Here is a 57,671-nt window from a genome sequence, read left to right on the forward strand (position 1 = left end):
TGACAATGCCGTTACTGACGAAGACACGCCAGTGACGATTGATGTCCTGCCAAACGACACCGATATTGATGGTGATAAGTTGTCTATCCAATCGGCGTCTGTACCTGAAGCGCAAGGCACAGTTGAGATTGTTGATGGAAAATTGGTCTTCACACCGGCTGAGAACTTCAATGGTGACGCCGAAATCACTTACACCATCACTGATGGTTCGCTGACTGACCAAGCGAAAGTAGCTGTTACCGTTAACCCAGTAAACGATGCGCCAACGATCAAGGTCGATGCTGTAGAAAGTATCACTGAAGATGCAGTGAATACCGATACGGTAGTGGCAACGTTGGAAGTCGCTGATATCGACACGCCAGAAGAGCAATTAACCGTTTCTTTAGAAAACAACTCAAACGGCTACTTTGCGCTAGTTGGCGATGAAGTCAAACTGACTCAAGCGGGTGTTGACGCGGTTAACAACGACGAACTCAACCTTAAAGACCTAACGATCAGCGCATCAGTATCGGATGGTGTTAATCCAACGGTTAGCGACAGTGATAGTTTGATTGTGAATCGCGTTAACGATGCACCAACAGTCGACAATGTGATTTCAGATCAAGTGTTAGCAGAAGATTTTACGATCTACACGATTGATTTAAACGACGCATTTAAAGACAGCGACTCCGCACTGAACTTCTCAGTGTCCGGCAACAGCAACGTGTTGGTGTCGATTGAAAATGGCATCGCGACCATTAGCCCAACTGCGGACTGGAACGGCTCAGAAACCCTAACCTTTACCGCCACCGATCCAAGCGGTGAAAGCGTTAGCCAAACGGTGAACTTCACAGTGGCGCCTGTGGCAGATATTGAATCTGACCGCGCGACGGTTGTGGAAGACACACCAACCATCATCAAGGTTTTAGGTAACGACACGTTCGAAGGCGACGACAAAGTGGTGTCGCTGGATACCAATAACGGTCCAGCTAACGGCACGGTCTCGGTCAACCCGGACGGCAGCGTCACTTACACGCCAAACGACAACTTCCACGGGGCAGACAGCTTCACCTACATCGTCACCTCCGGTGGTGTCAGTGAATCCACCATTGTTAACGTCGATGTCACGCCAGTAAACGACAAACCTGACAGTGAAGACTTTACGCATGTGGCCGATGATCAGCTTACGCACGTTGTGTTTGATACCGATACGAAGCCTCTGGGTCACGGTGACTCTCAAGATCATATCGCGGATGTTGAAGACGACTTAAAAGGCAACGATCTACATGTCCGAATTACTGAACTGCCAACCTCAGGTACGTTGTTCTTTAAAGATAGTGATGGTGAGTTGCACGAAATTAAAGAAGTAAGCGATACGCTTTATGACAAAGACAGCCTTTACTATGAAGCTGATAATGTGGGTTTCTTATTAGGTATCAAGGATCGCCCAGATACACTAAATAGTTCCGAGTCTACAACAGATTTCAATAATTGGGGGCTAAGTGAGGACGGAGGTCCATCACACTCCCGTACTGAGCATTTAGCAAATGGAGCTTCTATCACCATTTCTTCTGATAGCGGTGAGCTTGCGCAGTACAACCGCCAGGTGTCACACATCGGCAATGGTATCGCTGACAATGATGGGCAGGGTATTGAGAAAGGTGAAACGATTACGATCGATTTGTCTAATAATCCTGTGGGCAGCGTAAACCTTGGCTTAGATGGATTAGGTGGATTGTTTGATTACGGTGATGACAACGCAGCACTTATTACGGTTACATACTTAGATTCAAATAATGTCCAACAGACTCAAACGTTCGAGTTTTTGAAGCCTGAAGGCAACTTCATGCTATTCCAAGAAACAAGCGTTGGTTATGGGAAAGATCTAGCTCTTCCTGAAGGTTCGGTCATTACTCAGTTAGATTTTTCTACGAAAAATGAAGGGAACTGGGAGTTACGTTATGTAGAAGGTGTACCTGCCGAAGACAGCTTTGGATATGTGGCAGTCGACTCTGAAAATGGCGTTAGCGATCCATCTACAGTCAATATCGTTAATGAAATGCTAGATGGTAATATTGCTGAAAATGGGCCAAGCCTGTCTGTGGTCGGTGATAGCGTGACTGAGGGTGACAATGTCACGTTCTCGGTTGTTCTAAATGAAACCACTAGCACTGCCGTTAAGTACCAAGTTGATATGCTTGCTCAAGGTTCTTCAGTTGATAAGAATGACGTAAATCTATCAAATGCAACCTATACAAATGGTGTTGTTTTCTTAGGTGGTTACTTGATTGTTCCTGCAGGTATAAGTAGCTTCGAAATATCGATTCCGACTATTGATGACTTGGTTGTGGAAAGCAGCGAAACGATCGTTCTTGAGATCGGCGGTGAAACGGGGACGGCAACAGTTCTTGATAATGACAGTACAAAACTTAGCGTAGTAGATGCCGGCGATGTCATTGAAGGAACTGACGCAATATTTACCGTTTTACTCTCTAACCCTGTTCAAGAGGCCGTTGTCGTCAATCTGAAGTCAACAACAAATGATAGCTATACTGCGGAAGATGTTGATCTAGGCACTATGGTAGTGACCTATGTGGATACTCATGGTCAAACTCAAACATTAGATATAGCGCCTAATGGAGACGTTACTATACCTCCAGGTGTCGCTGAAATTAAAGTCGCAGTCCCGACCAAACTAGATAATGTCCATGAAGGTGATGAGAGCTTTGGTCTTACGGTTACGGAAATCGGTAGTGTCACCAGTAATGGTATTGCAACTGGTAACGCAAATATTGTGGATTCTGATCCTGCACCTTTAGTTAGTATTAGTGCCGATCAAAATAGCGTAAATGAAGGTGAAACGGCAGGCTTTACGCTGACACTTGATAAAGTTGCAGATGAGAGTGTTACGGTTCATGTCGAATATAGTGGCGTGGCCCAAGATGGAAAAGATTTTGTTGGCGTTCTGAGTGTTGAAGTTCCTGCGGGTCAATCTTCAGCTGCTCTTGACTTACTGACGGTCACCGATGGTATTTATGAGGGCGCAGAATCTTTCACAGTAACCATTAAAGAGGTTGATGGCGCTGATGCGAGCATTGCTTCAAATAACAGCGCAAGTGTTGTGATCGTTGATGCCCAAAGTGCACCGAAAGTGACTATTAGCTCAGATCAATCCTCAGTTGATGAAGGTAGTGATGCAAAATTTATCGTCAACATTGACCAAAAAGCAGATGAAGATGTACTGGTAACATTCACAATCGGAGGGAATGTTGATGACAAAGATTATATTGCTCCAAGTACGTACACAGTCACGATTCCAGCGGGTAAAACGTTGGCGCCGATTGATATAAAAACTCTCGATGATGGTATTTACGAAGATCTTGAAAACCTAACCGTGACTCTAATTGATACGGTTGGTGCAGATTCGACGCTTGCAAGTGACTCGAATGAAGCAACAGTCTCTATTATAGATGCTCAGCACGCTCCAGAGTTTATTTCTGGCGGCGATAGTGCTGGTGACAAACCAAATGATGATGTTTACGACTTCGGGTCAGTTAACGAAAACACGGTGATTGGGGCCGTTATCGGCACGGTCGTTGCTGAAGATCACGATAATGACGTGCTTGTATACCGTTTTGCAGATGGCTCGAGCACTAATGGTATTTTTGATATCGACCCGACAAGTGGAGAGATTTCATTGAACAAGACAATCGATGATGTTGACTTGGGCGATTATACGCTTCAGGTTGAGGTTATCGATGGAACTGGCGGGATTGATACTGCCGAGGTAAATGTTTCTCTGGTAAATGTGAATGATGCTCCTGAATCTTCGCCTTCAGTGGTTGAGATGAATGAAGATACTCAAGTGATGCTTGATTGGTCATCATTCGGTATTAGCGATGTGGACTCTGATGTATCAGATCTATCCGTCCAAATTACAACGCTTCCTAGCGATGGCTCATTAGAGTACAGAGATTCGCAAGGCGATTGGCAGTCTGTACAAATCGATCAAGTCCTCGATAAATCGCTTTTTGAGGAAAACGGTGTTCGTTTTGTACCTGAATTAAATGAATCAGGCAGTGACAGCTTCGGCGGAAATCAAGTCGGAGATCAGGAATCTAGTTACGCTCAAATTGGTTTTAAACCGACAGATGGGCAGAGCTCTGGTCAAGAGTCGACACTGACAATAGACGTGAACCCTGTAGCTGACAAACCGAACTTAATTGCAGTGACGCCATTAAACTCATTGCCTCAACAAGAGTTTAACGTTACGACATGGAGTAATGTTCAAGTTGGTTCTAGTGATGGTATGGGGGTCAATGGAGAGACTCTAATCTCAGCGATCAACGCTCTTAATGAAGCCGATGGTACTCGATTGAGTTGGGCAAATGTGGAAGATTTAGGGACTCATGCAACCTTGGCAAATGAGGCCGTTCTAGTCACATCTCTTGTTTATCTCGAAGCTGGCTCGAGTTACGACTTTGTCGGTCAAGCCGATGATAGCCTTGCAATCAAGTTGGGTGGTACGTTACTTGATCAAGCTCGTTGGGGGAGCGACAGTGGTGATATTAAGGGAGCTAGCTTTACCCCTTCGGTATCTGGCTTTTATCCAATTGAAATTTATCACCATAACCAAAGTGGTCCGGGTAACTTTAATGTGGATGTATCCATTAATGGACAAGCGCCTGTCAACCTGAGCAATAGTAGTCTTTACGTAGTTAGTGATGAAAGTGCACTAGAAGCAACTGATATCAGAACGTCTGAACTACAAGAAGTTAATGGTGTTGCGTTTTACGAAACATACCAGCTGAACGAAGGGTTACAAGATACAGCGATACCGCTCTCTGAAATTAAAGCAAGCTTAAATGATACAGATGGCTCTGAATCACTTAAAGTCACGCTAACTGGCTTACCTGTAGGTGCGATCCTTTCAGATGGAAATAGTTCTATTACTGTCGCAACTATTGATGAAGAACTGGACGTGACAAGTTGGGCATTAGATGCACTTACTGTGACTCCACCTGCGGGCTCCCATGATGACTTCACTATCAATTTGACTGCAACGAGTACAGAAAGCTCGAATGGTGATTCAGCAGAATCTAACTTGGCGATCAATGTTGTAGTACATGAGAACTTACCTACGGAAACGGAAAGTGATTTGGGCGAAACCATAGAAGACAATACTCTACAAGGGAATGTATTGCTTAATGACTCTGACGGCGACAATATTCTGATGGTAGATCATCTTACTATCGATGGTGCTGATTACGAGGTAGGCGAAAGTGTTTCTTTGACTAGTGGTACGTTACTAGTAAACCGAGATGGTAGTTACATATTTGAACCTGCTGAGCATTGGTCAGGTGACGTTCCATTAATTAGCTATACCACAAATACTGGCGTAACAAATACACTTGATATCAATGTTGTTGCTATCGCAGATGCACCTACGATCACGATCAATGTTGGCGACTTAGTTAAACGAGATGCTATTGATCCAAACCATCACTTAGCTACATCGGCAATAAATAATACCAATACCGAAAATGAGGCTGTCGCAGCCAACCTTGGGTTGGATAATGCAGTACCTAAAATTAATACACACGCTGGTGTTGTGTTGGGAGTCAATACTGACTTAAGTGACACCGACAGCTTGTTTGTTGGGACAGATTTCAACGATGTATTCTATGGTGGCGGTGGCGATGACGTATTTGTTGGCGGTGGTAACAATGATACGTTTTATGGTGATGACGCGACCAGTCTTACTCTGCATGATGGTAAAGATACAGTCTACTTAACAGGGAACTTTGATGACTACAAAATGACCTTCAAAGACGATCATGGAGGTAAAGTTCCATATTGGATTTTATTAGATAGTCGTTCTATCGATTCGGTAAACGATCATACAGGTAGTGATGACCGAGGTGATCATTTATATGAAATTGAACGCGTTGTTTTTGCAGACAAAATTGTTGATTTGAAACCTGATGGCACTTATGAAGTGCTTCAAGATCGCTGGATTTCGGTCGATGTGGATGTTGATCTAGTTGATGTCGATGGAAGTGAGGATTTAGCGCAGACTGCTCTTGTACAAGATCTACCAGACGGTGTTGACGTGTATGTTGATGGGGTCGCAATTAAGCAAGATTCAAATGGAGATTACCCTGTCACTCTTGGTACAGATGGTAAGCTTTCCCTGGATATCAGAGTGCCATTCGATTATGAAGGCAGCTTAGAGTTCCCGCTAAGCGTTACTGCTACGTCTGTTGAAGGATCAAATAATGACGCAGCTTCAACAACTGAATCCGTTGAGCTTACAGCTCGTGACTATGTGTTGGAGTCGGGATCGCATGGGAATGATCAGATAACGGGTAGTGACGATCACGATATTATTGTTGGTGATGTTCAAGGATTGGAGATCATTGCAGGTCAGGACTACAACATCGCATTTGTTCTGGACACTTCAGGGAGCATGGGTAACTGGGTAGGAACTGCGAAGCAAGAAGTGCTAGATGTGTTTGATGAGCTGTTAAGTGCGGTAAATCAAGGAGAGAAGCCAGGGACAGTGAATATTCACCTTAGTGAATTTGCTTCAAGTGCATCAGCGGTGATTTCTGTTGACTTGAGTTCTCTTACAGCAAGAAAAGAGTTTGTAGAAGAGTTGAATCGTGTAATTGATGATGAGGGTTCTGGCGGCACAAACTATGAGGCGGGCTTACAGTCGGCCGTTGAATGGTTCAGCAGTCAACCTAACCCTAATGGCCAAAATATCACGTACTTTGTTACGGATGGTCAACCAAATAGAGCAACATACCTCTATGGTGTAGCACCGAGTGAATTCTCGAAAGTGATTTTGGACGTCGATAATTCTGGCAAGCTTGTTACCCTGCAAGATATTGCGAGTAAAAACAATTACTCATACGGACAAACAGTTACCTACAAAGGTGATGTCGTTATAGATAGTTACGGTAAGGTTTATTCACCGCTAACAGGAAGAATCCTTGGCGATATCGACAGATATTATGGCTCTATCCGTTATTACGATGAAGGGAATAGCTCGACACAAGCTCAACACATGTATCAAGTACTAGCGGCATTGTCCTCTATAGAAGCGATAGGTCTTGGGAGTGGCGTTGATGAACATACACTCAAGCAGTATGACACTGATGGTGTGGTAGAGTCAGATATTGATGTTACTAAGCTTGCTGAAACGATATTGGGTCAAGATGTACCTCTCAAACAAGGTTCAGACACTATTCAAGGAGGTGAAGGTAACGATATCTTGTTAGGTGACTTAATTGAGTTTGGTGGTAATGAACAAGGCTTAAGTGCGATTCAATCACATGTGGCGCAGCAAACGGGTCAGGATGTGTCTACCGTTGACGGCGAAGATATACATGAGTACGTTAGAAATAACTTGGAAGAATTCAACCAAACTCACCAAGGAGATAAATCGGATAATTTATATGGCGGCGCTGGTGATGACTTACTATTTGGTCATGGTGGCAACGACATACTCGTTGGCGGTGAAGGGGATGATATTCTGATTGGTGGTTTAGGTAGTGATACTTTAACAGGGTCAGAAGGGGCCGACATCTTTAAGTGGAGTGAAGTCACTAACGATGTTGATACTGTCACTGACTTCAATAAAAATGAAGACGCTCTAGACTTCTCAGATCTGTTTGACGACTTATCTAAAGATGAAATTGGAGAGCTTCTTAATGATCTTCAATCAGGTGATCATACTGGTGATGTCGGAGAGTATCATGTAGAAGTGGCACCAGACGGGGGATCTGAGGCAAACCTGAGTATTACAAAAGGGAGCTCGACATTGGACATCCATTTTGACGGTGCAAGTGTTGATGATGTGACTCAAAGCTTAATTGCGAGTTTAGAAGCTCAGTACAAAGACATGTAGTAGCGCTAAACTGTAGTCAAATTTAAAATCAAAAAGGTCTAGCAATTTGCTAGACCTTTTATTTTTACGGTCTGTTTATTGTTGTGCTAGCTTTTTGGAAGTGTTGTGAAAACGGTCCATTCTTTCTTCACTTCACCCTTGTGGCCAATCACTGTTGCGGTTACTCGACGGTTCAATGCGTGACTAACTTGGTCTGTACCTTGTGTCGCAAGTACTGTGTCTCCATAGCCGACAATGGTAACTCTATCTCCACTAATGCCGTTCTTCATGAGCTCTTTTCTAACGTTTTCAGCGCGGCGCTTAGATAAGTCAAGATTATGTTCTGCAGTACCAGTGCGACTAGCATAACCTTGAATCTCTATAGACGTGTTCGGGTACTCTTTCAAAAAGTCGGATAGTTCAAGAATTTGTTGCGTAAAGATAGGGTTGATCACATCGGAATCGTTCGCAAATAGTACTCGAATTTGCATTTCTTGTGAGGAGTCAACGTACGAACCGCAACCGTCGTTGTCTATTTCGGCACCCAAAGGTGTACCCGGGCACAAATCTCGCTCGTTAATGACTCCGTCAGAGTCATCATCTATATGATCAGCCCACTGATCGGCAATTGGGGTATCTATGTAATCATATTCATCACCACGATCTGATGAACTGCATGCGGAGAGCATTAATGAGAGTGTAATAAAAGCTATGTGTTTCATAATTAATACTCCACTTCTTCTAGCCATTCTTTAGGCATTTCAACCCTTAATGCACTCAACAGTTGCCCAGTTGCGTTCATCACTCGATATTTGGCGTACTGCTCTGCGTATTTAGAATCTAAGTAGTCTTTACGCGCCTCAAAGAGCTCGTTTTCAGTGTTCAATAGATCAAGCAGTGTTCGTTTACCGATGCGATATTGCTTCTCGTAAGCAATTACGGTTTCAGACGCAGAGTCTACATGATCTGATAGAAACTCTTTTTGTTGTAATGTTAAATCAAGCGCACTCCAAGAAAGCCTTAACCCTTCTTCAACATTGCGATAGGCACCTTCACGCAAGTCTTTTGCTTTATTTAGCTGGTAGGCAAAGTTTTCTGAGTTCGCTGCATCACTGCCACCATTGAATAGGTTGTAGCGTAGACGCAGCATGGCAAGTGTCTCATCACTTCGACCTTTTAAACCATCAGCGTCGTCACGCCATGTTTGCGAAGCTTCAATTGAAATGGTTGGGTAATTAACACCTTTAGACTGTTTGTATTGAAACTTAGCCGAGTCTACGTCTGCGAGCGCCACTTGAATAACGGGATGAAGTTCAAATGCCAAGCCTACCGCTTCATCAACCGTGTACGGGATAAAGTTTTGGTCCGCTCTCGGAAAGATTAACCCTTGTGGTGTTTGACCGACTAAACGAGTGAACATCGTGTGAGAGTCATACAGGTTATTTTGAGCAGCAGCTAAGTTTCCGTGTGCTTTTGCCAAACGTGCTTCTACCTGCGTCAAGTCAGCAGTAGAGCCGATACCCGAGTTGACTCGTTTTTTAATGTCATCGTAAATATCTTTATGAACAGCAAGGTTGTTTTCTGAAAGCTTTAGGACTTCATACGCTTTAACAGCGTCCAAGTACACTTTAGTCACTTCAAGTGCCTTATCTGAAGCATCTGCTAAGAGTTGAAATCTAACAGATTCAGCATCAGCTGCGGTTCGATCAATATCATTTAATGTAGCGCTACCATCCCATATTAGTTGGGTCAGTGTCACTGAAGCTTCCTTTCGAGTGTAATCCGTGTCTCCTCGACCAACTTCATCTGACGGGTCTAATCCTTCATATCCAATTCCAGCATCTAGATCAACAGAGGGGAGGTAAGCACCTGATGAAGCTTCATTTATGTACTTCTGGCTCATAAACTCGTTAAATGCACTCTTAATATCGGGGTTATTTTGTAGCGTCTGTGCAACCGCTTGCTCTAGAGTTTGACCGAAAACTGGTGAAGACACTATTAAGCAACAGCAGGCTATATGTACTCGATTCCATCTCACGTTAGTTCTCCTAAAATCATGTCGCTCTTATTCTGTTTCATATTTGAGACGAGAAGTTACAAACAATGAATTTTCTTAGTGCGTATTATCAACTTGTTGATGTTTAAATGTTTAATTCAATAAAAAACAACAATCTTACTCTCTAAACTCTAGCATACGAGGCAAAGCTTGCTTGGTAAGTGGTCGATTTTTTCGTAGAAAACCTTTTTATCTTAAGAGCATAGCGGAAACTGGTTTAAATGAAGGCAAATTCTTCGGTTATTTTCCTTATTACTCTCAAAAAACTAAATCCTCTTGGAATAAAACGAAAAATTCATATTTTGTCTAAACTATAGACGTGTTTAGTGCAGTAACAAGCCTTTAATTAAACTAATACAAGGATGAAGAGCATGGATCGAGTAGCGTTAAGTTCATTGATGAGCAATGTCGTGGTTATAGGGCTTGATGGGAACCTGAGAAGTCTTGAAAGTGGTCAGCTACCTCAGCCTGGTGAATTAATTATTGAGGAAGTTTCTGATACATCAGAATTAATTGTACAACAGGTAACACCGCAAGGTAGTTCAATTAACGTTACTGATGATGTCACTGCGCTAATCGAGGCTATCGCTAGTGGAGAAGACCCTACTGCTCTTGGTGAGGATTTTGAGCCAGCTGCAGGTGAGGAAAGTGGTTCTAGCCCCCAAAATACTGGTGCAATAGATCGTACTGGCGCTGAATTGTTGGCTAGTACGAATTTTGAGACCGTCGGTATTGATGGAATCGGACTATCTACAACTCAAGCACTATCTTTGTTGGATCTTTTCAGAGTAATTAATGGCCCTGTACCACCGACTATCTTAGTTCAAGAAATATCTAGTCCGACTATCAACGAAGGTGACCAAGTTGTATTCGATATTACTCTAAGTCAAACAACTGAAGACAACACTGATGTCATTCTTTCTCTCCTTGATGGAACCGCAACAGGCGGCTCAGCTGACGAGAACGGGAGTGACTACGTCAATGAGCGTGTCCTCATAACATTTTCTGATGGTACAACAGAAGAAGTTTCAGTCGGTGAAAGCGGAACCTTTACCATTTCGATCCCACCGGGTGAAAGTGACTTTACGGTCTCTATAGACTCTATTGACGACTCTATATTTGAAGGCCCAGAAACGTTTACGCTCTCTGGCACGACAGAAGAACAAAGCACACCTGTTACTGGGACTGCCACTATTTTAGATGATGGTAGTGGACCTGGCTCAAATCCTGATGATGATCGCCCAGCGGTAACGATGAGTGATGCAGGTACGGTTAATGAGGGTGACACAGCGAACTTCAAAGTGACGCTGTCGAATGCCTCCGAGTCCGCTGTTCAAGTCGAGCTAGGCCTGAACTTAGGCGATACCGAAGTCGGTGACTTAGGTACCTTAGAATACAACACGGGAAGCGGTTGGGTGACAGTGCCAAACGATGGCGTAGTCACGGTGCCAGCAGGGCAAACTGAGTTTGATGTGCGCATCGCTTCCATTGATGATGCGGTGTACGAAGGCCCAGAAGATTTCAGTGTCACGGTAACCGGCATTGGCGCAGTACAAGGCAGCGATACGGGGACGGCAACGATAGTGGATGACGGCAGTGGCCCGGGTCCCGATCCGGATGATGACCGTCCAAGCGTGACTATTTCAGACGCTGGCACCATCAATGAGGGGGATACAGCCAACTTCAAAGTGACGTTGTCGAACGCCTCTGAGTCCACTGTTCAAGTCGAGCTAGGCCTGAACTTAGGTGACACCGAAGTTGGAGACTTAGGCACCTTAGAATACAACACAGGCTCCGGTTGGGTTGCAGTGCCAAACGATGGCGTGGTAACGGTGCCAGCAGGGCAAACTGAGTTTGATGTGCGCATCGCTGCCATTGATGATGCTGTTTATGAAGGCCCTGAAGATTTCAGTGTGACGGTGACTGGCATTGGCGCAGTGCAAGGCAGCGATACGGGGACGGCAACGATAGTGGATGACGGCAGTGGCCCGGGTCCCGATCCGGATGATGACCGTCCAAGCGTGACTATTTCAGATGCTGGCACCATTAATGAGGGTGAGACAGCCAACTTCAAAGTGACGCTATCGAATGCCTCCGAGTCTACAGTTCAAATCGAGCTAGGCCTCAACTTGGGTGACACCGAAGTTGGAGATTTGGGCACCCTAGAATACAACACGGGAAGTGGTTGGGTGACAGTGCCAAACGATGGTGTAGTAACGGTGCCAGCGGGGCAAACTGAGTTTGATGTGCGTATTGCTTCCATTGATGACGCTGTTTATGAAGGCCCTGAAGATTTCAGCGTGACAGTAACCGGCATTGGTGCAGTGCAAGGCAGCGATACCGGTACGGCAACGATTATTGATAATGATGCTCCTCCTTCTATTTCAAATGTTGTGAATGCAGTTGTTTCGGAAGAAGGTTTAGCTAATGGTATCCCTGATAATACAGGAGCACCTTCAGACACCACTAACTCCGCAAGTTTCTCAGGAACATTCACAGTTGCCGATCCAGACACGGCGAATGTTTCAGTGGTATTGGCAGGCCCTAACAACCTAACATCAGGAGGGGAGCCTATATCGTGGACGTGGGACAACAGTACTCAAACGCTGACTGCGAAAACTGCTCACCTGAGCGTTGTTGCTACTGTTGTGCTGAGCGAGCCTTCAGCTTCAGGTCAAGGCTCTTGGGACTATACTATTACTCTGTTTGAGCCACTTGATCATCCTGTTAATGATGTGGAAGACATCATCAACTTTGATTTACAGATTTCTGTAAGTGATGGACAAACAACAACATCTCAAAGCTTAAATGTGGCCGTTGAAGATGATTGCCCATACGTGCCTGTTGTTGTTCAACCCGTCGATGTGTCGCTTACTGGTGCACCTAACGTTCTGACAGGGCGCATAGATTTTGCAGGAAGTGAGGCAGATGCAACCAGTCGAACATTTGGGGACGTTGTTGTGACTGCAAACGGTTTTGTGTCTGACGAATCTGTGATGCTGGGAACAGCTGAAATCAATCAATCATCAGAAGGGATTGGCGTTAAAAGTTCTGGTAACAACGGCTTCCAATTAGAAAACGAAGTCGATTATCGATTCGCGGGTAATGAGGGTGTATCAGAGCAGTTAATCATAGACTTAGGCAATAAAGTTGCTTACGGAGCAGAAATAGAATTTGAGAAAATGTTTGGTGGTGAACTTGAGAAAGGAATCGCATCTTTTTATAGAGATGGTGTATTAATTGCTCAGCAATCGTTCAGCTCTGACGCAAGCAGTGGTGATTACGCGGCAAATTTCAATGTTCAACAGGGAGGCTTTGATAAAATCATCCTCGAGGCGACCAGTAATGGCAATGGCCCGGATACTGAAGACAACAGTGACTTTACCGTTAAATCAATAACCTTTACAGGTGCGTACTCTGGCGTGCCAATTGCTAGTGCGGATGGGAACCTCGGTGCTGTATATGGAGCTGATGGCCCTGGTTCTATAGTCTTAAATGGAGGTGAGGCTGGTTTAGAGACTCTAGATGGTAAAGACGTGTTGATATACGTCGATCCACAAAACTCTAATAGACTGATTGCAGAGGCTGATGGAGAGCTTGCATTCGAAGTTCAACTTACACCTAGCACTGGAAAATGGGAGTTCTTCCAATACTTGCCTTTGACCTCACCTTATGGCGATGGGGATATCGATTTTAACTACACTATTACTGATAATGATGGCGATAGTAAAACGGGGTACTTTTCTGTCAACCCTTACGCCCCACCAATTGTAGAAGGTGTAACACTAAACGTTTCTGAGGAAGGCTTAAGCAACGCCATTGCTGATGACTCTGCTCTAAACGGCTTTGATGACACAACTGACTCGAGTACTGATGTAGAACAATTGACGCTGGGTCAAACCGTTGATTCTGTTACGCTCAGTGAACCATCTACGGCTCTTACTAGTAACGGGATCTCTGTAACGTGGACGTTATCAAATAACGACCAAATGCTTATCGGTTCAGCGAACGGTGAAGAGGTTATCAAAATATCAGTCAATGATACTGGAGTGGTATCTACGGAGCTTCTTGGTCCGATTGATCACTCCAACCCATCTGGAGAAGACACCTTAAATATTGAGGTGCCTGTGCTTGTCTCGAATGCTCGTGGTCTTACTAACTCCACAACGGTCAACGTTATTGTGGAAGATGACTCACCAGATTCTGCATCTATTATTCACGATGTAGTTGCAGAAACTAAAGAAAGTGCCAACGTTCAGCTCATAATGGATGTCTCGGGTTCTATGCGAACGGATAATCGCTTGCAGATAATGAAAGATTCGGCAACTCAGTTATTGAATCAATATGAGTCTATCGGTCAAACGCGAGTTCAAATTATTACTTATAGCAGTACAGCATCCACTTACGCTATAGGTGCTGCGACGTGGCTGACGGTCGAGGAGGCCAAAGCGTATATTGAGACGCTAACTGCGGGTGGCGCGACTAACTATAACAACGCGCTAAATGAAGCAAAACAGTCATGGGATGATGTAGGTAAGTTAACCAGTGCGTCGAATGTTAGTTACTTCTTGTCAGATGGTCAGCCAAACCCTGCGTCATCATTTATAAACGACGCTCGCGAGCAGAGTTGGATTGATCACCTAACCGATCCTGATAATCAGATAACAGCCCTAGCGTATGGTATGGGCGTTAATCTTATGCCGGAGCAATTAGATCGCGTAGCCTATGATGGCTTTTTGAATCAAGACCTTGATGGTGTTGTGGTTCCTGACGTAACTCAATTACCTCCGGTTATGTTGCAGTCAGTGATTCAACCTGTTGGGGGGAACTTGATGTATACCACTTCTCCAGATACAGGTATTGGTGCAGATGGTGGTTATATTAGCGAAATAGAACATGACGGTGTCACTTATTCGTTTGATGGTACAGACCTAATAGTAACTGACAATAACGATGGTATTTCGCATGCATTTGACGACACAACGATGCAGCTTACTATCTATATCGACAGCAAACATACTCTGGAAATCGACCTAAACGATGGTGCGTATGCATTTTATGGTGCGGTGGGTGATACAGTTGAAACGTTAGACTTCGATTATGTATTGACGGATAACGATGGCGATCAAAGTGAGAATACCCTGCAATTCGTTATTGATGAAAACGGAGGAGTAAATGCTTCAAGTAATGGCTCTGCAAATATTATTGAAGCTGAAGTGGACGTAAGTCATGACATCTTGATCGGTAATGATAACGAGGCAGATGTCTTTAAATGGGTCAACGACTCCTTGGATACAGGAACAGATCTAATTAGAGGTTTTGAGAGAGATTTGGACACCTTAGATCTGAGTGAAGTCGTTGAAGATGCAGGGCACAATACGATAGAAGAACTTCTCAATAGTATTGACTTGAACATTGATGGCGATGACTTATCTCTAGAAATAACCCATAACGATGGAAACTCAATTCAAACTATCGTAATAGAAAACGGGGCGACAGAGTTTAGTGATTTAATCGTGGGAAATGCGGACTTTGAGAGAGATGTGTTATCCGCACTAACTAAGGTTAACTTAGAGCCATAATGAAAAAGGGCCAGTAGGCCCTTTTCTTCTGCTTTGTCTTACTTATTCGTAGCCTAAAGCACTTTACATGCAAAACCTTTTAAGTAGAAACCTTCTGGATATGCTGTATCGGTTGGGTGGTCAGCGGCTTGTTCAAAACGCTCCACAAACTTTACTTGGCGGTTAGCGTCTACGGCTGCATCAGCGATGATTTTCTGGAACAGAACTTGATCCATCAAGCCAGAGCACGAGTAGGTCAGTAGCGTGCCGCCCGGTTTTAGAATTTGCATTGCAAGCATGTTGATGTCTTTGTAACCACGACATGCGCCGTTTAGTTGTGCTTTGCTCTCTGCGAACTTCGGTGGGTCCATAATAACCACATCGAACTGAGTTCCTTGATCACGATACTCACGAAGTAGCTTAAACACGTCTGCATTTAGGAACACGGCACGCTTCTTCGAAATATCAAACTCGTTTAGCTCTGCGTTGAATTTTGCGGTATCTAAAGCAGGTTGCGACACGTCAGCGTTAATCACACGCTTTGCATCACCTTTTAGAGCGTAAAGTCCGAAGCCACCTGTGTAAGAGAAGCAGTTAAGAACTTCTTTGCCTTTCATATATTTCATCGCTTGCTGGCGACTATCACGTTGATCTAGGTAGAAACCTGTTTTGTGTCCGCCAACGATATCTACACTAATCTTTACGCCATTTTCTTCGATGACGACCGATTTAGGTGGCTCTTCGCCGTGCAAAACGCCCGTGCTCTCTTTTAAACCTTCTTTTTTACGAACGGCCACGTCAGAGCGCTCGTACACATTACAATCAGGGAAGCACTCAACCAGAGCGTCAACAATAGCCTGCTTATTGTGTTCTGCGCCAGCACTGAGAAGTTGGCACACAAAGAAATTTTGGTAACGGTCGATCGTAACGCCAGGTAAGCCGTCAGACTCTGCTGCGATAAGGCGATAACCCGTAAGGCCATCACGTTTGATAATGTCTTCACGAAGAAGTTGTGCGTCTTTAAGTCGTTTAACGAAAAACGCGGTGTCGATTTCTTCTTTATCAAAACTCCAAATACGAGCACGAATTTGTGAAGCTGGCGAATATGCCGCCTTAGCTAGCCATTTACCGTCGTGAGTGAATACATCAACCGTTTCGCCAAGAGCAGGTTCGCCCTCAACTTTGTTGATGCCTCGAGAGAAGATCCAAGGGTGCTTGCGCTTGACCGATTTCTCACGACCTTTAACCAAATAGATAGCAGCTGTCATTTCATTAGCTCTTGTTGAATTTTGAAAGGGGCGTATTGTCCGGGATGTGAATGGTAAAAGCAATATCCCTCGGCAATCCAGTACATTGTAGTGACTTTTAAATACAAAAAAGGTCACTAAAGTGACCCTTTTATTTGAATTTGCTGTAACAGATTCCGTTGCTATGCTTTAAGTCCAGTAAGTAGTGCTTCCATTGTGTCGCTTTGCTTACGCAGTTGATCAACGTTTTGTGAAGTCGTGCTTATCATATTGCACACGTTATCTGCTTGAACTCGAATTTCTTCAACGCTTGAGGCGATATTGTCCGCGACTACACCTTGCTCTTCAGCTGCTGTTGCAATTTGAATGCTACTGTCGGAGATAGTTTGATTTTTATCTGCCAAAGAGCCGATTTCGTGATTCACTTCCGTCATGAGGTTTTGTCCCTCATTTGCATTATTAACTGTCACTTCCATCAGCTTAGTAAGCGACTGGCTGTTACGCTGTAATGATTCAATCATCGTTTGGATTTCAACTGTCGCTTGCTGAGTGCGTCCCGCAAGAGCGCGAACCTCATCCGCAACGACCGCAAATCCACGACCTTGTTCTCCAGCACGTGCAGCTTCAATAGCCGCGTTCAGAGCAAGTAGGTTGGTTTGCTCGGAGATCCCATTGATTGTTGTCACTACTTCATCAATTTGTGCTGCATTGGCATCTAACTCGGCAACGGCTTGAGACGCAGATTGAATCTCATTAGAAAGGTTCGAAATCGAGTGAAGCGTATTCTCAACTTTCACTTGTCCAGACTGAGCCACGTTACGTGCATCATCGGTTTGCGTGCTTGAATCGTGAGCTAGTGTCGCGACTTCTCGAATCGTTGATGCCATCTGTTCAGTTGCACTCGCAAGAGAGTTGAGGTGTTCCTGCTGAGTCGCTGAAATATCTGAACTGTGATGAATCGATTGATTCAGATCTGAGCTAATTTGTTGCATTAAAGCCACAGACTCTTGAATCGACAGCACCATTTGTTGCTCTCGTTCTGCAACTTTGTCTATCGTAATAGCAATTTCACTAAACTCGTCGCGAACAGGGAAGAAGTTCATTCTCGCAGTTAGGTCGCCACCAGCAAGAGTGTTTAATGCTTTGTTCATCGTGAACATCGCGCCGCCAATAAACGTCATGATGTAGTAAACGCCAAGAGCGAGAATAAACAAGCTCACACAGATGATGCTCACTTGAGTCGTTGATAGGGCAGTCCATAAAGAAAGTTCATGGTTTGCAACCAAGCTGTACGCACCATTTAAAACTGACACGGATTGCGGCCCTGAGCCAATAGAAACGGTTTCTGAACCCGCTATGAGGCTTGCTACTTGAGATTGAGAAAGGTTGCCTGCCTCTATCAGACCTTTCATAAGCATGAGCTCTTCTTGGTACATACTTGAGATCAGTGTATTAGCCGCGCTATTAAGGACGAGAGTGAGAATGACTAAAGCAAGAAGAGGGAGAACGAAGAGCAAATAGAACTTTTCTTGAATCTTTAAGTGAATGAGATACTTATCAATCCAGCGGAATGGAATTTCTTTCATAATTATAATAACCGTGCAAAAACCCACTATCCTTAGTGGGGTGAATAGACGAAAAGAATATATCACTCAGTAAAAAGAAGCGGTACAAAGATGAACGTAAAGTGTGAGAGATTTATAGTAAAAGGTCATGTTCAAGGCGTGGGCTTTCGTTACCATACTTCCCATCAAGGATTGAAGCTAGGGTTAACAGGTTATGCGAAGAACCTAAACAATGGTGATGTTGAAGTGATGGCGTGTGGAACAGACGCGCAAATAGTTGCGTTTTCGGAATGGTTACAAGAAGGACCGCGAACGGCAACAGTAGAGCATGTGATGCAGGAACCTGCGTCGTATAAGCCGTTACGCGGTTTTAAAATTTTATGAATCTACAAGCATTTAGCTGGCTTTGGTAGGCCGGCTAATTTGGTTGCTTGTTTGGCTGGCCCCTTTTTAAACAGCTTGAATAGATACTTACTGTTACCTTTTTCTGGGCCGTGCGCTTTTTCCATCGCTTTCACAAGCATACGCACTGCAGGGGAGGTATTAAACTCTTCATAAAAGTCTCGCACAAAATGCACAACTTCCAAATGAGCATCCGTAAGCTCGATGTCTTCTTCTTTTGCTAAAAGCTCAATCATACCTTCTTCCCATTGAGTATGATCCAATAAGTAGCCTTGAGCATCCGTTTCAATTTCTTTGCCGTTGTAAACGAACATAACGTTTTATCCGTTAAGTAAACATGGATGTTTATAGATTAGCGACAGCCGAGAATGTTCTCAACAAAAGAATCTCGAAGTCGTATCGAGCGAATCAAAAGCGTACAAAGTAGTGGCCTATAACTGAATACTCTTAAATTATATTTTAAGCATAAGTTTGTTTTTTTATTCGTGTTGTTAGAAAATTTTCGGGGTTGATATCGGTGGTTTTGCATTGTTATGCAATTCGCTTGGTGTGATTGATTTGTCAGTTATATTTATTGTTTTAGATAAGTCGATCACAACGAATATAAACTAGTTTTAAATCAAAAGAATAAATTGAAAAAAATCGTTATGTTCACCCATGCTTAACAACAACACGGAGCAATTCAGGAGTGTATGGAGTGGTCGAATCTTTTCGTTTCCATTGGATGGGCGGTACTGCAAGCATGCTTTAGCATTTTCTCTTTTCTATGTCTGACGGGATTTGTAAAACATAATCCTATAAAACCGAAGTATGCTTGGTTGCAGTACATCTATGGGCCGTTACTTTTTTTGACTTGGGGAGTCATGTTAGTGACACCGATGATGTCGGCCTACATATTTTTTAGCGTAGCTGGTAAATCAGTAGTCTGGTTGCCCGCGCTCAAGATGTTCGGTTATTGGTGGGTTGCGTTTGGAGTATTTTGCTTCTTGTCATCAGTCGATGAGCGATTGCGAAGTCGCGGTTTGAATTAAGACAAGTTATACCTTGAAATCAGTTTACAAACTGAGAGAGGTGATTATAAAGCGCTCATACAAGCGATATAGCGATTGTTTGAGAATTAATAGCTTAAACGTTGTGTTTGTTTTCATAGACCGATATTCTCATTGGATTAATGAAAGCCTGTATTCAGGTTAGAAACAACAATGATGACAAGGAGTTAGTCATGTCGAAACAACGTTACATTGAGATTAATGACAATGTAAAATCCACTTGGTCCATCGAGCGTATTTGGCAACTTGCAGAATCCTTACCTGTAGAAGAAATTTCGATTGATGATATCAAAGGCCCAAATGAAGTGACTTGGTTTAGTCATGAAGGGCCACAGCCAACCTGCCGTGAAATTGCAAAACATTGCCAACGAATCAACAATGCTGATTTGTCGTATCCGGTAATCTTAACCAGTGACTATCGTGTTTTTGACGGTATGCACCGAATCGCCAAGCAAATCATGTTAGGAGAGGAAACGATCAAAGTGAGACGCTTTAGAGAAAATCCAGAAGCTGACGAAGTTATAGAGTTGTCAGTAGAGCAGGCGTAATACACTGGATTGCACACAAAGAAAAAGCCCGAAGGAATTACCTTCGGGCTTTTTTATTCTACTTAACGAGAAACGATTAATCGTCGTTCATGATGCCTAGAATGCTTAGCAGACTAGTGAACAAGTTAAGGATGTTTAGGTACATCGAAATTGTTGCACTGATGTAGTTTGTCTCTTCACCACGAACGATACGACTTGTATCGAATAGGATGAAACCAGAGAACACGAGTGCAGAAACACTGCTGATTACTAGGTGAGCCATTGTTGAACCAACGAAGATGTTAATCAGCGCTGCAACGATCACAATGATCAAACCTGCCATCAGGAAGTTGCGCATGAAAGAGAAATCTTTCTTGCTTGAAATGGTGTAAGCCGATAGGCCAAGGAACACCATACCAGTCAAACCTAGAGCTTGAGCAATGATAGTAGGACCGTTTGGAATTGATGCGTAGTAGTTAAGCATTGGACCTAAAGCACCACCCATTAGAGTCGTGAAAACGAATGTCCAAACGATACCAGATGATGAGTTGATTGCCTTTGGCATAACAAAGAACAAAATACCAATCGCTGCAACCTGCATCACAATTGCCATGATTGGTGAAATTTGCATTGCCATAGTCGCGACTGCTGCGATAGCACTGGTCATCAGTGTCATCGACAGTAGGAAGTAAGTGTTTTTCAGTACTTTGTTAGTTTCTAGTGTATTAGGAACACTTGTTGAACGAGTAAACATTGGACTGTTCATAATTATCCTCAATAAGGGAGTTTACTATTGGTACATTTATGGGGCTGAAAGTTCAAAAAATCAAGCCCTTTTCATGCATATCCTAGATAAAATGATAATGGAAATAAGATGTTATGTATTTGGCAACTTGTAACACAATATTACTGCCTAGCATAGCTATGTTGATTCTCACACAGATTTTTGAATTTAGTAACAAAAGCACTGGCTTCATAGAAACCAGTGCTTTTTTATGTCGATTCGGCTAAATCTTAGTGGTGTAAGATTTGCGCTAGGAAGTTTTGGGTCCTATCCGATTGAGGATTCTCAAAGAAATCGACCGGGTTGTTTTCTTCGATGATCTCTCCTGCGTCCATGAATATCACGCGATCGGCAACCTCTTTAGCAAAGCCCATTTCATGTGTCACACAAAGCATAGTCATGCCTTCCTCGGCGAGTTCGACCATTACATCCAGTACTTCGCGAACCATTTCCGGGTCGAGTGCAGATGTTGGCTCATCAAAAAGCATGACTTTAGGGTTCATACACAAAGAGCGAGCAATCGCCACGCGTTGTTGCTGACCACCAGACAACTGACCGGGATACTTCTCCGCTTGGTCTGGAATTTTTACACGTTCCAGATATTTCATCGCAACTGCTTCTGCCTCATCTTTTGGCATCTTCTTCACCCAGATAGGCGCGAGCGTACAGTTTTCCAGTACGGTTAAATGAGGGAAGAGATTAAAGTGTTGAAAGCACATGCCTACTTCTCGGCGTACTGCTTCAATGTTCTTTAAGTCTTCAGTTAATTCCGTACCAGAGACGTAAATGCTGCCTGTTTGGTGCTCTTCAAGACGGTTAATACAGCGAATCATCGTTGATTTTCCCGACCCTGATGGACCACAGATAACGATTTTCTCGCCGCGCTTAACGTCGAGGTTAATATTTTTTAGTACGTGAAACTCACCATACCATTTATTCATGTCCTTCAATTGGATCATGTAGTCTTGTTGTTGCGTCATAATACGTCCTTGATCTTGATGAGTTATCGTTTGTGACCGGTATGAAGTTTGTTTTCAAGCCATATCGAATAGCGCGACATGCCAAAACAAAATACCCAAAACACTAACGCGACAAATACATAACTTTCTGTAGCAAAACCTAACCATTCAGGGTCGGTATTTGCTGCTTGTCCTATACCGAGTACGTCAAACATGCCAATGATGAGTACCAAACTGGTGTCTTTAAACAAACCGATGAAGGTGTTCACGATAGAAGGAATAGTAATCTTTAGCGCCTGTGGCAAGATAATCAGCCCAGTCTTTTTCCAGTAACTTAACCCAAGCGCATCAGCGGCTTCATATTGACCTTTCGGAATGGCTTGTAGACCACCGCGTACCACTTCTGCCATGTAAGCGGAGGCAAACATAACCACACCTATAAGGGCGCGAATCAGTTTATCTGTCTCTGAGCCTTCAGACATAAACAATGGAAGCATAACCGAAGCCATGAACAAAACCGTAATCAGAGGAACGCCACGCCAAACTTCAATGTAGACGGTACAAATGCTGCGAATGATCGGCATCTCTGAACGTCTACCAAGCGCAAGCACCACACCAATTGGCAATGAAACTACGATACCAACTAGCGCAATAATGAGCGTAACGAGTAGTCCACCCCACTTGTGTGTATCTACCACTTCTAGTCCAAAGACACCACCGTATAAAAGTCCAGCGATGATGAATGGGTAGATGTTTACGAAGAAAAGCCAAATCCACATCCGTTTCGGTGTCTTCTCATACGCGAGTAAAACAGTAAATATGGCTAATGTGATATAGAACAGGCGAGGGCGCCATAGTTCGGACTCTGGATAAAAACCATACATGAACTGCTCCCAGCGCACGCTGATAAATACCCAGCAAGCACCATCTCGGCTACAGTCGTCACGCGTTGAGCCAATCCAGTCTGCGTTAATAAACGCCCAATCCACGATATACCATATTGCAGTTACGACAATATACGCAAGAATGACAGTAACAATGGAATTGATAGGGCCATTAAATAGATTTTTCCGCATCCAACCAACGAAGCCTACAGTATTGGCGGGTGGCGGGAGATCCGGTTGAAATTGATGAGTACTCATATTATCTCTCCACCAGCGCGACTTTACGGTTATACAAGTTCATTAATGCAGACGTAATCAGACTTAATGTCAAGTACACGCCCATCGTCATCGCAATGATCTCAATCGCTTGTCCCGTTTGGTTCAGGGTAGTACCAGCAAACACAGAGACAAGATCTGGGTAACCAATCGCCATCGCTAACGATGAGTTTTTGGTGAGGTTGAGATATTGACTGGTTAAAGGTGGAATAATAATTCGTAACGCTTGAGGAATGACAACAAGCTTTAAAGTTTTCGAGCGTGGTAAGCCTAGCGACATCGCTGCTTCGGTTTGACCATGACTAACCGCATTAATACCAGAGCGAACAATCTCAGCAATGAAAGAAGCTGTATAAACACTCAATGCCAAAAGTAGCGCAGCCAATTCAGGAATAATGCTAATACCACCTCGGAAGTTAAACCCTTTTAGTTCAGGATAATTCAGTGAAATTGGCATACCAGCAAGGAAGTACACAACCAATGGAAGGCCAACAACTAAACCCAAAACTATTCTTCCCATTGGGGTTTGTTGCCCAGTGAGACGTTGCTTATTATTCGCCCATACATTAATTAATAAGCTTGCGATTACCCCGAAGATTAACGCGGCAATAACGTAGCTACTGCCGGGTTCCATAGTCGGTGCAGGGAAATATAAGCCACGAACGTTCAGGAAAATAGCTTCACCAAGACTTAAGCTTTGGCGTGGTGAGGGTAATGCTTGAAGAACAGCGAAATACCAGAAGAATATTTGCAGAAGAAGGGGGATATTTCGGAAAGTTTCGATATAAACTGCCGCTAAACGACTAACTAACCAGTTAGAAGAAAGGCGGGCAACCCCCATGGTAAAGCCAATCACAGTAGCCAGAATAATACCTAATACGGAGACTAACGCCGTATTAAGAAGGCCGATGATAAATGTTCTACCGTAAGAGTACGTTTCATCGTATTCAATTAGTGTTAACCCAATACCAAACCCGGCTTCTTGATTCAGAAAACCGAAGCCCGTTGCAATACCACGAGCATCTAAGTTATTGAGAGCGTTGTTTACAATCGTGTAAAAGAAAAATACCAGTGCAGCAATGGCAATGATCTGGAAAATAGCAGAACGAAAGGCAGGATTATAAATCAGGCTCTTGCTTCCGCTTGGTTTGGACATCGTACTTGGCGATGCATCTTGTGTCGGTTTCATACAGCGATAACCTCAAACCTTAGTTATAGATATCGGCCTGTATAAAGAAGTTTCGTCCTTGCTGGCTAAAGAATAACGCTCCATGTCTGGTGACGTACGAACCTTTAAAGCCGTTCCACCAAGCGAGCGCTTTTCGCCATCCAATGAGCGAGCCTTACTCATACAGTGAGATATAATCAAGAAAAAGGGCGGCATGAACCGCCCTGATTAACTCTTTCTATCGGATTGGTGGCGCGTACATAAAGCCGCCTGCATTCCATAGCGCATTAACGCCACGAGAGATTTCTAACGGCGAACCAGTACCGACTGTACGTTCGAAGCTTTCACCATAATTACCAACTTGTTTGATAACTTGGTAGCCCCAATCGTCGCGGATACCCAACCCTTTGCCTTTAGGGCCATCAACACCAAGGATACGCTTGATGTTTGGATCTGTTGACTTCAGCATTTCATCCGCATTCTTCGAACTAATACCGTATTCTTCAGCGTTAATCATCGCAGACAATGTCCACTTAGCGATGTTAAACCATTGATCATCGCCTTGACGAACGACTGGACCTAGTGGCTCTTTAGAGATGATTTCTGGAAGAACGGCCGCAGAGGACGGATCTTTCAAATTCAAACGTAGTGCATAAAGGCCAGATTGGTCAGTTGTTAATACGTCACAGCGTCCCGCATCAAAACCTTTCGAAGTTTGCGCCGCTGTGTCGAATACCACTGGTTTGTACGCCATGCCTTGGTTGCGGAAATAATCTGCAAGGTTTAGCTCGGTTGTTGTACCTGATTGAACACATACCGACGCACCATCAAGCTCTTTAGCACTTGATATACCAAGTTCCTTCTTCACCATAAAACCTTGACCGTCGTAGTAGTTCACACCTACGAAGTTTAGGCCCAGTGCAGTGTCGCGGTGGAGAGTCCAGGTCGTGTTACGGGAAAGCACATCAATCTCACCAGATTGAAGCGCAGTGAAACGTTCTTTTGCGGTTAGGGGGACATATTTAACTTTCGTTTTATCCCCAAGAACGGCTGCAGCCAGTGCTTGGCAATATTCTACGTCGATACCTTCCCATTCGCCTTTTGAGTTAGGGTTAGAGAAACCAGGTAGACCGGTACTTACGCCACAAGTAAGAAAGCCTTGTTTTGTGACTTTGTCCAGAGTAGTGTCTGCTGCTTGAGCTGATGTTGCCATCATCGCAGTAGAAGCCGCTACGACGGAAGCAAGAACTGTGAGTTTATTTGCCATTTGTATCCTTCCTGTATGATCCATGTTTAATCAGGAGTGACCTGAAATAACGTGTCCAATTCGTTAGAGTTATCGTCCTACGTGATTGATTTTCGAAGAAACGGCATTCGATAGATCAACCAGTTATAAGCGTAGGAAAGGATCTGTTAATTCTCAAATATATAATTTAAATGAAGTTTTGAGAGAACTTACAAAGTGCCTTGAGATTTAGAATGACGAAATGTTAATTGTTTGTAAATAGTGCAATTCATGGACAATTTGGTGCATCAGAACAATCAATAGAAGAGTGAACAATACAAAAGAATAAAAAGTTGTTATTAAAACTGTCATTAGCTGAGCAAGGTGAAGTTCAGTAAAAATTCAAACAAAAATTATTTGTGATACCGAAACAGGGTGATGAGCTTGCCCCATTTTTGGTAGCATGGTCTACAACAGCTAATTAGAGTAATCATGGATTGAAATGCGATATTTTCCTCTGTTCTTAGATTTAATTAATAAACCCGTTCTCGTCGTGGGTGGCGGTGAGGTGGCAAGCCGAAAGGTGGAAGCGTTGCTAAAGGCTGGGGCGGATGTAACTATCGTTTCTCCGACGTTGGTTGATTTTCTGTCTAAGCTTGCTTCTGAGCATCAACTACGCTGGGTACAACGTTTCTATTCGAGTGACATTGTCACTAAAAGCTTTGTTCAAGTGTGGGCGACGACAGACAATCCTGAGCTAAATCACCAAGTGTACAAAGATGCCAAAGAGCTAGGCATCTTGGTTAACGTTGTGGATGATAAGCCTTATTGTGATTTCATCACGCCGTCTATGATTAATCGTGGCCGCATCCAAATCGCTATCTCTAGTGGTGGAGCTTCGCCAGTTTTAATTCGAAACATCCGTGAAAAACTTGAATCGATACTGCCACAAAACATGGGGTTGATGGCGGATTTTGCTAACTCAAAGCGAAACTCAATTAAAGAGGCGCTGCCTAGTGTCGATTTACGCCGCAAGTTTTGGGAGCAATTCTTCTCGAATCCCGAGGTGGAAAACGCGCGAGATAATCGTGAGTTAGAAGCAATTTACCAAGCGACCATGGCAACACCTTTAGATGAAAAGGGAAGTTGTACTTGGGTTCATGTTGGGAAAGATGTTGAGATGTTGCCAATAAAAGCCGTACGCTATATGCAACAAGCGGAGCTGGCTCTGTACTCAACTCGATGTGAAGCGAATGTGTTAGAACTAATACGAAGAGATGCAGAAAGAGAAGCTTTCTCGAGCGCTGCTGAGCTTTCGGATATGCTGGCTAAGGCTAAAGCTGAAAAGCTTCGAATTTGCGTGTTCATACCACAAGGAACGAGCGAATTCGTATTGCTGCAAGGGCAGGACTTAGTTATCTAGCAATGCCAAATGCTAAAGTGGATACGTAGTTCGTTACACTAAAGGCAATAAAAAACGCCAGCGGATTATGCGCTGGCGTTTTTATTTACTTCTCAGATTGATTAATCACGGAAGTTGTTAAACTGGAATGGGATACCCATCTCTGCTTCACGAATCGCTGCCATTGTCGCTTGCAGGTCGTCGCGTTTCTTACCAGTAACACGTACTTTGTCGCCTTGAATAGAGGCTTGTACTTTTAACTTTGCGTCTTTGATAAGTTTCACTACTTTTTTCGCCGTTGGAGTATCAATACCTTGGCGGAAAAGCAGAGTTTGGTGCCAGTTTTTACCAGTAACGTCTGGGTCTTGTGCATCCATTGCGTTCGCGTCAATGTTACGCTTCGCTAAGTGGCCGCGTAAAATGTCGCGCATTTGCTTAAGTTGGAAGTCACCTTCCGCAGACATTTTTACGTTTTCTTCTACTAGCTCAAAGCTCGCATTTACGTTGCGGAAATCGAAACGAGTAGACAATTCACGGTTAGCGTTATCAACGGCGTTACGTAGTTCAACCGTATCGATTTCAGAAACAATATCAAACGATGGCATGAAGATTCCTTGATTATTTTGTTATAGGGACTTTCGGGACTTAACAGCGCTTGCCAGCATATCTAGCATTGTAGCAGTGTCTTCCCAACCTAGGCATGGATCTGTAATAGACTGACCATACGTTAGGTTATTGATGTCAGTCATTGGCTGATTGCCTTCAAGAATAAAGCTTTCAGCCATGATACCCGCAATACGAGTGCTGCCTGACTTAATTTGGTTACAAATGTCCTGAGCTACGTCGATTTGTTTTCTGTGTTGCTTCTGACAGTTTGAATGGCTGAAATCCACAACCAAACGTTGTGGCAATCCAAACTCAGCTAAAGCATCACATGCTTGTTTGACTGATGCTTCATCAAAGTTAGGGCCTTTTTCTCCACCGCGCAGAATAATATGACCGTAAGGGTTGCCACTTGTGCGGTAAACCGTCATTCGACCGTTCTTATCTGGCGAGTAGAAGTAATGCGATGCTTTCGATGCGCGAATTGCATCAATTGCAATTTTTACGTTGCCATTTGTGCCATTTTTGAAACCAACTGGGCAAGATAGTGCCGACGCCATTTCACGGTGAATTTGTGATTCCGTTGTGCGAGCACCAATCGCGCCCCAAGTGATCAAATCCGCGATGTATTGGCCAGTGATCATATCAAGAAACTCAGTAGCAGTCGCAAGACCAAGCTTGTTGATATCCAGTAGTAGTTTACGAGCTTTATGAAGACCAGCTTCAAGTGCGTAAGAACCATCTAGGTTAGGGTCCGTAATCAAACCTTTCCAACCAACTACTGTACGAGGCTTTTCAAAGTAAGTACGCATCACGATAAACAGTTCGTCTTTGTACTTGTCTTGGATTTCACTCAGGCGAGTGGCGTAATCAATGGCAGCTTCAGTGTCGTGAACAGAACACGGACCTACAATCGCAAGAAGGCGATCGTCTTCACCCGATAAAATGTTTTCAATCTGACGACGAGATTGAGCGATACGGTCTGCAACGTCATCCGTAATAGGATGTACACTACCTAGCTCTGCTGGGGTAGGCATTGGACCCAAAGGCTGGGTTCTCAATTCATCTGTTTTTATAGGCATGTTATAGCTTTATTCTCTATTGCGAAGGGGTAAAGATAACGGAATTACAGGCAGGAATAAACCGTTTCACGGGAATCTTCGCCAGGAAATACCGAATTGTATACAAAGGTGTAGGTATTCATTTAAATGACTTATGTATAAATGACAAAACTTGATCATTAAATCAATATATATACATTTGAATTTATAACCATTTTATCTATCTCGCTGTAAGGTAATCTAAGTAACTGCGATAAACTTCATACCTCACGGGTGACGCCGTCACTTCATGAGGGTTAAATAACTCGTGAGATCGAGCTTTTGTTAACATTTCTTTGACATCTATTTCTTTCGTTGATTAACTGGTCTGACTAGATTGGTAAGGAGACCAAAATGTTATCAGCTCTACGTCGTGCGAATTTGTATCTAAATCTGTTTGGCTTTTCGAAAGTGCCGCTGATTTGGCTTTGCCACCCTAAAATCATTGCGATAGATAGCAAGCATGTTGAGGTTCGTATCCCATTGCGCAGAAGAACGAAGAACCACCTGAATAGCATGTATTTCGGCGCTTTAGCCGTTGGCGCTGATGTTGCTGGTGGTTTTCTTGCTATGAGTAAAGCGCAAGAAAAGGGAGAAGCGATCTCGCTAGCATTTAAAGGTGTGAAAGCCGAGTTTTTAAAGCGCCCGGAAGCCGATGTGCACTTTGTTTGTAACGATGGTCATGTCATTGATGAGATGCTCGAGCACACCTTGGCAACGGGTGAACGAGTAAATCGTGACGTAAAAATTGTCGCGCTGTGTCCTAACTTACATGGTGACGAGCCAATGGCTGAATTTTCGCTTACTCTTTCGATAAAAAAAGCAGCCCAACAAAGAAAAGAGGCTGCCTAGTGGTTTGTGGCTCGTTTGTTTAAAGGCGTTGGCTTAATTGAGTTCAATCTTCTCGATAGAGACGATTTTGGAGCGATTTAAGACCACTTTCCAGCGGTAATAAACAGGCTCATCGGTGTGGTTGTCCTCTTTGACAATCACATTGAGCAAATGACGTTTCTCTACTGACTCTTTGGTTACTTGACCTTCATTTAAACGGTAAACTCGGTTTGAGCTTTTATCCATCAAGCGGATGATAGGGCGCAAACTGATGTTCAATGTTTCTCTCGTTTGTTCGTAACCACTCAAGAAAAGAGAGGTCGCCATTTCGGTTTTCTCGTGATAATGAAGAATCTGCTCTTCACGTTGAACGACGCGTTTTTTACGTATTCTTTGAATCTTATCCGGCAAGCTACTTAAGGTACGATAATCGAGCCACTCCAATTTTTTGCCAACCACTTTTTTCGTCGTTGGATCAACGTACTTCTTACGCCATTTTGGTTTGCCTTTACGGATCCATCGCCACATGGCATCGCGTAAATCATCTTTAAAGATTTCTCGTAAAGCGTAAATAAAAGACATCGCGATAATGAATGAGGCAGAAATTTCCCCCAGATAATCGCGAGCGAGAATCACGGTCGAGGTCACGACAACCATCACTAAACCGGTTGCAATACCTTTGATAGCGCGCTTAATGTTGTTACCCATCGATATGGTTTCTTCACGAAGCACGATAGGGTGTTCAATCAATCGCCTTAGCAAGCGCATTTTGTTAGATAGGCGAGTAACGTCTTCAACGACTCTTGATGAGTTGTATTTGTTGAGTTTACGATGGGCTTGCTCTTTCTCACATAGCGTGATCAGACGCTTTTTGATCGTGCCATAGTCGCCTTCACGTGGTAGATGGGCCACCAGTGACAGGAACTTTTGCTCGGTATACCAAGACAGATAGTTATCGATGTTAACGTAGTAGCGTTTTAAGTTCTCTTCATAAGGAATAGAACGCCGCAAGCGCTTTAAGATCTCAAGCGTGAGCTCGATAACTTCGTCCACTTCATCTTCCGTTACGGAGTTGTTCTCATGCTTGTTTAAACTTGCTACCGCTTTGTCTAGCGCGATAACGTATTGGTAAGCGAACAAACTCAAACTTACTCGGTATTGCTGATTCGACAGGCGTCCACGTTTGGCAAGTCGACTGTGTACTAGCGGAAGAAGGATTTCAGTACTGTAATAAGATCGTTGCTGTGTGATTGAGGTGTAATAAAATTCGGATTCACTGATGATATCGGCGTTTAAACCAAGCTCACCAGGTATAAAAAAGTAAATATCTAGGTCGACACTTTTGCTCTTTGCGAGTGCATGACTGATTTTTAATGTTATTGAGTCTTGTTTATCGACGGTGACCAAAGAAAGCTCCTGACTTTGCTAAAGCATTCTTAACTTATGCGTTCCGTTGAGCAGGTAAGTATAAGAGTGCTAAAAGAGTGACTGGGGCATATAGCTGAACGACAACAGCATAACAGAGCACTATGCTTTTCTCTCTGATTTTCTTGTTAGTTTAGGTATAATTCCACGTAAATTTAAAAAGAGACAAAATCAATGATTAAAATTGGTCAAATTAACAGCTTAGAAGTCATTAAAAAGGCTGATTTTGGCGTATTTCTGGATGGCGATGATTACGGTTCTGTTCTACTACCTAGTAAGTATGTACCAGAGGGTACTGAAATTGGTGAGCATGTAGACGTATTTCTGTACTTCGATTCAGAAAGCCAACTTGCTGCGACCATTGAAAGACCAATTGCCCAAGTGGGTGAATGGGGTTTAATGAAGATTGAGGGTGTGAATGCGACAGGTGCTTTTGTAAATTGGGGCATCAAAGAAAAGGACTTACTGATTCCTTTTAGTGAGCAACGCACTCGCTTCTCTGCCGGACAAACCATTTTAGTGTATGTTTATACCGACAAAGCGTCAGGTCGCATTGTTGGTACGACTAAGTTCAATAAATGGTTAGATAAAACTCCAGCGAATTATGAAGTTAACGAGCAAGTTGATTTGATCATCGCAGAGCGTAGTCAACTTGGTTATAAAGCTATCGTTAATGGTAAGCATTGGGGCATGATTTTCCCATCGGATGTTTTTGGTAAGCTTTACATCGGTAAAAAGCTGAAAGGCTTTATTAAGCACATTCGTGAAGATGGCAAAATCGACCTTGCTCTACAAAAAGTCGGTGTGGCGAAAATGGACGATCTTTCTAGTAAGATCCTTGACTTGCTAGAGAAGAAAGGCGGATTTTTGCCTTTGAATGACAAGTCTTCTCCTGAAGCGATTTTTGATGCTTTCCGCACAAGTAAAGGGACTTATAAAAAGACCATCGGTGGCTTATACAAGCAGGGTAAAATTGTCATTGAGAAAGACGGTATTCGTCTAGCGTAGTCCAAACTCACGTATAGTGGAACTACAGCCAAAAAAACGGCCCAAACTTTTCCTTTTTTTGGGCCTAGGGGAAACGGCTCCGCAGAGCCTGCGCTAAACTTGTCCAACAATAATTTTGTTGGTGAACATAGAGAGAAATGCCACATCAAAGCATTACTTTGATACAACTAGTTTAGTACAGCGTGTCCGGATCGCTAGCGAGCCCACTTGCTTTCATACTTACGAATTAAAAAGCCATCGCAAATACGATGGCTTTTCATTTATTTATGGTTCGTTACGTCTTTTAAAATAAGTTCTTATCTCGTACTAATTCGCGAGGGAGACCATTCTTTATTCGGTTGCTTACCCACTTGCCAAGGCCAATAACTGCGCCTTGATAGGTGACAAGCACTTCGCCTTTACCTGTTTTCATTCCCTCAGGAATGGTTTGTGGGCGAACATCACGCCCCATGTACCATTCGCGCGCTTCTTCAATACTGAGTTCAATGGCGTTGCTTTCAGAACCTGTCGCCAGGGCAGTCGCGACTTGGTGTTGCCAACGGTAGCCATTTTTATGGGCTTCCGCGATCTTTATACCCATACGGGAGAAGCGTAATTCGCCGATCATCGCTTCTAAAGCATTAGGGAATAACCAGACATCTTTATCGCGAAGCCATACAGAACTGTCATTTGGAAGTTTAATACCTAACGCGCTTTGGAGTTGTTGAGCAATTTCTGTCGATTCTTTTTTTGAAGTTTTAGCAAAGGGGAATTTCCCCATGCGCTTTTTGACTTCTGGCGCCTCAACAGCAGCCAGTTTGCGAATTCTTGCAACAAAGAACCCTTCACAGTCGTAGACCTGTGGGAAAATATGCAAAAAGCCTTCTTCAGTTAGAGCTGCCTCTGCGTTTTCAAACAAGTTCTCAAGGCTTTCAAACTCTACAGCATCCCCAAAGGTTTCTTTCAAGTGTTGACAAACTTGTTGGTTTTCTTCTGTACTGAGCGTACATGTTGAGTAAACCATCACACCACCGGGCTTTAATGCATGGAAGGCGCTTTCAATAAGATCTTTCTGTGTGTCAGCGATGTCGAGTACGGAAGCTTGCGTCCAGTTTCTCATCGCATCTTCGTCTTTGCGAACGGTGCCTTCTCCAGAACAAGGCGCGTCGAGCAAAACCGCATCAAATTGTTCTGGTAGCCAACCGCCAAAAACGCGTCCATCGAAGTTACTTAGTGCGGCGTTACGTACCCCACAACGTTCCACATTAGCGTGCAGTACTTTTACACGACTTGCGGCGTATTCATTGGCCACAAGTACACCTTCGTTGTTCATTAAAGCTGCAATTTGAGTGGTTTTTGAGCCTGGAGCGGCTGCGGTATCTAACACGGCATCGTAAGATTCATCATTCATAAACAGAGCAGATACCGGCATCATCGAACTGGCTTCTTGAATGTAGAATAAGCCAGACATGTGTTCTGCTGTGTTGCCTAATGGTACAACTGACTCATCCGCTTCAATCCAAAACCCCGTGTCACACCAAGGCACAGGAGAAAGCTTCCAGCCTTTTGCTTCTGCTCGTTCTAGAAACGCTTCAACACTGATCTTCAACGTATTAACTCGAATACTTTTGCGTAGTGGCTTTTGGCACGACGCGATAAAGTCTTCCATGTTGAGGTGAGCAGGAAGGATAGTTTGGATTTTTTCCAGAAACGCGTCTGGGATGTAAACATTAGGATGCAATGTGGGATCTCGTTTGCAGAATTTGTGGCAAATAATATACGAAAGCGAAGCAGAAACGAATAGTGACAAGGGCCGAGCGATAAAAAAGAGCAGCGATTGCTGCTCTTTTAAAGTGATCAAACTTCAATTTTACGTGAATTGAGCTTTATTCTACGGCTTCGGAATTGCTGTACGCCATTGAGTCCAACCTTCTTCAGCTTGTGGATACAAAAAGAAAGATTGCCCACTCTTTGCCGCTGGTGGAATAGTCGATTGCTCTGGCGTTGAAAACGCAATTCCTCCGCGAACTAAACTATCAAAGGTTCCCGCTTTGATGTTAGCGCCGGTAAGCCCGATGGAAACATCTACTCCTGAAACATTCCAGAACACACTGTTTTGACGAACGAGGTAAGCATATTCAGGCTGTATTTTGATAGTCGTGAGGATGCGATCAGCAAATTCTCCTAGGCTTACGTCGGTCACTTGGCCAACTTCCATCTGGCGGTAAAGAATAGGGGTACCGACTTGTACTGAGCCTCTCTGTTCACTTTGTAACGTAAACATGATTCCATGCACGCGTTCTGAACTATTTTCTAATTGAAAATCAAATTTAGCTTTACCTTTACCTGGCTCAACACTGATGGATTTCGAAACCAACGCCCCGAGGTTTTTAACGCCACCTAAACCAATTTCTGGTTCAGTTAGCCAAAAATGTGAGCCTTCAACTGCAATGTTTTCTACGTATTCAGGTAGGATCCTTGCAGTGACTTCAACCATGTTACGACGAAAATTCGGTACAACCAGAGTGATTTCACCAACTTTAACACCTTGATATTCAATCGGCATTCCTTTAGCAATCTCTTGCGAACCGTCGGTTTCTAAAGCAATGACGCGCCCAAACTTGCGAGCGGTTTTTTGATCAGAATACAGCTTCCAGTTTTCTCCGATTTTGTTTTCAACGCCTGGTACGGAGTCAAAAGCGATGCCACCTTCGATTAACGATTTTAAAGGGTGCGCTTTCACACTGACTCCGGCTAATGATGCATCTATCTCAATCCCTGAACGATTCCAAAAAACGGTTTGTGGCGTTACAAGATAAGCGAAGCGGTTTTCGATAGTAGCCTTAATTAGTACTCCGCCATCAACTAGCTGGAAATCGGAGACGTTACCAACTGGAAGATTACGATAGAGTAGAGGGCTGCCTTTGGAAATCGGCGGCAATTCAGAAGCAAATAGTGTTAGAGCCCTAGAGCCACTTTGATTGTACTGCGCCAATTCAGCCAATGATTCATTTTGGAACAGTTGATACTCTTTTTGAATATCCTGCTTGCCTTCGCTCACAAAACTAATTGACCCGGTTAACAACTGCTTTGCTGGAGGAACGGTAACGCTGAGCCCGGATTCAGTTAACTCTGCTGATGCACTGCCGGTTACATAAAAACGATTGTTTGATTTGATCAGATGTTTGTATTCATGGTCAATCAATACATCCATAAATACTTCGTGTTGTGATTTTTTATCTTCCTTAACTAGGCCCACTTTGATGATTGAACCAACAACGATGCCTTTATAAAGTACATTGGCACCGCTATCTAGGCCAAACGAATTGTCGGACACCAACCGAATCGCGATGGACTTTTCTTGCTGTTGGTTAAACACGTTTTTACGAATGGCAGTAAAGCGGCGAGAGCGTTCACCCGCGCCCGGCACGATCGTTAAGAAGTTCCCTCGCACTAAATTAGCAATGTTTTCTACACCAGAGAGGGACACTTTTGCTTCTTCTAAGACAAATCGAGTACCTGTCGTCAGCATGTCACTAAAAGCGGGTTGAATTGCCGCTGACGCCAATATCACTTCTCGGCCTTCGGAAAGGCTCAAGTCCGTAACTTGGCCAATTTCGATTCCGCGATACATAATTGGAGCGCCTTCTCCGCTGATCTTGCTGTCATCAGGTAGGACGATTTTAACCGCGATGCCTCGACCAGCAGTTTTCAAATCTTTATACAAACGGAACTCGGTGTTCTCTTCTACAGGCTCACCATCATCCGGAGAGTCGACGGCGATGGCGCCACCTAGTAAGGCACTCATGCTTTCTAGTCTTACATCGACACCTTCAAAACCGATGCTGGCACCAATTCCACTGACGTTCCAGAATCGACTGCGGTTGTTAATGATATGTCGGTATTGATCCTGAATGTTGGCCTGAATAGTGATAGATTTTGCATCTTCATCTAGCTGGTAACTGTACACTTCACCGATTGGGATTTTCTTATAAACAATTTGAGAGCCAACCGATACACCACCTAAATCACGGCTTTTGAGCTTAATATTCAAACCTTGAGAAACGCGTAAATCTGTTGGAGCAGAGTCTAACGCATGGAATGTTGTCTCAAACTCTTGACCATCTCCGGGTTGAATCGAGATGTAGTTACCTGAGACGAGCGCATCCAGTCCGGAAACTCCCGTTAGGCTAGCTGTTGGTTTTACTAACCAAAAGCGTGTTTTATCGTTCAGTAACTTTGCAGCTTCAGGATAGATATCAGCATCGACATAAATACTGCCGAGATCTTCGGTGAGGTTAATGTCTCTTACCATGCCGACTTCTAATCCTTGGTAACGGATAGTGGTTCGGCCGGCGACAAGACCAGCGGCATCAGAAAAATAGATTTGCACTCGTTGTCCTGCATCGTGTATCGACTTCACAACAAGCCAGCCAGCTAAGACCATGGTCAAAATTGGCAACAGCCAAAGAGGAGATATGCCTTTACTCCGCTTTACATCTGGTACGTATGACGTTTGAGAACTGTTCTGATCACTCATTCATTGACTCTTTTTCTGATTGTTTTGGGTTTGTTTGGTCCCAGATTAGCCTTGGATCAATACTTTCTGCTGCAAGCATGGTCAACACTACGACAACACCAAATGCTACGGCGCCATATCCTGGTGTGAAATCCAGTATCTGACCACGATCGACTAACGTCATCATGATAGAAATAACAAACAAATCCATCACAGACCATTTACCGATCCATTTAACAACAAAGTAAACCATCATTCGTTGTCTCTTAAACACCGAACGTTTGAATTGGATGCAAAGCATGATGTAGGCGAGCCCAAGTATTTTAATCACCGGGACAACGATACTCGCAACAAAAATGATCGCAGCGATTCCATACATGCCGCTTTTTACCAAACCAGCCACGCCTGAAAAAATAGTGTCCTCCAAACGCTTACCATTGGTAAGCAAGATGGAAATAGGGATCAGGTTAGCAGGGAAGATGGCGACCGTTGCTGCGATGAGGTAAGCCCATGTTTTCTGAATGGAGTTTGGCTTGCGATGATATAACTCGTGATGACAACGCTGGCAATGGTCACCTTCAGGCTGGGACAAGTGGCATTCATGGCAATGCACATCTTTATGCTCAAAAGCATATAAACTTTCTGGTTTCCAAGCTTCCCAATAACGACGCACGCTGATTCTTGAAACTAACAAAACGGTAAATATCTGCAAAAGAACCAGACCAATTAACCCTGGACCGACGAAAATGTCGGAATAATCTTGGAGTTTAAAACAGGAAATGGCGATGCTAACTAAGAACACATCCAACATAACCCAATGCTTCAAATGTTGAATTAGCCACAGTGAGATACGAAGCCCACGGAACCATCGTTGATGTAAAGAAATATGCGCCGTTACCACTGAAACACAAACCGTCAGTGGCGCTAGAGAGCTACAAAATAGAATGAGCAATGAAAGAAGAACAAATCCTTCTTCCATCAATGTGATCATCCCTGAAGGCAGGGTTGCCGGAATCATCACACCAAAGAGTCGGATGCTAATAAAGTTAAAAAAGTGCGATGGAATAAATAGTAGGATACAGGTTATCGCGACGGCTAGATTACCAGAGAGGCTAGGGCTACCTCCGCGATATAATTGTGTACCACAACGAGGGCAGTGTGCATTTTTGCCATGGGGTAAGTCGACGATGTCGACAGGCAATTCACAACCTTGGCACAGACGTACGTTATTGGGTTGCATGGCGTGCTTAGACAGAGAGGTCATAACGACCTCTCTAGCTTGAACGATTTAAGCGTGGGACTGTATGCCCCCATATAAGGTTTGATATAAGCCTTCTTGCTCAACTAACTCACCATGAGTACCTGTTTGCGTCACTTTCCCATCTTCAAGCACGTAGATCAAATCGGCTTGTTTAACAGCGGATAGTCGGTGCGCAACGATTAATGTTGTTCTACCACGTAAGAACTCGGTCAGTGCTTTGTGTAAAGCCGCTTCAGTAGCGGTATCTAGCGCAGACGTGGCTTCGTCTAAAATAACAAATTGAGGATTACTCAGCACCATTCTAGCAATGGCAAGCCGTTGTCGTTGACCTCCTGACAAACGAATGCCATTACGACCAACTTGAGTATCCAAGCCGTGGTTCAGTTGAGAAATAACATCTTGCAGCTGAGCCACTTCAAGCGCACGCCAAAGTGACATTTCGTCAAAATCCCCACCAAGCGTTAGATTATGCCTCAAGGTGTCGTTAAATAGTATAGGTTGCTGTAATACCACGGCAATTTTGTCGCGAATTACTTCAAAACCAATATCTTCTGTTAATTCATCATTAAAGCGAATGCTACCGGAGTTTTGACGGTAAACCCCAATAAGTAATTGTATCAAGGTTGACTTACCACCGCCGCTTGCGCCAACTAACGCCACTTTCTTTCCTGCCGGCATATGTAAAGAAAGATTATCTAGGACTTTGTTTTCATTATTGTAAGAGAAATTAATGTTTTCTACTTTAACGTCAACTTCTCTACCTTCTTTGAAAGGATTTACCTTAGGAACCGGTCTCTGCTCTTCTTCTAACTCTAATAAGTCGTTGATGCGTTTTAATGCGGCTTTAGCGCTGTACCAAGAAAACTGAATCCCAAGCAACTCTTGAACAGGAGAAAGCATGAACCATAGGTAACCAAAAACGGCAAATATTTGGCCAATAGTAAGGTCACTGAACATGACCATTAACATTGCGACAGCTCTGAATAATTCAAAGCCGATCAAAAAGAGAAGAAAAGAAACGCGACCAGCCGCTTCAGATTGCCAAGCATACTTGTCTGCATCAACGCGAACTTGGTTCGCACTGTCTTTGAGTTGTTGGAGGAATTCTCGCTCTTTATTGGCTGCGCGTAGTTGGTAGATTCCATCTAATGTTTCAACCAAACGGTTTTGGAAAATTTCAAAAGAATGATTTTCCTTCCGTTTCAGATGTTTAACCATACTGCCTAGTTTACGTGAGAAGTAAATGACAATAGGGTTAACTAACAGGATAAACAGACCAAGTCGCCAATCGAGCCAAAGTAGAACGATAGCAGTACCAATAACAGTCAGAAAACTGATAACGAATTTTGCTAACGTAGAACCAATAAATTTATCAATGGTCTCAATGTCAGTGATAAGGTGTGCGTTGATTCCTCCGCTACCTTTGGTTTCGTATTGTCGGATGCTGATACGGCCGAGTTTGTCGATCATTTTACTGCGCATCTCAAACGTGATGGTTTTTGAAACAAGCGTAAATTGTCGGCTTTGAAGGATATTTAATCCTTGGCTCGCAGCTCGCATAAGAACAACCAAGAACAGGGTGAAGAAAATATAGCCTGTCGGAGTGTGCCACGCTTCAGGGAGAATGGCATTCATGGCGTCTAAGCCTTTTGCAGGTTGGTCCAATAAGACCTCATCAACCATCAAAGGCATGAGGAGGGGAATTGGAACACTAATCAAGGTTGCAAGCACCGCTATCAAGTTCGCTATGATCAGCTTGGACTTGTGCTTTTTTACTTGTGTTATCAACCAAGAACGGCTAATAGTGTCATTTTTCAGAAGCATTGTAATTGAGAATAAGTCCTATTATAAAGTAGGGCTGCATTTTAGCGCCATACATTGAGAATGGAAGCTTTTATAGTAAGTAGGAAGTTAATATGAACTTAGAACAATACCAAAGACTAACCAAACAAGCTGTTGCTCTAATTGAGTCTGAACCAGACTTTATTGCGAACCTAGCAAACTTGAGCTCATTGCTTTTCATGGAACTTGACGATCTTAACTGGGCAGGCTTTTACCTAACAAAAGGTGAAGAGCTTGTTCTTGGTCCGTTCCAAGGAAAACCAGCTTGTGTTCGTATCCCAATGGGTCGAGGCGTCTGCGGTACTGCTGCACAAACTAATACTATACAAAGAGTATACGACGTTCACGAATTTGAGGGGCATATTGCGTGCGATGCAGCGAGCAATTCAGAAATTGTGATTCCATTTTCTATTAATGGAAAGGTGGTTGGTGTACTTGATATTGATAGTCCAAGTATTGGCCGATTTAATGAAACAGACGAAGAAGGTCTCACTCATTTCATGGTTGAAGTAGAAAAGCTGCTTAATTCACACGCGAACGACGCATAAATTAGCCTTCGAGTGTGGTTTTTCCTTGGCATGTCACTATAATACGAGAATATTTTTTCTTAATGCTCGCGGAAATCCGCTCAAATCAGGACCCCTCATGACTGAAAAGTTAAAAAACAGCAAAGAAGTTATTGCATATATTGCTGAATGTTTCCCTAAGTGCTTTACTTTAGAAGGTGAAGCAAAACCTCTGAAAATTGGTATTTTTCAAGATCTTGCGGAACGTCTAAATGAAGACGAAAAAGTAAGCAAAACACAGCTTCGTGCAGCGTTAAGACAGTACACTTCATCATGGCGTTACCTACACGGTGTAAAACCAGGTGCAGTACGTGTAGACCTAGATGGCAACCCTTGTGGTGAGCTAGAAGAAGAGCACGTTGAACACGCGAAAGCGACACTTGCAGAAAGCAAGGCGAAAGTTCAGGCTCGTCGTAAAGAACAAGCACAAAAAGCTCGTGAAGAGGGTAAGGCGAAAGCGAAACCTGCGGCTAAAAAGCCTCAACAGCCTCGTCGTACTAATAAACCAAAAGTACAAAAACCAACTAAGCCTGTAGAAACGCGCGCTCTAAATGCTGATGAAATCACAGTAGGTAACGCAGTTAACGTGAACATGGGCAAAGGAAACATGGCAGCGACCATTGTTGAAATCAATAAGGATGATGTACGTGTTCAACTTGCTAACGGCCTACAAATGGTTGTGAAAGCGGAGCACTTGCGCGCATAAAGGAGATACTCCTACGCATGAATTGCCGTTCAAAAGTGACCCTGATTGCTGCTAGCTTATGGCTAGCAGCATCAGCTCAGGCTCTTGAAGCCAAACTACATAAAGATGACCTGCCGGTTCTTTCTCCTGAAGTTCAGCATGAAACAGCTAGCAAACGAGTCACCTCGCGATTTACCCGCTCTCATTATAAGCACTTCAGCCTCAATGATGATTTCTCTAAAGCGATCTTTGAACGCTATGTAGAGTTGCTTGATTACAATAGAAATATTTTCACTCAAGCAGACATCGATTCATTTAAAAATTGGTCAGTCGAGCTTGATGATCAGCTTAAATCGGGCAACAACCAAATTGCTTTTGATGTTTACAACCTCTCAATGCAGAAGCGTTTCGATCGTTTTGCTTATGCGTTAACTCTACTCGATGAAGAGATCAAGTTTGATACCGATGACGAGATAGAGTTAGACCGCTCTGAGGCCGCATGGCCAAAAGACGAAGCAGAGCTCAACGAGTTGTGGCGCAAGCGTGTGAAATATGACGCGTTAAATCTGAAACTGACTGGCAAAGAGTGGCCAGAGATTAAAGAAGTTTTAGAGAAGCGTTATAACAACGCGATGAAGCGCATCACACAGACCAACAATGAAGACGCATTTCAGTTGTATATGAATGCCTTCGCGCGACAGGTTGACCCTCATACAAGCTACCTTTCTCCACGTAATGCCGAGCAATTCCAATCGGAAATGAACCTTTCTCTAGAAGGTATCGGCGCCGTTTTGCAAATGACAGACGATTACACAGTAATTCGTTCACTTGTTGTTGGCGGTCCGGCCTCAAAGAGTAAGCAACTTGGTGAAGGGGACCGAATCACTGGTGTTGGACAAGACGGTGAAGAAATTGTCGACGTGATCGGTTGGCGTCTGGATGATGTTGTTCAGTTAATCAAAGGCCCTAAAGGCACAAAGGTTAATCTACAGATCTTGCCAGAAGGTAACGATGCGAAGAGTTACATTGTCACAATTGTTCGTGACAAAGTTCGCTTAGAAGATCGTGCAGTTAAGTCAGAAATCATCGAAAAAGACGGTAAGAAGATTGGTATTTTAGAAGTACCAAGTTTCTACGTCGGCTTATCGAAAGACACCGATAAATTACTAGCTGAGTTGAAAACCAAAAACGTTGACGGCGTAATCGTTGATCTACGCAACAATGGCGGTGGTGCGCTAACAGAAGCAACGGCATTGACAGGTTTATTCATTAAAGAAGGTCCTGTAGTTCAAGTTCGTGACAGCTATGGCCGCATCAAGGTGAATGCCGATACCGATGGAAAAGTGAGTTATGATGGCCCATTGACGGTATTGATTAACCGCTACAGTGCTTCAGCATCTGAAATTTTTGCAGCGGCAATGCAAGATTATAATCGTGCAATCATCTTAGGTGAAAACTCTTTCGGTAAAGGTACAGTTCAGCAACATCGTTCACTGAATCATATTTATGATCTGTTCGATAAAGAGCTAGGTTATGTTCAGTACACGATTCAGAAATTTTATCGTATTGACGGTGGAAGTACGCAAAATCGTGGTGTTGCACCAGATATTTCGTACCCAACGCCAATTGAGGCTTCTGAAACAGGTGAAAGTGTTGAAGACAATGCTTTACCTTGGGATCAGATTGATAAGGCACAATATCAAACGTTTCCAAGTAACGACGCCTTAGTTGAAAAACTTACTGCTCTTCATAACAAGCGTATTTCTGATGAGATGGAGTTCCGCTTTATCAATGAAGACATCGAGAAATATCGTAAAGAAAAAGACGATAATACTTTGTCTTTGAACGAAAAAGTTCGTAAAGCTGAATCGGATAAAGCGGAAGCCCTTCGATTACAACGCATAAATGAACGTCAAGTTGCTTTGGGTAAAAAAGCATTCAAAACATTGGATGACATACCAAAAGACTACGAGGCTCCTGATGTTTATTTAGATGAGTCTGTCGCGATTATGGTCGATCTACTTAAGCAGGAAAATCAGTCATAATAACTGGCAATTTAGAATAAAAAGAGTGAGTCTTTCAGATTCACTCTTTTTTTATGCCTTTTTGCCTTCCGCTGTCTCGATATCGAGCAAGATATTCGCTTATTTTCCCCCAATAATTTACGTGATCTACATCTAAAATTTCGCGAAAGTGAGGACTACTGGCTAAGCTAAAAGAAAACGATAAGGATGCCGATATGAAGTGGTTCTTTATTTTACTTAGCTTTTGCTGCTTTAGTGTGTTTGGTGGAGAAAACACCAGAGAAGATGAATTAAGTCACTTTGACACGCCGTTTCTCATCGGAGACTGGTATTTGATGAACCCAAACCCCGAAGAGTCGGCTGAAAACTTTCGTGCGATCAAACTCTCATTAGGTTCTGACTACAGCTTTTCTATTGATATTCAAAAGAAAGACTATTCCGTTGACCATTGGGAAGGGCTGTATAACGCAAATGAAGACACCATCGTTCTTGGTTTAAACACCGACGAGCCTCAAATTTATGCCTATCGCAACAACCATAATACGCTTGATCTTAATGGTGTAACATTCACTAAGGGATTATCCAATTCACTTGCAGGTATTTGGTCTAGCTCTCACGTATCTGGCGACGGTCTTGTGGCCAACAACATTAATCAGATGGATTTGATACTTCAACCTGATTTCGTGTTCATGTTTAGGGTTTCGAACGAAGAAGGGGATGAGTCCATCAAACAAGGTGTGTTTTACACAGAAGATGAGTTTTTGGTTCTGTTGTATGAAAATGGCGAGCATGGAACCACGTATAAGCTCAACAAGAATGAGCTAACTATCGAAGATTCCAATGGTGATATGTACGCCGTACTCAATAGAGTTACGCCATGATGCCTTTAACATGCGCCAAATTACGCGTACGTACGGTAAGTCATTAATGTTGTTTAAATGTTAATCAAAAAACGGAGCTAGAGCACTAAAAGCTCCGTTTTTTGATAGAAAGACTTGTATTCTGATACCACAACCCCTACAAATAGCTTATATAGTGATACCAGAACTGCATTTTTGATCATGCAGTCTGGTATTTTTGTTGTTCGACATACAAGGATTTATGCTCATGTCTCAAGCTCCCCAGGCCAAATATCGTAAAGATTATAAAGAGCCATCTCATGCGATTACTGATATCGATCTTACTTTTGATCTATATGACAATGACACAATCGTTACGGCGGTATCAAAAGTTGCTCAAAAAGGCGATACAACAACGCTAGAACTCGATGGCGAAGGGCTTGAGCTACGCGCTGTAAAAGTAAATGGTGAGGATTGGGCTCATCACGAGGTGAAGGAGTCATCGCTGGTACTGACCGATCTTCCATCCGAGTTTGAACTTGAAATCGTCACCAAAATTGATCCTGAAGCGAATACAGCACTCGAAGGTTTGTACAAATCAGGCGGCGCATTTTGTACTCAGTGTGAGGCTGAGGGCTTTCGCCGTATCACGTACTATCTAGACCGTCCGGATGTTCTAGCAAAATACACAACAAAAGTGATCGCAGATAAAGCTGCTTACCCATATTTGCTGAGCAATGGTAACCGAATTGCAGAAGGCGATGCAGAGAACGGTCGTCACTGGGTTCAATGGCAGGATCCGCATCCAAAACCAGCTTACTTGTTCGCCCTTGTTGCAGGCGACTTTGATGTATTGCGTGACAAATATACAACGATGTCAGGTCGCAGTGTTGATTTAGAAATCTTTGTTGATAAAGGTAACTTAGATCGTGCAGGTCATGCGATGACATCGCTGATCAACTCGATGAAGTGGGATGAGGAACGCTTTGGCCTGGAATACGATCTGGATATTTACATGATCGTTGCTGTTGATTTCTTCAACATGGGTGCAATGGAAAACAAAGGCTTGAACATTTTTAACTCAAAATATGTTCTGGCGAACGATCAAACTGCGACAGATCGTGATTATTTAGGCATCGAAGCTGTGATAGGTCATGAGTACTTCCACAACTGGACTGGCAACCGTGTCACTTGTCGTGATTGGTTCCAACTAAGTCTAAAAGAGGGCTTAACCGTATTCCGTGACCAAGAATTCTCTTCTGACTTAGGCTCTCGTGCTGATAACCGTATTGATAACGTACGTATTATTCGTGGTCCTCAATTTGCGGAAGATGCAAGCCCAATGTCTCACCCGATTCGTCCTGACAAAGTCATTGAGATGAATAACTTCTACACGCTAACGGTGTATGAAAAGGGCAGCGAAGTTATTCGCATGTACCATACACTCCTTGGCGAAGAGGGCTTCCAAAAAGGAATGAAACTTTATTTTGAACGTCACGATGGTACCGCCGCGACGTGTGAAGACTTTGTTTCTGCAATGGAAGATGCCACCGGTGTTGATTTAAAACAGTTCCGTTTGTGGTACAGCCAATCGGGTACACCAACGCTACGCGTAAATAGCGAATACAACGCTGATGCAAAAACTTACGCACTAACGGTAGAGCAATTTACGGAGCCGACGCAAGACCAAGCAGAAAAACAAGCGCTGCATATCCCGTTCGATATCGAGTTGTATGATTCGAAAGGTCAAGTTATCCCACTGATGAGTAACGGTGAATTTGTTCATAACGTGCTGGATATTAAACAAGATAAGCAAACGTTCGTATTTGAAAATGTCGAAGAACAGCCAGTGCCATCTTTGTTGCGTGAATTCTCGGCACCAGTCAAATTAGAATACGATTACAGCGATGACGAGTTAGTCTTCTTGATGAAGCACGCAACGAACGATTTTGCTCGATGGGACGCTAGCCAAATGCTATTGGCTAAATACATTCGTCAGAATGTGAAAAACGTTCAAGCGGGACAAGAAGTATCGCTTTCTGAAGGTGTGATAGATGCTTTCCGCGGTGTGCTGTTGGATGAAACGCTTGAGCCTGCTTTCATTGCTCAAGTTTTCTCTATGCCTTCAATCAATGAGATTACTGGTTGGTACCAGCAAATTGATATCGATGCCGTAGACAAAGTGCTAAACAGCATTACAGTGTCACTTTCTAAGGAATTAGAAGATGAGCTAAGTGCGACTTATCACACGCTTAAGCAAACAGAGTATACGATCGACCATGCTGCTATTGGCAAGCGTGCTTTACGTAACCGTTGCCTTCAGTACCTAGCATATACGGAAAAAGGTAATGATTTAGTCAACGCGCAGTACGCATCTGCAAATAACATGACAGATACGATTGCTGCGATGAGTGCCGCAAATAACGCTCAGCTCGAGTGTCGTGAAGCACTTATGGCTGATTATAGCGATAAATGGAAGCACGATGGTTTGGTTATGGATAAGTGGTTTGCACTGCAAGGTAGCAATCCTGCAGAGGATGCTCTTGAAAAAGTAAAAGCAACCATGAACCACGAAGCATTTAGTTTGAAAAATCCGAACCGTACGCGCAGCTTAATTGGCTCGTTCTTAAGTGCGAACCCTGTACGTTTCCATGATAAATCCGGTGTAGGTTACCAATTTGCCGGTGAAATTCTTCGCCAACTAAATGATTCGAACCCACAAGTAGCTTCTCGAATGATTGATCCTTTGCTTAAGTTCCGTAAATACGATGAAGCTCGCCAAGCAATGATTCGTGCAGAACTTGAAAAGCTCAAAGCAATGGATAATCTTGCTAAAGATCTATTCGAAAAAGTGACTAAAGCACTAGACGAATAGTAAACAACACAATAGGGTGGTCATTAAGACCACCTTATTTGTTTATGTCACTTAGTTTTCACTTCATGAACTATTACTACTTCAATCTCAACATTTCATATCAAACGTTTTTATCTCATTATTCTGGTGCGGCAAGTGTTGTTCAAGTTGTCACACACAACGGTTTGCGTTTGCAGTTACCCGCCGCGAGATTTAGACCATTTCTTAGTCAATTGGGCGTTAGAGGCCAGTTTAGACTAACAACTGACCAAAATAATAAGTTTCTTAAGTTAGAAACTCTGTGATGTATTGTATTTGCAGAGAGTTAAATAGGAATCTTAGTCACAGAATCGGACATTTCACCTCTTACCACTACGATTAGTTGTTAAACATTTGTAATTATGCTTTTACAATGGGCACATGCATTACCTATGCTTAGTTTCTAAGGTAACAACCTAGCTACTAAGTCCCCCTACAAAACAACAATTCTAATGTGGAGTGTGAATATGACCGCGCGTGAAAATGTAGTGCCGGTTCTGCTTGAAAAGGTTTACCAACTGATTCAAGACAAACTCGAGCTTTCTCACCAAACGCTTGTAACTAAACTTGCTCAACACTTATTCAGTAACATTGCTGATGATGATCTAATTCAGCGAAACGAATCCGACCTTTATGGTGCTGTCGTTAGCCTTTGGCACCATATCAATGAAAAAAAACCAGAAGAGATTTCGGTTCGAGTATTTAACCCGACCGTAAGTCGTCAAGGCTGGCAATCCACACACACAATCGTAGAAATTGTTGTTCCAGATAGTCCATTCTTAGTGGACTCAGTCAAAATGGCTTTAGCACGTTTGGATCTTGTTTGTCACCTAATGTTGAATAACCCAACACAGATTCAGCGTGATAAAAAAGGCCAAGTTACAGACGTAAACGGTGAGGGTGGTGTTCTTCAATCACTTTTCCACATAGAGGTAGACCGCCTTACTAGTAAAGACGAGATGCAAGCGCTTAAAGAAGAGCTGTTAAGAATTCTATCTGATACTCGCTTAGTCGTTGATGACTGGAAGCAGATGGTTGATAAGCTTAAGTTTGTTACTGATGAACTTGAGAAAAATAAAGATCGTGTTTCTATCCAAACTGATCGTATGGATGAAACGATCGCATTTCTTCGTTGGCTAGAAGATCATAACTTTACCTTTATGGGTTATAAAGATTATGACTTAAAAGAGGTCAATGGTGATACCGAACTTGTTCCTGCTAAAGAAAAAGGACTAGGTCTGTTTGCTGATGACAAGCGCGTGCGTAGCGTCAAGCTCTCTGAATTATCAGATTCAGCGCGATTAGAAGCGAAAAAACCATACGCTCTGATCATCACCAAAGGTAACAAAGCATCTCGTATCCACCGTCCGGCTTATACTGATTACATCGGTATTAAAAAGTTTGATGAAAACGGTAAAGTAATAGGTGAGCATCGCTTTACTGGTTTATATACCTCCGCCGTTTACAACCAAGCGGTACAAAGTATTCCTCTGATCCGTGAAAAAGTTGACCGTATCCTTGAAGCAAGTGGATACCGCCACGGATCATACTCATACAAAGCATTGCACAATATCTTAGAAAACTACCCACGCGACGAGTTGCTTCAAGCTAATGAAGAAGAGCTGCTTGAGGTGGGAATGGGTGTTGTACAAATGCAAGATCGTGACTTGCTGCGTTTGTTTGTTCGTAAAGACCCATTTGGTCGTTTCTTCAGTTGCATGGTTTATGTCACTAAAGATCGTTACAACACAGAATTGCGTCGTCAAACTCAACGCATTCTTAAGCAGTACTTTGGTTGCGAGCAAGAGGTTGAATTTACAACGTACTTCTCAGAAAGCCCACTAGCGAGAACACATTACATTGTTCGTGTAGACAATAACAACATTGACGTAGACGTGAAAAAGATCGAGCAAAATCTAATGGAAGTTTCTACCTCTTGGGATGACAGACTAAAAGAATCCATCATTGCTAACTTTGGTGAAAGTAAAGGCCTTCCTCTTTCAAAAGAATATATGAGTGCGTTCCCTCGCTCATACAAAGAGGACATGATGCCAGGTTCTGCGGTTGCAGATATCGAGCGCTTAGAAGCGTTAAGTGATGATAATAAACTTGGTATGTTGTTCTACCGACCTCAAGAAGAGGGAGCAGATTCCAAAGCTGTCCGCTTAAAGTTATATCATCGCGATGAACCAATTCACCTTTCTGACGTAATGCCGATGTTGGAAAACCTTGGTTTGCGTGTGATTGGCGAATCGCCATATGAGATCGAGAAAAACAACGGTCAGACCTTCTGGATCCTTGACTTCTCTATGCTGCATAAGAGCGAGAAAACCGTTGACCTTCGTGAAGCTCGTGATCGTTTCCAACAAGCATTTGCTGCCATTTGGGCGGGTAATCTTGAAAGTGATGGTTTCAACCGATTGTTATTAGGTGCGTCTTTATCTGGCCGTGAGATTTCCATTCTTCGCGCTTACGCACGATACATGCGCCAAGTCGGCTTCCCATTCAGTCAGCAGTACATCGAAGACACGCTAAGCCACTACCCAGACTTAGCGACAGGTCTAGTCAAGCTGTTCACCAAGCGATTTGATCCGAAACACAAAGGCAGCGACAAAGGCCAAAACGATCTAATTAAAAAGCTAACAGAGCAGTTGGATCGTGTAGAGAGCTTGGATGATGATCGTATTATTCGTCGTTATATCGAAATGATCATGGCGACGCTTCGTACCAACTACTACCAAGTAGACGAGAATAAGCAGCCTAAGCCTTGGTTATCTTTGAAAATGAAGCCAAGCGATATTCCTGAGATTCCGCAGCCTGTACCTGCATTCGAGATCTTTGTTTACGCACCAGATATTGAAGGTGTTCACCTTCGTGGTGGAAAAGTGGCTCGTGGTGGTTTGCGTTGGTCAGATCGTCAAGAAGACTTCCGTACGGAGATTCTTGGCTTAGTGAAAGCGCAACAGGTTAAGAACACTGTCATTGTACCAGTGGGTGCAAAAGGCGGCTTCGTTTGTAAACGCCAGCCATCTCTCACCAGTCGTGATGAAATTTTTGCGGAAGGTCAGCGTTGTTACAAACGCTTTATCCGTGCACTGCTTGATGTGTCAGATAACATCATTGAAGGAGAGGTGGTACCACCACAAAACGTTGTTCGTCACGATGAAGATGACCCATATCTAGTAGTGGCTGCCGATAAAGGCACAGCAACCTTCTCAGATTTGGCAAACTCTGTTTCTGCAGAATACAACTTCTGGCTAGGTGACGCATTCGCTTCAGGTGGTTCAAACGGTTACGATCACAAAGCAATGGGAATCACCGCAAAAGGTGGTTGGGAATCTGTTAAACGTCACTTCCGTGAAATGGGCATCAACTGTCAGACCACTGATTTTACTGCAATCGGTGTAGGTGATATGGCAGGTGACGTGTTCGGTAACGGTATGCTGTTATCGAAGCATATTCGATTGCAAGCTGCGTTTAACCACATGCACATCTTTATTGATCCAAATCCAGATTCAGCCAGCAGCTGGGAAGAGCGTAACCGCTTGTTTAATTTGCCAAGATCAAGCTGGGAAGATTACAACAAAGACTTGATCTCTCAAGGTGGTGGCATCTTCTCTCGTCGATCAAAATCGATCCAGTTGACGCCAGAAATTCAGAAAATGTTAGGTACGAAGAAAGCATCTTTAGCGCCTAACGATCTGATAAAGATGATCTTGAAAATGAAAGTCGATCTTCTTTGGAACGGTGGTATCGGCACTTACGTTAAATCATCGACAGAAACTCATACAGATGTTGGTGACCGTGCTAACGACATGCTGCGCATTGACGGCCGTGACTTAAGAGCCAAAGTGGTTGGCGAAGGTGGTAACTTGGGTATGACTCAGCTTGGTCGTATCGAATACGCACTAACTGGCGGTCGAGTGAACACGGACTTCGTTGATAACGTAGGTGGCGTTGACTGTTCGGATAATGAAGTCAACATCAAGATCTTCCTCAATGGACTGGTTTCAAATGGCGATCTTACGGTTAAGCAACGTAACCAAATTCTAGAGTCTATGGAAGACGAAGTGGGTGAAATTGTCTTGGATGATGCTTACCGTCAGTCGGAGTCGATCTCTGTTACTGAACAGCAAGGTGTTGGCATTGTTAAGGAGCAAATTCGATTCATCCACACTATGGAGAAAGCAGGGTACTTGGACCGTGCTCTCGAATACATTCCTGATGATGAAACGCTAATCGAGCGTGAAAAACAGGGACTAGGTCTGACTCGCCCTGAGCTATCAGTGTTAGTTGCCTACGGTAAAATGGTACTTAAACAGCAACTTGTTACGGATGAAATCGCAAATGATGAATTCCATGCAAAACAACTTGTTGAATATTTCCCAAGTGCGTTACGACGTAACTATAAAGATCAAATGGTTAATCACCCACTGCGAGCTGAAATTATCGCTACAGCATTGGCTAACCAGATGGTTAATGAAATGGGCTGTAACTTCGTTACTCGTTTGCAAGAAGAAACTGGTGCAAGTGTTGTCGATATTGCCAACGCTTACAGTGCGGCTAGAGAAATCTTTGATTTAGAAGAAATCCTCAAGCAAACTCGCAAACTTGATAACGTTGCGACAGCGCAAGCTCAATACGAAATTATGTTTTACGTGCGCCGAGCACTGCGTCGAATTGCACGCTGGTTGCTTCGTAACCGTAGCGGCAAATGCACGGTCGGTGAGTTGATTGCTATCTACAAGCAAGATGTCAATGTTATCACTGAAACCCTAGACACTATGTTAGTTGAGTCTGAAGTTGAAGAACACAATGAGTTGGCTCAAGGTTGGATAGAGAAAGGGGTTGAAGAGAAACTCGCTCACCAAGTTGCCCGCTTATCAAGCTTACAATCTGCACTGGATATTTCATCAGTAGCAAGTGAAACAGGTAAAACGGTTGAGCAAGCATCGAAACTCTACTTTAACTTGGGTGACCGTTTATCGTTGCATTGGTTCTTGAAGCAAATTAATAGCCAAGCCGTTGATAACAACTGGCAAGCACTTGCAAGAGCGGCATTCCGTGAAGATCTGGACTGGCAACAACGTCAACTTACCGCTCAGGTACTGACTTGTGGCTGCTCAACCGAAGAGCTTGACGTGATGGCTGCGTTAGAAGATTGGATTGAAACTAACGAGCAATCGTTGCACCGCTGGGAGAGTATCTTAAACGAGTTCAAAGTTGGCTCAGTACACGAATTTGCTAAGTTCTCTGTAGCACTTCGAGAGCTAGTACTTTTAAACCTCAACTGCTCATCGAAAGAGTAGTGGAATAATCAAGTCATAAGTAAAAGCCTCGTTATTTAACGGGGCTTTTTATTATCTATTATTCACATTTGGAACGAAAATAGTTACATTGTCACATTGAGTTGAAATTAAAACAGAGTGAAATCGATTGCTTTTAAGCGGTTAGTTACGATTTTTATCGCAGAAACTTGATTGTAATTGTTTGTTTTATATTTGAAAATCTTATAAAGATATAGGTTTTTACTTATTACGTTCATTTTCATTGAATTACGATGAAAAACGGTAAATAATATTGTCCCGTTTATACGGGGCTTTTTTCTTTCGGAGGCACAATGCTTTACCGTCTAGCCAGAACTGGCTTTTTCCAACTCGATGCCGAGAAGGCACATGATCTTGCAATCAAGAACTTCCAACGCTTTAACGGCACACCACTTGATCTCTTTTACCGCCAACAGTTACCAACTCGTCCAGTTGAGTGTATGGGTCTAACATTCCGTAACCCTGTTGGTCTTGCGGCTGGTTTAGATAAAAACGGCGAATGTATTGAAGCATTTGATGCCATGGGCTTTGGCTTTGTCGAAGTCGGCACTGTAACGCCACGACCACAACCAGGTAATGATAAACCACGCCTATTCCGTTTAGTGGAAGCAGAAGGGATCATCAACCGCATGGGCTTTAATAACCTAGGCGTTGATAATTTGATCGAGAATGTTAAACGAGCAAAATTCAATTGTGTTCTCGGAATTAATATCGGTAAAAATAAAGATACGCCAATTGAGAAAGGGGCAGAGGACTACCTGATTTGTATGGAAAAAGTGTATGAGTATGCTGGCTATATTGCAGTAAACATCTCATCGCCAAACACTCCAGGCCTTCGTTCACTTCAATATGGTGAAGCCCTTGATGAACTGCTTTCCGAATTAAAGGCGAAACAAGCGGAGTTATCAGAGAAGTACAACAAGTACGTCCCGTTAGCATTAAAGATTGCGCCAGATTTAAGTGACGATGAAATCTGCCAAATTTGCGATTCTTTATTGAAAAACAATATAGATGGTGTGATCGCGACTAACACAACTTTGGATCGCACGATCGTAGAAGGGATGAAACACGCCAATGAGGCAGGTGGCTTGAGTGGTCGCCCTGTGCAATCACGCTCTACGGAGGTCGTACGTAAGCTTCATGAAGAGCTTGGAGACAAACTTCCAATTATCGGTGTTGGTGGTGTAGATTCCTATGTTGCAGCCAAAGAAAAGATCATGGCAGGCGCTAAGCTTGTTCAAGTCTACACTGGCTTTATTTACCACGGCCCAGGTCTCGTACGTGATATTGTTAAGAATCTTTAACATATACATCAAAAACTACTGAAAAATCAGTACCTGTTACATAAAAAAGAGGACTTTGTTTCCTCTTTTTTTTTATCCGTTCGTTTGTAGAATTTAAAAATCACGAGTAGGTAATTAAGCGTCTTACCTCTTTACCACTGATTTAACTAGTCAAGAGAGAACGGAATAATGCTTAAACCCAGCGACAAATGGAATTGGTATTTTGACGAGCAAAAAGCTTGCTTAATGCTGGATCTGGGGGAGGAAATGATTTTCCAAACCAATCTATCCCGAAAATTGTTGGTTAACTGTGCCTTCTCAAACAGTGAATTTACCGTTGATGACGCCAGCGCATTTCAAACGTTTAATGAGCGCATTCGCTGTCTCGATATCAGTGAATATCGCCAAGCTGAATTAACACTGTATTGTGTTGCTGCAAAGCGTTTTCATAAACCTGTACAGCCTAAGAGCTGGTTCTTCGATGCACAGTCCTCTGATTATGAACCTCAAGAAGGGGACATGGTCTTTCTCACAAATCAATATTCTGATGGTATGTTCATCGTTCTAGAACCAGGCGAAACATCGAGCTTATGTGCTTATGTTAACCAAGAAGCCTTTGTTCTTGATGGCAATAAGGCGCTTCAATTTGGGCAGCCGATTAAAGTAATGCATGATCGCATGGCTTGTGCAAATCACCTCTTTGCAATGACCCCTATGGCAATGGTGGGTTAAAGCTGTTTAATTTTTCTTTATTTCGTTCCTTTGTTTGCCTTAATCGACCTTATTGGGTCGATTTTTTTTTGTCCTTTCCTCTGACACTCCAATCCGAAAGACCATGAAACTGTTTGTTTTCTATGCATGCAAACATGAAGCTGGTCACTTTTATTTTACTTATTTCAATTTGATTACTCCTTTAATTAGGCAACCTAGCGCCTAAAACAACCCTATTTATTCCCCTATAAAGGGCATTTGTAAGTAATTTACATCAACCAATCACGACTGGTATATACCAAAATGCATGTAAATAAGTATTCACTTCTTCTAAAGGAAACAAAATACGTTCATGAATGAAAAACATTCAAACTAAAGATGTTGAAAGTTTTAGATCATTTGAGTGGTGATGATTTGAACTAACGGGTGGGAAAATACCTTTAAAAACGAGGCATTGATCGTAAAGTCAGGTATAATTGAAGCCATTTTTTATCAGCGAAAGAACACTATGAATCAATATCTCGCGGTAACTTCAAATGGCATGGAAAATTTGCTTGTTGAAGAACTGACTAAACTAGGCATTGAAAATGCGAAACCAGTACAGGCAGGCGTAAAATTTAAAGCGACAAACGAACAGGTTTATCGCTGTTGTTTGTGGAGCCGTTTAGCGTCTCGATTTGTACGTGTTTTATCTGAGTTCACGTGTAACAACGACATGGACTTGTATCTATCCACTTCCACTATTAACTGGGTTAACCAATTTCATAGCTCTAAACGCTTTGTTGTGGACTTTAACGGCACAAACCGTGAGATTAGAAATAGCCAATACGGAGCTATGAAGGTCAAAGATGGCATCGTAGATTGCTTTGAGAATAAAGGCTTGCCACGTCCTAATATCAGCAAAGAACGCCCAGATATTCGTATTCACGTTCGTTTGCATAAAGATAAAGCGTTGCTTGGGATAGACATGGTAGGTAGTGGTCTTCATCAGCGTGGTTATCGACCAGAATCGGGTCGTGCGCCATTACGTGAAACGCTTGCTTCTGCGATTATCATGCGTTGTGGCTGGGATGGGCATCAACCATTACTCGATCCAATGTGTGGTTCTGGTACTTTGCTTATTGAAGCGGCAATGATGGCAGCCAACATGGCACCTGGCGTTAAGCGCAAACAATGGGGCTTCGAAGTTTTGGAAGACTTTGAACCGGAGACCTGGGCTGAGATTAAATCAGAGGCTAATGTTCAAGCTAGACGGGGTGTCAAGAAAGTTGACGCTAAGTTTTTTGGATTCGATAACGACCCCAAAGTATTAAAAGTCGCTCAAGAAAACGCCCGCAGAGCAGGTGTTGAAGAGTTGATTGAGTTTGCGCAAGGTGATGCTGCAACTATTACTCGTCCCGCAGGATTTGAACACGGTGTTATCGTTTCAAACCCACCTTACGGTGAGCGTCTAGGAACTGAGCCGGGGCTGATTGCGCTCTATACCGCATTCGGTGGACAGCTAAAATCTGAGTTTGGCGGATGTAAAGCATCTATCTTCTCTAGCTCGGACGAGCTCTTGAGTTGCCTTCGTATGCGCGCTGATAAACAGTTTAAATTGAACAACGGTGCGTTACCGTGTCACCAAAAGAACTACAGCATTGCCGAGCGCAGCGCTGATGAAGTTAAAGGTGCAGATACTAACGTTCAAATCGCACCAGACTTCTCAAACCGTTTGAAGAAAAACATTGGCAAGATTGGCAAGTGGGCTCGTAAAGAGAAACTAGACTGCTATCGTATCTACGATGCAGACCTTCCAGAATACAACGTAGCGATCGACGTGTACGGCGATCAAATTGTGATTCAAGAGTACGCAGCACCTAAGAACATCCCTGAAGAAAAAGCCAAGCGTCGTCTAACGGACATTATCCGTGCGACGATTCAGGTGACCGGTGTTGAAGCGAACAAAGTTGTACTGAAAGTTCGTGAGAAGCAGAAAGGTCGAAGCCAGTACCAAAAATTAGGTCAGGTATCAGAGACGCTCGAAGTAAACGAGTACGGTGTGAAGCTGATCGTGAACCTTCATGACTACCTAGACACAGGCCTGTTCTTGGATCATAAGATCACTCGTCGTCGTCTTGGCGAAATGGCACAGGGTAAAGATTTCCTTAACTTGTTTGCTTACACTGGCAGTGCAACAGTGCACGCTGCAGTTGGTGGTGCTCGGTCCACTACAACTGTCGATATGTCAAACACCTACTTGAATTGGGCGAAAGACAATATGCAGCTTAATGGCTGTGTAGGGCGCCAACATAAATATGAACAAGCGGACTGTTTGCAATGGCTAGAAAACGCAAAAGGTGAATACGACTTGATCTTTATTGACCCACCTACGTTCTCTAACTCTAAGCGTATGGAAACATCATTCGATGTACAACGTGACCACATTAAGCTAATGAAGAACCTCAAACGCTTACTGAGAAGTGAAGGCACAATCGTATTTTCAAATAACAAACGTCACTTCAAGATGGATGAAGAATCACTCGCTGAATTGGGTTTGAAGGTTCAGAATATTTCTTCTCAAACGTTACCATTAGATTTTGCGCGTAATAAACAGATTCATAACTGTTGGCTAGTAACGCACGCGTAGTATAAACAAAAGGATTAATACGTGCTGATATTGTATAGCACGGAGGGATGCCATCTTTGTGAGATGGCATTTGCTCTAGTAGACCAAGTCGGTTTGGCCGAGCAAACAGATATCATTGATATTGCGTTTGATGATGTACTATTTTCTCGTTACGGCGTCACAATACCCGTATTAAAATATCAAGATTCTGAGTTGAACTGGCCGTTTGACTTAGAACAACTCACACATTGGTTGGATAATAATGGCATTACTTACCATTCATAACGCACAACTTGCATTTGGTGACCACCCATTGCTAGACAAAGCGGAGTTCGCTCTTCAAGAAAACGAACGCGTTTGTTTAGTTGGTCGTAACGGAGCAGGTAAGTCCACGTTAATGAAAGTGCTTGCCGGCGACATTTTGTTGGATGATGGCAAGATTCAAATAACTCAAGACGTAGTAGTTTCTCGGCTTGAACAAGATCCACCGCGCAATCAAGAGGGTACGGTTTACGAATACGTATCTGGCGGTTTGGCTGAAATCGGCGAACAATTGAAGATTTATCACGATCTTCTCGATCTTGTTGCTCAAGACCCAAGTGAGAAGAACATTAACCGTTTGGCGAAAGTTCAAGAGCAGCTTGATCATTCTAATGCTTGGCGCTTTGATGACCGTGTTAAGAACGTACTTGGCGCTTTAAAACTAAGCCCTGAAACCAAACTGACCGATCTATCCGGTGGCTGGCAACGTAAAGCTGCTTTAGCTCGTGCGCTGGTTTGTGATCCTGATGTATTGCTTCTTGATGAACCAACAAACCATCTCGATGTGACAACGATCGAATGGTTAGAGAACTTCTTAAAAGACTTCAAAGGCTCGATCATCTTTATTTCTCACGACCGTGCATTCATCAAGTCGATGGCGACACGCATCGTCGACTTAGATCGCGGTCAATTAGCTTCTTTCCCTGGTAATTACGAACAGTATTTGAATGACAAAGAAGAAATGCTTCGCGTCGAAGAAATGCAGAATGCTGAGTTCGATAAGAAACTAGCTCAGGAAGAAGTGTGGATTCGTCAAGGCATTAAAGCACGTCGTACTCGTAATGAAGGCCGTGTTCGAGCCCTTAAAAAACTTCGTGAAGAGCGTCGTGACCGTCGTGAAGTTCAAGGTAAAGTTAACCTAAACATC

General features: G+C 43.3%; 36 protein-coding genes (1 of these 36 running past the window's edge). 19 read left to right on the top strand and 17 right to left on the bottom strand.

Annotation, left to right across the window (positions count from 1 at the left end; genetic code table 11):
• On the top strand, positions 1 to 7,894 hold a 7,894-nt coding region (locus R7R24_RS09650), incomplete at its 5' end, for a tandem-95 repeat protein (RefSeq protein ID WP_318119488.1).
• A gap of 86 nt (positions 7,895 to 7,980) precedes the next feature.
• Here the strand turns inward: R7R24_RS09650 and R7R24_RS09655 are convergent.
• Together R7R24_RS09655 and R7R24_RS09660 are read right to left on the bottom strand one after the other, a co-directional pair.
• On the bottom strand, positions 7,981 to 8,595 hold the full coding sequence (locus tag R7R24_RS09655; protein WP_005377363.1) for an OmpA family protein: 615 nt from the start codon (positions 8,593 to 8,595) through the stop codon (positions 7,981 to 7,983).
• Between the two features lie 2 nt (positions 8,596 to 8,597).
• Positions 8,598 to 9,911, bottom strand: coding sequence for a TolC family outer membrane protein (locus tag R7R24_RS09660; RefSeq protein ID WP_021707835.1), 1,314 nt, complete (start codon positions 9,909 to 9,911; stop codon positions 8,598 to 8,600).
• A gap of 389 nt (positions 9,912 to 10,300) precedes the next feature.
• Here R7R24_RS09660 and R7R24_RS09665 point away from each other — a divergent pair, with 389 nt between their 5' ends.
• On the top strand, positions 10,301 to 15,511 hold the full coding sequence (locus R7R24_RS09665; RefSeq protein WP_318119489.1) for a Calx-beta domain-containing protein: 5,211 nt from the start codon (positions 10,301 to 10,303) through the stop codon (positions 15,509 to 15,511).
• A gap of 53 nt (positions 15,512 to 15,564) precedes the next feature.
• Here R7R24_RS09665 and R7R24_RS09670 read toward each other — a convergent pair whose 3' ends face one another.
• Positions 15,565 to 16,758 (bottom strand): class I SAM-dependent methyltransferase, encoded by a 1,194-nt coding sequence (locus R7R24_RS09670; RefSeq protein WP_017634613.1) that lies wholly within the window; start codon positions 16,756 to 16,758, stop codon positions 15,565 to 15,567.
• 161 nt (positions 16,759 to 16,919) lie between these two features.
• Positions 16,920 to 18,323: a methyl-accepting chemotaxis protein gene (locus tag R7R24_RS09675; protein ID WP_053304484.1), complete on the bottom strand. Its 1,404-nt coding sequence runs from the start codon at positions 18,321 to 18,323 to the stop codon at positions 16,920 to 16,922.
• Positions 18,324 to 18,413: 90 nt separating this feature from the next.
• Here R7R24_RS09675 and yccX point away from each other — a divergent pair, with 90 nt between their 5' ends.
• Complete coding sequence (yccX, locus tag R7R24_RS09680; RefSeq protein ID WP_017634611.1) at positions 18,414 to 18,686, top strand: acylphosphatase; 273 nt, start codon at positions 18,414 to 18,416, stop codon at positions 18,684 to 18,686.
• 2 nt (positions 18,687 to 18,688) lie between these two features.
• On the opposite strand, the gene R7R24_RS09685 is transcribed toward yccX, so the two are convergent.
• A complete protein-coding gene (locus R7R24_RS09685) occupies positions 18,689 to 19,018 on the bottom strand; it encodes a TusE/DsrC/DsvC family sulfur relay protein (protein WP_005377396.1) in 330 nt (109 codons plus the stop codon).
• Between the two features lie 908 nt (positions 19,019 to 19,926).
• On the opposite strand from R7R24_RS09685, the gene R7R24_RS09690 reads away from it, so the two are divergent.
• Positions 19,927 to 20,301: a chromosome partitioning protein ParB gene (locus tag R7R24_RS09690; RefSeq protein ID WP_005377398.1), complete on the top strand. Its 375-nt coding sequence runs from the start codon at positions 19,927 to 19,929 to the stop codon at positions 20,299 to 20,301.
• A 76-nt stretch (positions 20,302 to 20,377) separates the two neighbouring features.
• Here the strand turns inward: R7R24_RS09690 and R7R24_RS09695 are convergent, their stop codons facing one another.
• From R7R24_RS09695 to R7R24_RS09715, 5 genes are all read right to left on the bottom strand, one after another.
• Entirely contained in the window at positions 20,378 to 21,046 is a 669-nt protein-coding gene (locus tag R7R24_RS09695; protein WP_017634610.1) for a Bax inhibitor-1/YccA family protein, read from the bottom strand.
• Between the two features lie 248 nt (positions 21,047 to 21,294).
• On the bottom strand, positions 21,295 to 22,044 hold the full coding sequence (locus R7R24_RS09700; RefSeq protein WP_017634609.1) for an amino acid ABC transporter ATP-binding protein: 750 nt from the start codon (positions 22,042 to 22,044) through the stop codon (positions 21,295 to 21,297).
• A 23-nt stretch (positions 22,045 to 22,067) separates the two neighbouring features.
• Positions 22,068 to 23,165, bottom strand: a complete 1,098-nt coding sequence (locus R7R24_RS09705) for an amino acid ABC transporter permease (protein WP_005389988.1) — start codon at positions 23,163 to 23,165, stop codon at positions 22,068 to 22,070.
• A gap of 1 nt (position 23,166) precedes the next feature.
• Positions 23,167 to 24,372: an amino acid ABC transporter permease gene (locus tag R7R24_RS09710; RefSeq protein ID WP_005377402.1), complete on the bottom strand. Its 1,206-nt coding sequence runs from the start codon at positions 24,370 to 24,372 to the stop codon at positions 23,167 to 23,169.
• 217 nt (positions 24,373 to 24,589) lie between these two features.
• Positions 24,590 to 25,618 (bottom strand): amino acid ABC transporter substrate-binding protein, encoded by a 1,029-nt coding sequence (locus tag R7R24_RS09715; RefSeq protein WP_005377403.1) that lies wholly within the window; start codon positions 25,616 to 25,618, stop codon positions 24,590 to 24,592.
• A gap of 460 nt (positions 25,619 to 26,078) precedes the next feature.
• On the opposite strand from R7R24_RS09715, the gene R7R24_RS09720 reads away from it, so the two are divergent.
• Positions 26,079 to 26,999 (top strand): bifunctional precorrin-2 dehydrogenase/sirohydrochlorin ferrochelatase, encoded by a 921-nt coding sequence (locus R7R24_RS09720; protein ID WP_005390199.1) that lies wholly within the window; start codon positions 26,079 to 26,081, stop codon positions 26,997 to 26,999.
• A gap of 101 nt (positions 27,000 to 27,100) precedes the next feature.
• Here the strand turns inward: R7R24_RS09720 and R7R24_RS09725 are convergent, their stop codons facing one another.
• Positions 27,101 to 27,583, bottom strand: a complete 483-nt coding sequence (locus R7R24_RS09725) for a YajQ family cyclic di-GMP-binding protein (protein ID WP_005377415.1) — start codon at positions 27,581 to 27,583, stop codon at positions 27,101 to 27,103.
• Positions 27,584 to 27,604: 21 nt separating this feature from the next.
• Positions 27,605 to 28,663: a 3-deoxy-7-phosphoheptulonate synthase gene (locus R7R24_RS09730; RefSeq protein ID WP_047102331.1), complete on the bottom strand. Its 1,059-nt coding sequence runs from the start codon at positions 28,661 to 28,663 to the stop codon at positions 27,605 to 27,607.
• Positions 28,664 to 29,035: 372 nt separating this feature from the next.
• Between R7R24_RS09730 and R7R24_RS09735 the strand changes: the two genes are divergently transcribed.
• Complete coding sequence (locus R7R24_RS09735; protein ID WP_005377418.1) at positions 29,036 to 29,533, top strand: DUF4442 domain-containing protein; 498 nt, start codon at positions 29,036 to 29,038, stop codon at positions 29,531 to 29,533.
• 33 nt (positions 29,534 to 29,566) lie between these two features.
• Here R7R24_RS09735 and R7R24_RS09740 read toward each other — a convergent pair whose 3' ends face one another.
• Positions 29,567 to 30,919 (bottom strand): hypothetical protein, encoded by a 1,353-nt coding sequence (locus R7R24_RS09740; protein WP_005377421.1) that lies wholly within the window; start codon positions 30,917 to 30,919, stop codon positions 29,567 to 29,569.
• Positions 30,920 to 31,111: 192 nt separating this feature from the next.
• On the opposite strand from R7R24_RS09740, the gene R7R24_RS09745 reads away from it, so the two are divergent.
• Entirely contained in the window at positions 31,112 to 31,945 is an 834-nt protein-coding gene (locus R7R24_RS09745) for a S1 RNA-binding domain-containing protein (RefSeq protein ID WP_017633794.1), read from the top strand.
• Between the two features lie 283 nt (positions 31,946 to 32,228).
• Here the strand turns inward: R7R24_RS09745 and rsmF are convergent, their stop codons facing one another.
• The 4 genes from rsmF to R7R24_RS09765 all read right to left on the bottom strand — a co-directional run bounded on the left by rsmF (position 32,229) and on the right by R7R24_RS09765 (position 39,528).
• Positions 32,229 to 33,665, bottom strand: coding sequence for a 16S rRNA (cytosine(1407)-C(5))-methyltransferase RsmF (gene rsmF, locus R7R24_RS09750; RefSeq protein ID WP_213883909.1), 1,437 nt, complete (start codon positions 33,663 to 33,665; stop codon positions 32,229 to 32,231).
• Between the two features lie 150 nt (positions 33,666 to 33,815).
• Complete coding sequence (locus tag R7R24_RS09755) at positions 33,816 to 36,464, bottom strand: MlaD family protein (protein WP_017821870.1); 2,649 nt, start codon at positions 36,462 to 36,464, stop codon at positions 33,816 to 33,818.
• The gene (locus tag R7R24_RS09760) at positions 36,457 to 37,707 is read right to left on the bottom strand and encodes a paraquat-inducible protein A (RefSeq protein WP_017821871.1); all 1,251 of its coding nucleotides are present in this window, start codon (positions 37,705 to 37,707) and stop codon (positions 36,457 to 36,459) included. The genes R7R24_RS09755 and R7R24_RS09760 overlap by 8 nt, the downstream gene beginning before the upstream one ends.
• Positions 37,708 to 37,731: 24 nt before the next feature.
• Complete coding sequence (locus tag R7R24_RS09765; RefSeq protein WP_021033889.1) at positions 37,732 to 39,528, bottom strand: ABC transporter ATP-binding protein; 1,797 nt, start codon at positions 39,526 to 39,528, stop codon at positions 37,732 to 37,734.
• 92 nt (positions 39,529 to 39,620) lie between these two features.
• Between R7R24_RS09765 and R7R24_RS09770 the strand changes: the two genes are divergently transcribed.
• The 12 genes from R7R24_RS09770 to R7R24_RS09825 all read left to right on the top strand — a co-directional run.
• Positions 39,621 to 40,094, top strand: a complete 474-nt coding sequence (locus R7R24_RS09770) for a GAF domain-containing protein (protein WP_005377433.1) — start codon at positions 39,621 to 39,623, stop codon at positions 40,092 to 40,094.
• Between the two features lie 97 nt (positions 40,095 to 40,191).
• Positions 40,192 to 40,818 carry an RNA chaperone ProQ gene (proQ, locus tag R7R24_RS09775; RefSeq protein WP_005377435.1) on the top strand — a complete coding sequence of 209 codons (627 nt, stop codon included), beginning with the start codon at positions 40,192 to 40,194 and terminating at the stop codon, positions 40,816 to 40,818.
• Positions 40,819 to 40,835: 17 nt separating this feature from the next.
• Positions 40,836 to 42,842 (top strand): carboxy terminal-processing peptidase, encoded by a 2,007-nt coding sequence (gene prc, locus R7R24_RS09780; protein WP_017634279.1) that lies wholly within the window; start codon positions 40,836 to 40,838, stop codon positions 42,840 to 42,842.
• Positions 42,843 to 43,036: 194 nt separating this feature from the next.
• The gene (locus tag R7R24_RS09785) at positions 43,037 to 43,702 is read left to right on the top strand and encodes a hypothetical protein (protein WP_005377438.1); all 666 of its coding nucleotides are present in this window, start codon (positions 43,037 to 43,039) and stop codon (positions 43,700 to 43,702) included.
• Between the two features lie 226 nt (positions 43,703 to 43,928).
• Positions 43,929 to 46,535, top strand: coding sequence for an aminopeptidase N (gene pepN, locus R7R24_RS09790; RefSeq protein WP_054579306.1), 2,607 nt, complete (start codon positions 43,929 to 43,931; stop codon positions 46,533 to 46,535).
• A 65-nt stretch (positions 46,536 to 46,600) separates the two neighbouring features.
• A complete protein-coding gene (locus tag R7R24_RS09795) occupies positions 46,601 to 46,819 on the top strand; it encodes a DUF2835 domain-containing protein (RefSeq protein ID WP_005377440.1) in 219 nt (72 codons plus the stop codon).
• 201 nt (positions 46,820 to 47,020) lie between these two features.
• Entirely contained in the window at positions 47,021 to 51,862 is a 4,842-nt protein-coding gene (locus R7R24_RS09800) for an NAD-glutamate dehydrogenase (RefSeq protein WP_025766614.1), read from the top strand.
• Between the two features lie 311 nt (positions 51,863 to 52,173).
• Positions 52,174 to 53,184: a quinone-dependent dihydroorotate dehydrogenase gene (gene pyrD, locus R7R24_RS09805; RefSeq protein ID WP_017634281.1), complete on the top strand. Its 1,011-nt coding sequence runs from the start codon at positions 52,174 to 52,176 to the stop codon at positions 53,182 to 53,184.
• 168 nt (positions 53,185 to 53,352) lie between these two features.
• On the top strand, positions 53,353 to 53,895 hold the full coding sequence (locus R7R24_RS09810; protein ID WP_005377444.1) for a cell division protein ZapC: 543 nt from the start codon (positions 53,353 to 53,355) through the stop codon (positions 53,893 to 53,895).
• 487 nt (positions 53,896 to 54,382) lie between these two features.
• Complete coding sequence (rlmKL, locus tag R7R24_RS09815; protein WP_005377445.1) at positions 54,383 to 56,503, top strand: bifunctional 23S rRNA (guanine(2069)-N(7))-methyltransferase RlmK/23S rRNA (guanine(2445)-N(2))-methyltransferase RlmL; 2,121 nt, start codon at positions 54,383 to 54,385, stop codon at positions 56,501 to 56,503.
• A gap of 21 nt (positions 56,504 to 56,524) precedes the next feature.
• Positions 56,525 to 56,767 (top strand): glutaredoxin family protein, encoded by a 243-nt coding sequence (locus R7R24_RS09820; protein ID WP_017821808.1) that lies wholly within the window; start codon positions 56,525 to 56,527, stop codon positions 56,765 to 56,767.
• Positions 56,745 to 57,671 carry the 5' portion of an ABC transporter ATP-binding protein gene (locus R7R24_RS09825; RefSeq protein ID WP_005377449.1) on the top strand. It continues 993 nt past the right edge of the window, so 927 of the gene's 1,920 nt are visible here — the first part of the coding sequence; the start codon lies at positions 56,745 to 56,747; its stop codon lies beyond the right edge, outside the window. The genes R7R24_RS09820 and R7R24_RS09825 overlap by 23 nt, the downstream gene beginning before the upstream one ends.

The organism is Vibrio sp. 704 (assembly GCF_033339295.1).

Coding starts and splice junctions, on each gene's coding strand:
- R7R24_RS09665 (WP_318119489.1), top strand. CDS start 10,301: ATGGATCGAGTAGCGTTAAGTTCATTGATGAGCAATGTCGTGGTTATA.
- R7R24_RS09695 (WP_017634610.1), bottom strand. CDS start 21,046: ATGAACAGTCCAATGTTTACTCGTTCAACAAGTGTTCCTAATACACTA.
- R7R24_RS09770 (WP_005377433.1), top strand. CDS start 39,621: ATGAACTTAGAACAATACCAAAGACTAACCAAACAAGCTGTTGCTCTA.
- proQ (WP_005377435.1), top strand. CDS start 40,192: ATGACTGAAAAGTTAAAAAACAGCAAAGAAGTTATTGCATATATTGCT.
- R7R24_RS09765 (WP_021033889.1), bottom strand. CDS start 39,528: ATGCTTCTGAAAAATGACACTATTAGCCGTTCTTGGTTGATAACACAA.
- R7R24_RS09810 (WP_005377444.1), top strand. CDS start 53,353: ATGCTTAAACCCAGCGACAAATGGAATTGGTATTTTGACGAGCAAAAA.
- R7R24_RS09795 (WP_005377440.1), top strand. CDS start 46,601: ATGAACTATTACTACTTCAATCTCAACATTTCATATCAAACGTTTTTA.
- R7R24_RS09690 (WP_005377398.1), top strand. CDS start 19,927: ATGTCGAAACAACGTTACATTGAGATTAATGACAATGTAAAATCCACT.
- R7R24_RS09725 (WP_005377415.1), bottom strand. CDS start 27,583: ATGCCATCGTTTGATATTGTTTCTGAAATCGATACGGTTGAACTACGT.
- R7R24_RS09720 (WP_005390199.1), top strand. CDS start 26,079: ATGCGATATTTTCCTCTGTTCTTAGATTTAATTAATAAACCCGTTCTC.
- R7R24_RS09685 (WP_005377396.1), bottom strand. CDS start 19,018: ATGTTCGTTTACAACGGCAAAGAAATTGAAACGGATGCTCAAGGCTAC.
- R7R24_RS09710 (WP_005377402.1), bottom strand. CDS start 24,372: ATGAAACCGACACAAGATGCATCGCCAAGTACGATGTCCAAACCAAGC.
- pepN (WP_054579306.1), top strand. CDS start 43,929: ATGTCTCAAGCTCCCCAGGCCAAATATCGTAAAGATTATAAAGAGCCA.
- R7R24_RS09760 (WP_017821871.1), bottom strand. CDS start 37,707: ATGACCTCTCTGTCTAAGCACGCCATGCAACCCAATAACGTACGTCTG.
- R7R24_RS09745 (WP_017633794.1), top strand. CDS start 31,112: ATGATTAAAATTGGTCAAATTAACAGCTTAGAAGTCATTAAAAAGGCT.
- R7R24_RS09675 (WP_053304484.1), bottom strand. CDS start 18,323: ATGAAAGAAATTCCATTCCGCTGGATTGATAAGTATCTCATTCACTTA.
- R7R24_RS09755 (WP_017821870.1), bottom strand. CDS start 36,464: ATGAGTGATCAGAACAGTTCTCAAACGTCATACGTACCAGATGTAAAG.
- R7R24_RS09700 (WP_017634609.1), bottom strand. CDS start 22,044: ATGACGCAACAACAAGACTACATGATCCAATTGAAGGACATGAATAAA.
- R7R24_RS09735 (WP_005377418.1), top strand. CDS start 29,036: ATGTTATCAGCTCTACGTCGTGCGAATTTGTATCTAAATCTGTTTGGC.
- yccX (WP_017634611.1), top strand. CDS start 18,414: ATGAACGTAAAGTGTGAGAGATTTATAGTAAAAGGTCATGTTCAAGGC.
- R7R24_RS09715 (WP_005377403.1), bottom strand. CDS start 25,618: ATGGCAAATAAACTCACAGTTCTTGCTTCCGTCGTAGCGGCTTCTACT.
- R7R24_RS09670 (WP_017634613.1), bottom strand. CDS start 16,758: ATGACAGCTGCTATCTATTTGGTTAAAGGTCGTGAGAAATCGGTCAAG.
- R7R24_RS09705 (WP_005389988.1), bottom strand. CDS start 23,165: ATGAGTACTCATCAATTTCAACCGGATCTCCCGCCACCCGCCAATACT.
- prc (WP_017634279.1), top strand. CDS start 40,836: ATGAATTGCCGTTCAAAAGTGACCCTGATTGCTGCTAGCTTATGGCTA.
- R7R24_RS09785 (WP_005377438.1), top strand. CDS start 43,037: ATGAAGTGGTTCTTTATTTTACTTAGCTTTTGCTGCTTTAGTGTGTTT.
- R7R24_RS09655 (WP_005377363.1), bottom strand. CDS start 8,595: ATGAAACACATAGCTTTTATTACACTCTCATTAATGCTCTCCGCATGC.
- R7R24_RS09800 (WP_025766614.1), top strand. CDS start 47,021: ATGACCGCGCGTGAAAATGTAGTGCCGGTTCTGCTTGAAAAGGTTTAC.
- rlmKL (WP_005377445.1), top strand. CDS start 54,383: ATGAATCAATATCTCGCGGTAACTTCAAATGGCATGGAAAATTTGCTT.
- R7R24_RS09730 (WP_047102331.1), bottom strand. CDS start 28,663: ATGCCTATAAAAACAGATGAATTGAGAACCCAGCCTTTGGGTCCAATG.
- pyrD (WP_017634281.1), top strand. CDS start 52,174: ATGCTTTACCGTCTAGCCAGAACTGGCTTTTTCCAACTCGATGCCGAG.